Raw genomic sequence first — 57,671 nt, 5'->3', positions numbered from 1 at the left:
CATCGGCAAGCCGCACGCGTTCGCCGAGGTGGCCGTCCTCGACGAGCTGGGCGAGCCGCTGCCGCCCGGCCGGATCGGTGAGCTGGGCGTGAACGCGCCCACCGTGTCCCCCGGGTACTGGAACGACTCGGCCACCACCTACCGCACCCGCAGGGCCGGCTACTTCCTCACCGGGGACCTCGTCTACCGGGACGAGGCCGGCTACTACTACCACGTCGACCGGGTCGTGGACACGGTCGCGCTGTCCGGCGGGCGCTATCTGCACACCGCGCAGTCGGAGGAACAGATCCTGGCCCGCTGCCCGGAGGTGTCCGACTGCACCGTCATCGCGGTGCCGGGCCCGGACGGTGCGGTGACCACCGAGGTGCTGGTGAGCATCCTCCCCGGCGCGAAGGCCCCGGCGGACCTCGACGAGCAGGTGCGCGGCGCCCTCGACGAGCATGTCGCGGCCACCGTGCGGAGCGTCGTGGTGGTCGACGACGAGGACATCCCGCACGGGCCGACCGGCAAGGTCCGCAAGGTCATTCTGCGCGAGCGCTACAGCCAGGCGAAGGCAATGCCCGTGATCGAGCAGGGAGTTGAGACGGTATGAGCGTACGGTCGGAAACGGGTGTGGTCGTCACCGGTATCGGTGTGGTCAGTTCCCTGGGGCGGGACCTCGTGGACACCTTCGACGCCCTGTGCGAGGGGCGCTCGCAGCTCTCCCGGCCCACCCCGGAACTGGGTGAGCAGTCCCTGGTCGAGGTGGTCTCCCAGGCGCCCGACATCGACCCGGCCGAGGTGCTGAAGCCGCCGATCGACCCGGGCGTCGACCGCTTCCTGATCCTCGCGCTCGCCGCGGCGGAGCAGGCGATGACCGACTCCGGGCTGCGGATCGGCGAGAACGCGGACCCGGAGCGGGTCGCGGTGATCACCTCCACCGCCGGCGGACCGCTGCGGACGTACGAGGAGCAGGCCGCGGCGCGCCGCGAGCGCGGCCGCAGCGCGGTCAGCCCGTATCTGTGCCCGGGGATGATCCCCAACATGTCGGCCGCCCGGATCGCCATCAAGTACGGCATCCGCGGCTACAGCCTGCTGCTGTCCACCGCCTGCGCCGGGGGCGGCCAGGCCGTCGCCGAGGCGTTCCGGCTGATCCGCGAGGGCGAGGCGGACGTGGTGGTCTGCGGCGGCTCCGACGCGCCGCTGCACCCGACGGTCGCGGCCGCGTTCGTCAACGCCCGTTCGCTGGCGAACGGTTACGACGACCCGACCAAGGCGAGCCGGCCGTTCGACCAGGACCGCAACGGCTATGTGCTGGGCGAGGGCGCCGCGATGTTCATCCTGGAGCGGGCCGAGCACGCGGACGCCCGTGGCGCCGCCGGATACGCCGATGTCATCGGCTGGGGCGCGACCACCGACGGGTACCACGTGACCAAGCCCCGCCCGGACGGCTCGGGCGCCGCGGCCTGCATGCGCAAGGCCGTCGCGCGGGCCGGGCTGCGGCCCGAGGACATCGGATACGTCAACGCGCACGCCACCAGCACCGGTCTCGGCGACATCGCCGAGGCGCGGGCGATCCGGGCGGTGTTCGGCGACGAGACCCCGCCGGTCAGCTCCACCAAGTCCGTCACCGGCCATCTGATGGGCGCCTCCGGGGCGTTCGAGGCCGCCGCCACCGTGCTGGCCGTCGCCCACGGCACGCTGCCGCCGACGTTCAACCTGGACCAGGTCGGCCGGGGCTGCGAGCTCAACCACGTCCGTGGAAAGGCGTACCGGACCGAGGTGCGGGCGGCGCTCTCCAACTCCTTCGGATTCGGCGGGCACAACATCTCGCTGGCCATCGGCACCCCCACCACCCGGGGCCGGCGCCTCGCCGACGGAACGCGCAGCGATGGCTGAGCGGGCAGGCGACCTGCCGCTGCACAAGTTCTGGTGGCTGCACGACGCCCGCTGGTACCAGGGCGTGCTGAAGCGGTACGGGCAGGAGGCGGCCAACGAGATCAACGCGGAGGCGATGCTCTTCGTGGCCCGCCGCGTCGCCCGCTGGTACACCGCCCGGCACGACGTCGACTTCGAGAAGCTGCCGATGGACGAGTTCGTCGACCGGTTCAAGGAGATCCCCCGGGTCATGTGGCCCGAGGACATGACCAACTACCAGCACCACGCGGTCGGTCCCGACACCTTCGAGACCGTGGTCACCGAGCACTTCGCGCTGAAGATGCTCAAGGCCGCCCGGTCCTTCGACAGTTACCGGTGCCCCTGCCTGGAGATGCGGGCCGGCTGGTTCGAGGGCATGGGACTCACCGTCGAGGACAGCCGCAGCGAGTGCATGACCAGCGGCTCGGAGGTCTGCCGCTTCCGCGCGACCGTGCGTCGCACCGACCCGGATCCGGCCTGAACGGGCGCGCGAACGCGCCCCGCCGGAACATCCCGTCCAAGGGAGAACCACACTCATGATCGCAGGTATTGACCACGTCGAGTTCTTCGTGGGCGACGCCCAGCAGTCGTCCTTCTACCTCTGCGGTGCCTTCGGCTTCCGGCTGTGCGCCGAGGGCGGCCCGGAGACCGGCCTCACCGGACACCGCTCGCTGCTGCTGCGCCAGGGCGGGGTCCGCCTCGTGCTCACCTCGGCGCTCACCGCGACCGCCGAGGCGGCCGGATACGTCAGCCGGCACGGCGACGGTGCGGCGGTGATCGCCTTCGGCACCGATGACGCCAGGGCCGAGTTCCACGCCGCCGTCGAACAGGGCGCGGCCCCCGTGCGGGAGCCGGCCGAGTACGCGGACGCCGGTGCCCGGGTGGTGATCGCCGAGGTCGCCGGGTTCGGTGATGTCGTGCACCGCTTCGTGGAGCGGCACGGCGACCCGGACGCGTTCCTGCCGGGCCGGATGCAGACCCTCGCCCCGGACCCGGAGGACGGGGAGTCGCTCTTCGAGCTGATCGACCACGTGGCGGTGTGCGTGGCGGCCGGGGAACTGGACCGTACGGTCGCCCACTACGAGAAGGCGTTCGGGTTCGCCCAGGTCTTCGAGGAGTACATCGAGGTGGGCGAGCAGGCGATGAACTCCAAGGTGGTGCAGTCCCCTTCGGGCGGCGTCACCTTCACGATCCTGGAGCCCGACACCACCCGCAGGCCCGGCCAGATCGACGACTTCATCGGCCGGCACGGCGGCGCCGGAGTGCAGCACCTGGCCTTCCTGGCGCCCGACATCTTCACCGCCGTGGACCGGTTGCAGCAGCGCGGAGCCCGCTTCCTGGCCACCCCTGACGGCTACTACGACGGCGTCGCGGGACGGATCGGGGCCACCACGGTCGACGCGGCGGAACTGCGCCGCACCAACGTCCTGATCGACCGGGACCACTGGGGCGAGATCCTGCAGATCTTCACCCAGTCCATGCACGTGCGGCGCACCTACTTCATGGAGGTCATCGAGCGGCGCGGGGCGCGCAGCTTCGGCAGCGGAAACATCAGGGCGCTCTACGAGGCCGTGGAACGCGACGGTTCGAGCGCCGCGGCGGTCTGAGCGCCGCGGCGGTCAGAGCGGGGAACAGGACAGCGGGGAAGGCAGTTCATGGACGCGGGACAGACGGAATTCAAGCTCACCGACGAGGAAGCGGCACTGCTGCCGACGGACGACGAAGTGCGGCAGTACGCCGAGCGCGGCTGGTACCTGTCGCGCAAGCTGTTCACCGACGACGAGATCGACGTACTGACCTCGGCGAGCGACCGGTACTACGCGGGCCACCGGGACCGCACCCTGCCGGTCCGGCCGGCCAGGCTGGCGTACTGGACTCCTGAGGACGGGCCGGTCCAGCGGCACAACGACTACATCCACTACGAGGACGACCGGATCGCGGCGATCCTGCGCAAGCCGCTGCTCGGGGCGGTCGCGGCCCGGCTGGCCGAGGCCGACGAGATCCGGGTCTTCCAGGCCACGATGATCTACAAGCCGCCGCGGCCCGACGAGCGCACCAACCTGGTGCCCTGGCACTTCGACAAGCACTACTGGGCCACCTGCACCTCGGAGCGCATGCTCACCGCCTTCATCCCGTTCCACGACTGCGGAACCGGGATGGGCACCATCACGATGATCGACGGCAGCCACCGCTGGCGCGAGGCCGGCGTCGTCGACAGCGCCACCCGGCACTTCGCCGAACGGGACCGCTCGGAGCTGGACCGGATGCTGGCCCAGAACGCCACGCACAACAGCACCCAGGTCACGAAGGTCCCGATGGACATCCCCAAGGGCCATGTCAGCTTCCACCACTGCCGGACGTACCACGGCAGCGGACCCAACCTCAGTGACCGGCCGCGCCGGGCGATCTCGCTGCATCTGCAGGACGGCGCGAACCGCCACCGGCCGTTCCAGCTGTCCGACGGAACACCGGTGGAGTACAACCACGACGTCCTCGTCCGCCGTACGCCCGCGGGCGAACCCGACTACTCCGACCCCGCGTTCTGCCCGGTCGTCTGGCGTACCGGCACGGGACGCTGAGCCGCCGATGCGAACGGTGGCGGTGGTGGGCGGCGGGCTGATCGGCACCTCGATCGGCATGGACCTGCACGGATGCGGGGTGCGGGTGCACATCATCGACCGCGACCCGGTGACCCAGGCGGTGGCCGCCGAACGCTGCCGGGGGTACGAGGGCGCACCACCGGAACCCGCCGACCTGGCGGTGATCGCGGTGCCGCCGGGCGCGGTCGCTCCGGTGCTGCGCGAGTGGCAGTCGAGCGGCCTGGCCCGCTGCTACACGGATGTGGCCAGCGCCAAGGAGTCCGTGCACCGGGCCGCCACGGCGGCGGGCTGTGCGCTGGACGCCTTCGTCGGCGGCCACCCCATGGCGGGGAGCGAGCGACCCGGACCGTACGCGGCGCGCGCCGGCCTCTTCACGGGCCGGCCCTGGGTGCTCACCCCGGACCGGCACACCGGGACGGCCGCACTGTCCGCGGCCCTCGCGCTGGTCGAGGCGTGCGGGGCTCGGCTGGTGGTGATGGGCCGCGCCGAGCACGACCGGGCGGTCGCGACGACCTCGCACGCGCCGCATGTGGTGGCGAGCGCCCTGGCCTCGGCGGTGGGCGCGGCCCCGCAGGAAGTGGTCGACCTGTGCGGGGCGGGGATCCGGGACGCGACCAGGATCGCCGCGGGCGAGACCGGACTGTGGAGCGACATCCTCGGCAGCAACGCGAGTGCGGTGGCGGCGGCACTGGAGCCGCTGATCACCGAACTCACCGACGCGCTCGTCCAGTTGAGGGCGGTCGCGGGCGCTCCGCCCGGATCCCCGCCGCGGGTGCTGGCCGGGCTGCTGGACCGCGGCGGGGAAGGCCGCGCCCGCATCATGACGGCCCAGCCGGCCGCGGCCCCCGCGCCGCCACCGGTCACGGTCCCGTCCTACGCCTAGCCCCGTGCTGCGCCCGGTCCGTCCCACGCCCCGTCCCGTCCTGCACCCAGCCCTGAACGACGAGCGGAGAGGAGCCCGCAGATGAGCCGGTCGGTCCTGGTCACCGGAGGCAATCGCGGTATCGGCCTGGCGGTCGCCAACGCCTTCCTGGCGCAGGGCGACCGGGTCGCGGTGACCTGCCGGGAATCCCCGCCACCGGACGGAAAGCTGCTGGCCGTCCGGTGCGACGTGACCGAGTCCGGGCAGATCGACGCGGCGTTCGACGAGGCCGAGCGCGCCCACGGACCGGTGGAGGTGCTGGTCTCCAACGCCGGGATCATCGACGACGTCCTGCTGCTGCGGATGCGCGAGGAGCAGTTCACCCGGGTCGTGGACACCAACCTCACCGGCGCCTACCGGGTCGCCCGGCGGGCCGCGCGCGGAATGGTGCGCGGCGGCTGGGGGCGGATCGTCCTCATCTCCTCGGTGGCCGCCGTGCGCGGGGCGCCCGGGCAGGCCAACTACGCGGCGAGCAAGGCCGGGCTGGGCGGGCTGGCCCGTGCGGTCGCCCGCGAGCTGGGCTCCCGGGCGATCACCGCCAACGTGGTGCTGCCCGGTTTCATCCCCACCGACATCAACGCCGACCTGCCGGAGAAGGTCCGCCGGGAGGCCCTCGCCCAGATCCCGGCGGGCCGCTACGGCCGGCCTGAGGAGGTCGCGGCGGCCGTCACGTTCCTCGCGTCGGACGCCGCCGGCTACATCACGGGGGCCCTGCTGCCGGTGGACGGCGGCCTCGGCATGGGCCACTGACACCGCAGTTCGCGTCAGGCCGGATCACGTCAGGCCGGAGCACGGCACGGCAGCTCATGGAAACCGCAGACGACCGGGGGAGGACCCCTTGCACGCCACCCGCACCGTTCCCTGTCCGCTCGGCGCCCAGTCGCCCGACGCGCTCGGCGCACTGGCCCGCGAGCTCGTCGCGAAACTCACCGCCGACCCGGGGGTGTCCCCGGCCCAGGCGGCGCGCGGCCTCGCCGGCAGCCCCGCCGGGCCGCACCGCGCCGTGGTGCTCGCGGACGACCGGGCCGGGCTGCTCGACGGCCTGGCCGCGCTGGCCGCCGGCCTGCCCGCCGACCATCTCGTCACCGGACAGGCCGTCACCGGCGCCGGAACGGCCTTCGTCTTCCCCGGCCAGGGCTCCCAGTGGCCGGGCATGGCGACGGAGCTGTACGCGGGGTCGGACGTCTTCCGCGACCGGATCGACGCCGTGGCCGCCGAACTGGGCCGGTGGACCGACTGGAACCTCCTCGACGCCATGGCCGGCGCGGAGGGCGCGCCGGGATTCGAACGGGTCGACGTGGTGCAGCCCGCGCTGTTCGCGATGATGGTGTCGCTGGCCGCGCAGTGGGAGTCGTACGGGGTCGCCCCGACGGCCGTGATCGGCCACTCGCAGGGCGAGATCGCCGCCGCGCACGTCGCCGGGATCCTCAGCCTCCAGGACGCCGTACGCATCGTGGTGATGCGCGGCCGCGTCCTGCGCAAGCTGACCGGGCGCGGCGGGATGCTCTCGGTGCCGATGCCGTACGAGTGGGTCGAGCGCTACGTCGCGGAGCACTCGGCACGGCTGGCGCTCGCCGCCGAGAACGGCCCCGGCAACCTCGTCGTCTCCGGCGATGTGCCCGCCCTGGAGGAACTGGTCCAGCGGTGCGCGGAGGAAGGCGTCCGGGCCCGGATGGTGAAGGTCGACTACCCCTCCCACTCGCCGCAGATCGACGAGATCCGCGACGAACTGCTCGCCGGCATCGCCGGCGTGGCCCCCCGACCCGGCCGGATCCCCTACTACTCCTCGGTGGCCGCCGGCCGTATCGACGGCACCGAACTGGACGCCGGCTACTGGTTCCGGAACCTGCGGCGCACGGTGCGCTTCGAGTCCGCGGTGCGCGCCGCGGCGGACGACGGCCATCTGCGGTTCGTGGAGAGCAGCCCGCACCCCGTGCTCGTGCGGGGACTGCAGCGCACGCTGCGCGAGGTGCCGGACGGCCGGGTGATCGAGTCGGTGCGGCGCGGTGAGGGCGGACCCGACCGGTTCCTGCGCTCGGCGGCCGAGGCGTACACGCACGGTGCGGACGTCGCCTGGCCCGGCGCGCTGTTCAGCTGAATCCGGGATCCGGAAGAGCCCGGATCCCGGCGCCCACATGCCCCGGGAACCCAAGAGTCCCGGCGATCTCACGCGTTGTCCCACTCTGGAGGAACAGATGTCACGCTACGACTGGGAAATCGACAACCCCGGTATCGCCCGCCTCGAGCAGGCCGTGGAAGGCGCCCGCAGCCGGGTCGTCGGCCACCCCGTCTACCACAGCCTGGACAGCCTGGGCGCGGTGGTCACGTTCATGGAGCACCACGTTTTCGCCGTCTGGGACTTCATGTCCCTGCTGAAGTCGCTGCAGCGGACCCTGACCTGCGTCTCCGTGCCGTGGATCCCGAGCGGCCCGGCCGCGAGCCGGCGGCTCATCAACGACATCGTGCTGGTCGAGGAGAGCGACGAGATCGGCGAGGGGTTCATCAGCCACTTCGAGCTCTATCTGCAGGGCATGGCCGAGGCGGGCGCCGACACCGGGCCGATCGACTCCCTGGTGGCGCTGCTGCGCGAGGGCAAGCCGGTGCTGCCGTCCCTGAAGGAGGCGGGCGCGCCCGCCGCGTCCATCGAATTCGCCACGAAGACCTGGGAGTTCATCGAGAACTCTCCGGTGCACTGCCAGGCGGCGGCCTTCGCCTTCGGCCGCGAGGACCTGATTCCGGACATGTTCGACAAGGTGGTCGCCGTCAACCGCGACCAGGGCAACCGGCTCGGTTCCTTTGTCGACTATCTGGAACGGCACATCGAGGTGGACGGCGAGGAGCACACCCCGATGGCCATGCAGATGCTCGCCGACCTGTGCGGCGACGACCAGGACAAGTGGGCCGAGTGCGAGGAGGCCATCAACGGGGCACTCGACGCCCGGGTCCGGCTGTGGGACGGCATCCTCGCGGAAGTCCGTGCCTGACAGCCATCATTGAGGTCACGTCACTTCAGCCAGCAGCGACGGAACTTCACATGACTCCCGCTGAATCCCACCAGGAGGACGACGTGCCGACGCAAGCGACAGAGGCATTACGGGCGGACCGCAGCGCACTTCTCGATCTGTGCGCGGGGCTGTGCGAGGCGGACTGGAAGACGGAGAGCGGCTGCCCCGGCTGGTCCGTACAGGATGTCGTGGCGCACATGGGCGCACTGTTCACCTCGGTGGTCGCTCCGGGGACGCTGCCCGACACCGCGGGCCTCGCCACCGAGCGGGCGCAGGACGTCCATGTGGAGTTCCGGCGCTCCTGGTCGGCCGCCCAGGTCGTCCGGGACTACGCGTCGGTCAGCACCGAGGCCATCGGGGCGCTGGAGCGCCTCGCGGCCGCCGACCGGCAGCTGGACCTCGGTGACCTGGGGACGCATCCGGCGGCGCTGCTGCCCAACGCCTTCGCCTTCGACCACTACACCCACATCCGCGCCGACCTGTTCGCTCCGCGCGGCCCGCTGACCGGGACGCCGCCGCCCTCCGACGAGCTGCGGCTCACGGCCGCGATCGACTGGATCGAGGCGGCCCTGCCGCAGCAGAACCGGGAGCTGCTCGCGGGGCTCTCGGGCTCGGCCGACCTGGTGCTCGACGGGCCAGGCGGCCGCACCGTCAAGCTGGGGGCCGGCGGCCGGACCGTGCGGGTCGCCGGCGACACCACGTCGTTCGTCCGCTGGATCACCCAGCGCGGCAGTTGGGAGGAACTCGACGTCACCGCGTACGGCGATCCGGATCAGGCGGCGCTGCTGCGCCGGCTGCGGGTGTGGTGACGCGGATGTTCCCCGACTTCACCACGACCCCGGAAGACCTGCGGCGGGCCGCGGCCCGCACGGCCGCACTGCTGCGGACCGTGCCCGATCCCGGCGCGCCCGTGCCGGGCCTGGCGTGGACCATCGGCGAGACCGCCGCCCATCTCGTCGTGGAACTCCAGCACTACGCGGGCTTCGCCGGCGGCGAGCTGGACGCCCGCACCGTGCTGGACGTCCTGCCCACCGGGCCGGGGGTGACCCCGGGCGAACTGAACGCCGCCGCGAATGCCCAGCTGCTCGCGGGGTTCCCCGAGCGGGACCCGAAGGTCCTCGCCGACCTGCTGGAGTCGGCGGCCGCCGACTTCGGTGCGGCGGCCGGAAGCCGCCGGCCGGACGAACCCGTCCTCACCACCAACGGTCTGCACATGACCGTGCCGGTGATGGCGGCGACCCTGCTCGGCGAACAGGTCGTCCACGGCCTGGACATCGCCCGCGCCCGGCGGACGCCCTGGCCGGTGGCCCGCAGGGACGGGCTGCTGATCGTCGAGGGCGTGCTCGCGATGGCCCCGGAGTACGTCGACCGGAAGCGGGCGGCCGGGATGCACATCGCGTACGAGCTGCGCTTCCGCGGCGGCCCGGGATACCGGTTCGCGGTGGACGACGGGACGGCCGTGGTGACCCCGGCGGGCGCCCGCGCCGACTGCCGGATCACCGCAGACCCGGCGGCCTTCGTGCTGATGGGCTACGGCAGGGTCGGCCAGTGGGGCCAGGTGCTGCGCGGCCGGATCGTCGCCGGCGGACGGAAGCCCTGGCGCGCCTCGGCGTTCGGGTCGCTGCTCACCCCCGTCTGACCGTACGGCCAGGCGCGGCGCGGCGCGGGATCGGTGGCGTGGGGTCGGAGGGGCGGTTCAGAAGAGCTCCACGCCGGGAAGGTGCGGGCCTGGCTGGACGGGCAGTTGCGCGACCAGGGTGGTGATCCGCATGGAGGGGTGCAGGGCGGCGTGCGCGCCGGCCGTACTCAGCGCGAGGGGGGAGCGGCGGCAGATGTTGATCAACTCGGCCGTCGCCTCCTCCTCGGCCACCACTCTGCTGTGGCCGAGCAGCACCTCCAGCGAGGCGCGGGCGTCCTGGAAGGAGAGCACGTCCACACTGACCGGGTGCGCCCCGTGATGGGCCACCAGGCTGACGAGCTTGCGGCGGCTGGTCACCAGCGTCAGACACCCCGCGGCGCCCGGCAGCAGCGGCGACACCTGTTCCGCGGACCGGGCGTCGTCCAGCACCAGCAGCATCCGCTTGCCGGCGAGCAGGCTCCGCAGCAGCGCCGACCGCGCGGGCAGCCCGGCGGGCACCTGGTCCTGCTGCACTCCGAGCGAGTCGAGGAAGTCCGCGATCGCCTCGTCGGGCCCCGGCCCGGCGGGCGTGCTGCCGCGCAGGTTCACATAGAGCTGGCCGTCCGGGAAGCGGTCGGCGTGCTGATGGGCCCAGCGCACAGCGAGGGCGGTCTTGCCCACCCCCAGCGGGCCGTCGATCACGGCCAGTCCGGCGTGCCGCCCCTGGTGTTCGAGCAGCGCGGTGAGCGAGCGCAGCTCCCGGTCCCGGCCGGCGAAGTGCCGGGCCGCCATGGGTATCTGCTGCGGGACCACCACCTGGGCGACGGGCTTGCCGGGCGGTCCTGGCACCGCCGCGGGGTCGGCTTCGGGGGCCCGGCCGGAGGCGAGCCGCGCCATGTCGCTCGGATCTAACTCCAGTGCGGTGGTGAGGAGTTGCAGGGAGCGGGGATGGGGTTTGCGGGTCCTTCCGCGTTCCAGGTCACTGATCATGCGGACGCTCAGCCCGGTGCGCCGGGCCAGGTCCTCCTGAGTGAGGCCCATGGCCTCCCTGCGCTGGACGAGAAGTTCGGTCGAGTCACTGCTGATGTGCATGATGGATCCCCCGTTGTGAAAGTGCTGGTCCGCCGGCGGATGGCGCTGTTCCTAGAGGGGACGTCTGCCGGGCGGCCGGTGCGGATGGAGCACGGTCCCGTCGACCGGGCCGAGTCCCGGCAGGCCGCAGAGCAGCATCGCCTCGGCCAGTTCGTCGCGCAGCAGGCCGAGTACCGCCGCCACCCCGGTGGAGCCGCCGCAGGTGAGCCCCCACAGCGCGGGCCGTCCGATCAGGACGGTGTCGGCGCCCAGCGCCAGCGCCTTGAGGACGTCGGAGCCGTGGCGGAACGCGCCGTCGACGAGCACCGCGCACCGTCCGCGCACCTCGGCGGCGATCTCGGGCAGCGCCGCCACCGCTGTGACCGCGCCGGGCAGTTGGCGCCCGCCGTGGTTGGAGACGACGACGCCGTCCATGCCGTGCTCGACCGCGAGCCGGGCGTCCTGGGCGGTCAGTACGCCCTTGAGGAGCAGCGGCAGCTTGGTGCGCCCGCGCAGCCAGGCCAGATCGGCCCAGCCCACCGAGGCGTCGAACTGCTCGGCGGAGTGGGCCGCGAGCGCCGAGGTGCCGGCGACGGCGCGATGGGTGGTGGCCATGACCGCGGAGTCCAGATTGACCGCGCGCACGTCCGCGGGGACGGAGAAGCCGTTGCGCAGGTCCCGCGGTCTGCGGGCGACCACCGGGGCGTCCACCGTGAGCACCAGCGCGCCGAATCCGGCCTCCTCGGCGCCGGCGACCAGCTTCTCCAACTGGTCGCGGCGGCGCAGCCAGTACAGCTGCAGCCACAGCGGCCCGGACGCCGCGCCGGCCATCTCCTGCAGTGTCCGGTTGGCGAAGATGCTGGCGATGAACAGGGCGCCGGCGGAACCCGCCCCCTGGGCGGTGGCCACCTCACCCTCCGGGTGGAAGAGCCGGTGGTGCGCCATCGGCGCCACTCCGAGCGGCACCCGCAGCGGGCGGCCCAGCAGGGTGGTGCCGAGGTCGGGCCCGGCGGTGCCGGTGAGGACCCGTGGACGCAGTCCCAGCCGGTCCAGCACGGCCTGGTTGGCATGGACGGCGGATTCATCTCCGCTGCCCCCGGCCAGATAGTCCCACACCGGCGGGGAAAGGCGCCGGTGAGCCTCTTCTTCGAAATCCCTGACGTGCAATAACGCGCGCTCTTGGGTCACGAGTTGCAGTCTCTCAGTACTTGGTTCGGATGCGGGTAATATCTTTTCCAACTCACGGTGTCACCGTCCGGAAGTCCTGGCTTCCATTCGCCGGGAGGAAAACGCGGAAGCCGCCGCGGTGCGGGCGGCGGTTCGGCGAGCGATGAATTCCGGTGCGTTCCGGTGGGTTTCTCAGGACACCACGGGCAGCACTCCTGACACGCTAGACGGCGATGACCTCGATGGCACCCTCCCCGTTGGGGTCGGTGGCCGGTGCCGGATGGACGGCCGTGACCTCGAAGCCCGCCTTCTCGGCGAGCGCGCGGTACTCCGGTGCCGTCCTGTTGCGGCCCTCGACCATCGCCAGCATCAGCAGGTCGTACACCTTGGCCTGGCTGGGGCCGGGTCCTGAGGGGATGACCTTCTCCAGGATCACCAGGCGGCCGCCCGGTGGCAGGGCAGCGCGGGTGGTGCGCAGGATGGCCAGGGCCTTCTCGTCGGTCCAGTTGTGCAGACAGCGGGAGAGCAGATAGAGGTCGCCGCCGGTGGGGACCTCCTCGAAGAAGCTGCCCTCCACCAGCGTCGTCCGGTCGGTGAGGCCGGCGGCTTCCAGCCGCTGCCGGGCCTGGCTCACCGCCTCGGGCAGTTCGAGAAGCACTCCGTGCAGCTCCGGTCGGTCCGTGAGCACCTCGGCGAGCAGGTTCCCGTTGCCGCCGCCGATGTCCACGACGGTGCGGACGCCGTCGAGTGAGCAGTGCGCGAACGCGGCGGGCACCGCGCCGCGGCTGCCCAGCGCCGCGTTGAAGGTGCGGGCGACCTCCTGGTGCTCCTGCAGATAGGTGTACATCGGCATGCCGTGCACCTCGTCGAAGGCGGGCGTTCCGGTGCGGACGGCGTGCACGAGCGCGCCGAACGAGCGGAACACCTCCTCGCCGAGCATGATCGCGCTGTTCCGCAGGGAGTGGGGTGTGTCCGAACGGAGCAGGGCGGAGACCGGAGTGAGCGAGAACCTGTCCTGCTCGTCCTGCGCGAAGATTCCGACCGAGGCGAGTGCCCGCAGAATTCTGTGCACCCCGTCCGGTTGCGCATCGCATTCCCCGGCTATCTCCGCCGCCGCTTTGGGGCCTTCGGCCAGGATGTCGGAGATCCCGAGCACCGCGGCGGCATAACAGGCCTGTGCCACCCAGGATCCGGTGAGCGCACCGAGCAGGGTGCGGCTCGCGGCCGCCCTTTCCTGATCCGGCGTCGATTCCTCGTCGACCGGGCCGTTCTTCTGGCCATTTCCACTCATTGCGTCATCGCTTTCTTCCGGTCTTCCTTTTCGACGGCGGGCCTGGCGGCCGGCCGCTTGACGGCCAGACAGGTGAGGGCGGCGAGCACGGTCGCGGCCACGGGCAGTGCGATCGTCGCGTGCATCGCGTCGATGAAGCCGTGGGCCAGGGCCTGTCGCCCGGCCTCCCTCAGTTGACCGGCCACCTCGGCGGGCACCCCGGCCGGCGGCCCGGACGCGCTGCCCGACCCGACTTCGAGACCGCGTTCGGCGGTGGAGCGCAGCCCCGACACGAAGGAGGCGCGGTACTGCTCCGGCAGCGCCAGGGAGCGGCTGTCCGCCTGGTCGCCGATCGACGCGACGAGCCGGTTCTGCAGCAGCGCACCGACCGCCGCGGTGCCGATGACCGCGCCGAACTGCCGGTTGGAGTTGAAGACCCCGGAGGCCGCCCCGCTGAGCTCGGGCCGCACCTCGCGCATCGCGATGGTCGGCATCGGCGCGAACGTCCCGCCCATGCCCGCTCCGGCGACGAGCAGCGGGGGCAGGAAGTGGTACCAGCGGGAGTCGGGTTGGGCGATCGCGGCCATCCATCCCATCCCGGCCGCGAACAGCAGCAGCCCGGAGACCAGGATGTAGCGGCCGTCGATCCGGTCGGTGAGCCGTCCCGCCAGCGGCGCCAGGACCATCGACACCATCGCGGCGGGCGCCAGGGTGAGCCCCGCCCGCAGCGCGCTCATCCCGGCCACCGACTGCAGATAGAGGTTGAACAGCAGCAGGAAGCCGAGCATCCCGATGTTGACTGCACCGCCGACGACGTTCATCAGCGCGTAGTCGCGGTTCCGGAACAGGGCGAACGGGATCAGCGGATCCCGTTTCTGCGAGCGGGCCTGCAACCCGAGGAAGACGGCGAGGAGTACCACCCCGATGCCGAGCACCAGCGGGATGCCGATGAACGGGACCACCGTTCCCCAGTCGTAGCGCTGGCCCTCGACCAGCCCGTAGCAGAGCGCCAGCAGCGCCAGCGTGATCAGCAGCACGCCGAGCGGATCGAGCCGGCGGGAGCCGCTCCCGCGGACCTCGGTGACGACGGCGAACGTTCCGGCCAGGACGACGATCGCGATCGGCAGATTGATGAAGAAGATCCACCGCCAGCCGAACGCGGTGACGAGCAGACCGCCCACCGTCGGCCCGGCTATCGCGGCGATGCCCGCCACCGCGCCCCAGATCCCGAAGGCCGTACCGCGCCGCTCGGGCGGGAAGCTGTGGGTGAGGATGGTCAGGGTCTGCGGCATCAGGATCGCCGCCCCCAGCCCCTGAACCGCCCGGAACGCGATCAGCTGACCCGGATCGGTGGCGAACCCGCAGGCCATCGAGGCGAGCGTGAACAGGGCGACGCCGGCCGCGAAGGTGCTGCGCGGGCCCCACAGGTCGCCGATGCGTCCCGCGGTGATCAGCAGTGCCGCGAGCACCAGGGTGTAGCCGTTGATGACCCACAGGATCTGATCGAGCGAGGCGCCCAGGTCATCGACCACGTCCGGGATGGCGATGTTGACGATCGTCAGGTCGAGCAGCGTCATGAAGTAGCCGAGCGAGATGACGATCAGCGTGGCCCACGGGTTGCCGCGCAGGTTCCTCATGGCAGCCCCGCCTTCACTCCGCCTCGGGTGCGGGACCGGTCAGCGACTCACTGATCGCCTGGCCGACGGCGCCCGCCAGGAAGCGGTGGAACTCGGCGTTGCCGCGCCGGTCGGTGACGACCTCGACGAGCCGGGGGCCCGGCGCGCGCACCGCGTCCAGCAGCTCCGTCATCGAACCGGCTCTGGTGTAGGGCCAGTCGGCGGCGCGGGCGACCGCGTCGAGCCGCACGTTGTGCGGCGTGCCGAAGAACGTCTCGAAGCCGTCGATGGGTTCGCTCTGCGGGGTCATCGAGAAGATCCCGCCGCCGTTGTTGTTGACCACGACGATCACCAGGTCCGGCCGGGCCGGAGCCGCCCCGGTGATCAGCCCGTTCTGGTCGTGCAGCAGGGACAGATCGCCCAGCAGGGCGTACGCGCGCCCCGACGTCTCCGCCTCGTGGGCCAGTGCGGCACCGATCGCGCTGGACACCGCCCCGTCGATCCCGCTCAGCCCCCGGTTGGCCAGGATGCGCAGGTCGCCGCGCGGCCGCAGGGTCCGCTCCACATCGCGCACCGGCATGCTCGACGCGGCGAAGAGCAGCGATCCGGGTGGCAGCGCGGCCGCCAGGTCACGGGCGATCCGGGGCTCGGTGACCCCGCCCGCGTCGAGCGTGCTGTCCAGCGCCTCCAGGGCCGCCTTGTCCGCGTCCAGCCACAGACGCAGCCAGTCCGGATCCGTCCGCTCCTGCACGGGCTTCCCGAGCCGGGAGATCACCTTGGTCGCGGTGCGCGCCGGATCGGCCCAGTCCTCCGCCGGATCCACGACGATCAACTCCTTGACTGAGCCGAGGTAGTTGAGCAGTGCCAGGTTCACCCCGGCCCGGCCGACGGCGACCACCGCCTCGGGGTGCGCCACCGCGCGGAACCCGGGGTGCGACAGCAGATAGCCGTACGTCGTGATCGCGTTGCCGCCCTGGCGGGCACCGCTCTGGGGTTCGGCCAGCAGCGGCCAGCCGGCCTGCTCGGCGAAGGCCACGGCGCCGGCCGGGTCCGCGGCGGCGTCCCCGACCACGACCACCCCGCGCGCCGGAACCTCCAGCGCCTGCGGCTCGGGCAGGCTGCGCACCACCCGTATCCTCGGGCGCGGTTCCCGGTTCGCGACGCCTGCCTGACCGGCCTCGGCGCCGGCGGTGTTCTCCAGCGGATCGGGCAGCATCAGATTGAGCTGGACGGGCCCTCCGGCCGCGGCCGCGACGGTACGGGAGAGCACCGAGCGCCAGTACCCGGCGGTCGCCTCGTCACCGGGGACGGACTCCAACTCGGCGAAGAACCCGGTCGAGGTGCCGAACATCCGCACCTGGTCGGTCGTCTGGTTGGCGCCCGTGCCGCGCCAGACCGGCTTGCGGTCGGTGGTGATCACGATGAGCGGCACCCGGGCGTGCCGGGCCTCGAGGACCGCCGGGTGCAGGTTGGCGGCCGCGGTGCCGGAGGTGCAGGCGACCGCGACCGGACGACCACTGGCCCGGGCGAGGCCGAGCGCGAGGAATCCGGCGGAGCGTTCGTCGATCCGTACGTGCAGCCGCAGCCCTGGGTGCCGGTACAGGGCGGAGGCGAGCAGCCCCGAGTGCAGTCCGGGGGAGATCACCGCCTCCGTGACCCCGCACTGCGCCAGTTCGTCGGCCACGGTGGCGGTGAGCTGGTCGGAAAGGTTCATGGTGTCCCGGTCTCCAGATCGGATCGATACGGCGAGGGGCGGTGCGGGGGAGCGGTCGGCCGGTTGGCCGGCTTCCGGTGCGGGGCGGGTCAGCTGCCCGGCCGGTCCCACAGCGCGCGCGCCCGCCGCTTGATGTGCTCGGGGAAGTTCTGCTCGAAGGCGGTGCTCACGGGCCGCTTGTCGGCGTCCGGGGAGAGCAGGCAGTCGTACGCCATCTTCGGGCCGCTCAGGGTCTGCATCTCGGCAGCGGAGTAGATGATGTGCAGCGGTGTGAACAGCTGGTCCTCGATGAGGACCTGCCCCTGCACCGGATGGCAGCGGGTGGCGAACCCCCAGGCCAGATCGCGCAGATCGGTGGGGTCGAGGTCGTCGTCGAGCACCAGGATCCGGGTGATCCAGAAACCCACCTTGGGCCGCAGCACCACATTCGCGATGGCCCGGGTCAGCATGCGGGTCGTGGTGTGGATGCCGCCGCCCCACTGCCGCCACTCGCGCGGCACGGTGATCGCGGCCAGCGTGCAGGAGCCTTCGGGGATCAGCCACGCGGCGGTCACCGGCAGCCCGGCACCGCGCAGATTGCGCAGCACCTCGGCGGCGTGCGTGGGGCCCACCACGGTGTGGACCTCCTCGACCGGCTTGCCCGCCGAGACCACCGGCAGGATCGGGTCGTCCCGGTGGGTGATCGCGGAGATGTGGAAGACGGGCCGCTGCCGGGGCTGCCCGGAGATGTAGCCGAAGAACTCGCCCATCGGCCCCTCCGGCAGGGTCTCGTCGAGCGAGACATGGCCCTCGACGACGATCTCCGCGGAGGCCGGCACCTGCAGATCGACGGTGCGGCAGCGCGTCACCTCCAGCGGTTCGCCGAAGTAGCCGCCCAGGTAACCGGACTCGTCACGGCCGGAGGGCAGCGCCATCCCGCCCGCGAACGGGATCGCCGGCTCGCTGCCCTGGACCAGCGCGGCGGGCATGGGTTCGCCGCGCTCCTTCCACATCGCGTAGATCTTCCCGATGTCCTGCGGTGGGTTGATCATGACGACCAGCGTCCGGCTGTCGGCCGCCATCACCCGCGTGATGGCCCAGTTGGTCCACGAGCCGTCCGGGCTGCGCACGATGATGACGCCCCAGGTGTTGAGGTAGCGCCCGGCGTCGCCCACGTGCACCAGCGGCACCGGGAACGCGTCCAGCGTGGCCTCGTCGCCGAGCAGCACGTTCTGCTGGCAGGGCGCGTCGGTGATCTCCACCGGCGGGATGGGTTCCGCGTCGAGCGCGACCGCGAGCTCGTCCACGATGGCCAGCGGATGGGTCCCGGGCTCCAGCCCCAGGGACAGCGCGACCCGGGCCCAGCGCGCCTCGGGCAGTGAGCTCAGGGCCCCGGGTGCTCCGAGGATCCGATAGCCGGGCCGGTGCCCGGCGAGCCGGTTGAACAGGGGCGCGGGCAGTTGGTTCTCCACGGCGTAGCGGATCACCGCGCCGGCCTCGAGTTCGGTACTCACCTCGTCGTCGATCTCGCGTAAATCGCCTATTTCCCGCAGTTCCTCAAGATATGCCCGAAGGCTGGTCAAGTGCTTCTTCATTCGGAGCTGGCACCTCGTGTAAACCGGTCGATAAACCGGCAGGTAGGCCGGTATGGGATGGCGTGTCAATACGTGCTGATGCAACTGATGAAGGCAAGGGGAAAGGACGGCGGGCCGGCACTTCTGTCATCGCCAGGCGGCCCCATGTGAGCGCCGCGTCCCCGGGGGAGTCCCTCTCCGGGAGGGCCGCCCGCGCCCCAGGGGCCGTGCAGGGCCTGTGCAGGGTCTGTGAAGGTCGGGAGGAGTGACCGGCGGCGCTGGAGGACTTTATGCGGACTATTGAATTCCGCTCATCTCTCAGGCTTGCTCCTCCCGTGAACAGCTTCGGCGGGTTGGCGGTGGGGCGGACAGGAGAACGAATTAACGTTTTCCTTACGCCTACTGCTCAGGTACTTCGCGCGAGTCATGTCGTGAGGCGAGCTCTGTTCAAGTGGTACTTGAGGGCAACACTAGCCTGCGCCCGTGGACGGTTCAAGGGCGGCCAATTTTACGCAGGTAAAGTGCCGGAAAGCCGCGCGAAGGCCCCCGCGAACGGTTGGGCGAGTTCCCGCCAATTCCGTTCGTACGGTGTGTGGCGGCAGGTGGACCACGGGATGAACCGTGCTCCACAAGGCCCGGCCACGGCTCCTGGACGGCCGGACCGGGGACCGGCCGGCCGAGGCCGACCGGCGGAATCCCTACCGCGGTTCCCGCTCCGGGAGCGGACCGTCGCCGGGTTGATGGGCGGAGACGGCGATCGTCTCCTGGCGGAAGAACGCGGGGCGGATCACCCGGTAGACGAGCATCAGGATGCCGCCGAGCACCAGCGCGCCGATACCGGTGACGAAGACGCCGCCGAACTGCCAGTGCGGCGGGAACGGCAGGGTCCACGAGGTGCTGCCGTAGTCCGAGGCGGAGTACACCACGCAGGCGTTGATGAAGAAGTACAGCAGCAGGGCGCCGCCGACCCCCGGCATGATCCCCTTGCCCCACAGATCGCGGGGGCTCCGGGTGAGCACCTTGCGGTAGTACCAGACACAGGCGAACCCGGTGAGCCCGTAGTAGAAGGCGATCATCAGACCCACCGAACCGATGGAGTCGGCCAGCACGTTCTCACTGACGCGGGTCAGCATGACGTAGAAGGCGATGGAGGCCAGTCCCATGCCGACGGTCGACCAGGTCGGGGTGAGGAACCGGGGGTGCATCCGGGCGAACCGGTCCGGGATCGCCTTGAACGCGGCCATCGAGAGCGTGGTGCGCGCCGTCGGCAGGATGGTGGTCTGGGTGGAGGCCGCGGCCGAGGTGAGCACCATGAAGATCAGGAGCTTGGTGGCGAACCCGCCCCAGCTCCCGGAACCGAAGACCTCGCTGCCGAGGCTGGACAGCACGTCCCCGGAGTTGTCCGGGTTGGCGAGCCCGATGCCCTTGTCCCCGACCCCGGCGAAGGCCTGCGCGGACACGGTGACCACGACGTAGACGAGCAGCAAAATGACGGTGGACATGACCGCGGCCCGGCCCGGTGTGCGGCCGCGGTCCTTGGTCTCCTCGTTGACCGACACGGCCGTGTCCCAGCCCCAGTAGATGAAGATGCCGGCGAGGATGCCCTTGGTGAGGGCGTCCAGCGAGTCGATCTTGGCGGGGTTGAACCACGACCAGGAGACCTCCGTCGACACGCTCGGTGCCGTACCCGCGTACACCTTGACCAGCGCGGTGACGGCCAGCAGGAAGAGCACCACGATCTCGATGGTGAGCAGCACCTTCTGCAGGTTGGCCGAGAGCTCGATGCCGATGTAGCAGATGAGCGTCATCACGGCGATCCACACCACGCCGACCACGGTGACCCACGTGGTGTTCTCGGCCAGCCCGTCGGCGCCGATGAGCTGGAAGCCGTACGCCCCGGCGATCTGGGCCAGGTTCGCCATGACGATGATGTCGGCGGCGATGATGCCCCAGCCGCCCATCCACCCGGTCCGTGGGCCGAACGCCCTCGAAGCCCAGGTGAAGGTGGTGCCGCAGTCCGGGTCCGCCTCGTTGAGCTGCTTGTACGCGTAGGCGATCAGGAACATCGGGATGAAGGACAGGATGATCACGATCGGTGACTGGAACCCGACGACCGCGACGATGACTCCGAGGGTCGCCGCGAGACTGTACGCGGGCGCGGTCGAGGCCAGGCCGATCACCATGCTGGAGAACAACCCCAGCGCGCCGTCCTTGAGCCCCTTCTCCGTCGATCCAGGTCCCGACGGAGGCCGGGCCGCGGGAGGGGGAGGGACAACAGGCACACCCATAACGGCCGCCTCAGGTCAAAGAAGCACACCCCACGCATTTCCACAATGGACCGCTTCCCCGCAGGTCCGCAACCCAGAGGACCAGGCCGGGTCCGAGGGCGCTTCGCGTCGGCCGGTGTCGCCTTCGGTCCGGCTGTCGCCCAGGGCGACGCAGCGCAGGTAGTCACCGTTCGGCATGGGTCGACCGCCTTTCCCGCAGCACGGCGGCGATGCGAAGGCACCAGTCCCGGTGGTCCTGCTCGAAGGCCAGGCCGCGCAGGCAGGTCAGATAGGGCCCGATCCGCTCGCCGTGGCGCAGGAACTCCTCCTCGTCGGCGTCGCCGCGCAGCTGGCGCAGCAGTTTGCCGAGCAGCTCGATCTTGGCCTCGGCCGCGGCGGCGCGTTCCTGGAGCTGTTCGAGCACGGGCGCGGTGCCGACGCGGTCGACGGCCTGGACCTTCACGAGGAGGTCGTCGCGGATGACAGAAGGCTTGGACGAGGCCGCGGCGAAGGCCTCCAGTTCGGCGAGTCCTTCGTCGGTGACGTGGAACATGCGCTTGTTGGGCCGGGACTCCTGGACCACCTGCCGGCCCGCGACCAGCCCTTCCTTCTCCAGTTTCGCCAGCTCGGCGTACAGCTGCTGGGGCAGGGCGTGCCAGAAGTTCCCGACGCCGATGTCGAACGCCTTCGCCAGCTGGTACCCGCTGTACTCGCCGTCCAGCAGCGCCGCCAGCACGGCATGTCGCAATGCCATCGAAGCGACCCCTTCCCTTTCCCCGTCCTGCAGCGCATCCTACCCAAGAACATGATTAGTCATATTCTTGAGTATCAGGAGGGGTCATGGAGACCGCTGAACGCTTCCGTACCGCCGTGGAGAAGCGCGATCTCGCCGCACTGGACGACCTGTTCACCGACGACATCCGCTTCTACAGCCCGGTGAAGTTCACGCCCTTCGAGGGCAAGGCCATGGTGCTGGGGCTCTTCGGCGTGCTGCTGCGCACCTTCGAGGACTTCCGCTACGTCGGACGGTTCGACGGTACGGCCGAGACCAGCACCGACGGCTCGGAGGCCCCGTCGGAGATCCTGCTCTTCCGGGCCACCGTGGACGGCAAGGAGATCCACGGCATCGACATGCTCCAGTTCGACGAGGCGGGCCGGGTCAAGGAGTTCACGGTGATGGTCCGTCCGCAGTCCGCCGTACAGGCCCTGGGCCAGGCGGTGCTCGCCGGCCTGGTCGCCGACGGCCTGGCCCCCGGGGGCGGCGCCCCCACGCCCTGACGCCCCTGCCGTTCAACGGTCCCGGTACCCGAGGCGTGACCGGGCCCGTGGGACGGGCGGGCCCGGCGACCGCCGTGACCGTCCTCAGTCGCGCCAGTTGGCGATGTTGACGTTCTCCAGGATGCCGAGGGCGTCGGGGACGAGTACGGCGGCGGAGTAGTAGGCGCTGACGAGGTAGCTGATGATGGCCTTCTCGCTCAGCCCCATGAACCGCACGTTCAGTCCGGGCTCGTACTCGTCGGGGATGCCGGTCTGGCGCAGGCCGATGACGCCCTGGTTGTCCTCGCCGGTACGCACCGCGATGATCGAGCTGGTGCGGGCCTCACTGATCGGGATCTTTCCGCAACTGAGGATGGGCACGCCGCGCCAGGCGAGAACGCTGCTGCCGTCGACTTCGACGTTGCCCGGATAGAGGCCTTTGCGGGTCCATTCGCGGCCGATGGCGGCGATGGTGCGGGGGTGGGCGAGCAGGAAGCGGGTGCCGCGGCGGCGGCTGATGAGTTCGTCGAGGTCGTCGGGGAGCGGGGGGCCGGCGTGCGGCTGGATGCGCTGGTCGTAGTCGGCGGCGTGCAGCAGTCCGAACTCACGGTTGTTGATGAGTTCGTGTTCCTGGCGTTCGCGCAGGGCTTCGATGGTGAGTTTGAGCTGTTGCTCGATCTGGTTCATCGGTTCGTTGTAGAGGTCAGCGACGCGGCTGTGGACGCGCAGGACGGTCTGGGCGACGCTCAGTTCGTATTCGCGGGGGGCGACTTCGTAGTCGACGAACGTGGACGGCAGGTCTGCTTCGCCCTTGTGGCCGGAGGCGAGTTCGATGGCGGCTTCGCCGCGCTTGTTGACCCGTTGGCGGGGGATGGCGCGGTAGGCCTCGATGTGGGCGCGCAGGGCGGGGGACTGGTCGGCGAGGGTCTGGAAGTCCTGCCGGGACAGGGCCAGCACGGTGGTGGTGGTGGCGGCTTTGGCGGTGAAGTCCCAGGGTGTTTCCGGGTCGAGCAGGCCCTGTTCGCCGAAGTGGGCGCCGTCGGCGAGGACGCCGAGACGATTCTGCTCGCCGAATTCGCCCTCGCTGAGCTTTTCGACCTTGCCGTGGGCGAGGAGGTAGAGGGTGTCGACGGGCTGGCCGGCTTCGGCCAGGAGCTCGCCGGGGGCGAACTCGCGCTGGGTGAAGCGGTCGGCGAGCGCGGTGAGGACCGCGGTGTCCTCGAAGGAGCGCAGCAGGGCGAGTTCGCCGAGTTCGGCGGGGACGACCCGCACGTGTGACCCGGTTTTGACGAAGGTCACCTTGCCGTCGCCCACGGAGTAGGTCAGCCGGCGGTTGACCCGGTAGGTGCCGGCCGAGACTTCTACCCAGGGCAGCATGCGCAGCAGCCAGCGGGAGGAGATTCCCGCCATCTGAGGTGCGGACTTGGTGGTGGTCGCCAGATTCCGGGCAGCAGCCGTATCAAGGCTCGTATGGGACGGGCTGTTTCCTTGAGCGGGCGCGGATTCCGGACGGGCTTCGATCGACATGGGTGGAGTCCTTTGCCGTGGCGTTCTTCAATGTCCGTGGATTACTTGTTCCCACGCGAAATGCGGCGGCAGTTCCCTGAACGAGTGACGTGGTACGACGTGGTTGCGAAATCCTGAAACAGGAGCGATATCCGGCGTGATATGCCGCTTCCACCCGGAGGAATTGGTATCGCCGGGCCGGTGGGCGGCCTGGCGCCGCCCTCGGTCCAACTCCCTTGATCGCAGGGGAACTCGCCGGTTGAAGTATTGCTGATCTTCCTCCCCCGCGCCATCACTCGATCGAGTGAGTGTGAGGTGCGGCCATGACGGTAATGATTCAGCCCAGGCGCTGCGCCCACATTGCTCAGAATCACCATATTCATTGGGTTGCCGCGAAGGATTCCGGCGTGGCGCGTGAACGGCGTCGAAACACATGGCCAACGTCAGTCAGGGAGAGCACACGTCATGACCACCACCGGCCGAGGCCAGCCCCCGGCCGAAGCGCTGGAACGAATCCTCGCCGGGCCGACCGGTCTGGGAAGCGCCGCCAGCCGCTTCGCCCGTCCGCCCCACCTCCCGGCCCGCCCGGCACCGGCAACGGCAACGGCTCCCGCACAGCCGCCGGCGCCCGCACAGCCATCAGCTCCCGCACAGCCACCGTCGCCGCCACGGCCACCTGCGTCGGCCCAGTCGCCGGCCCGGCCGTCGGCCCCGGCCCCGGCCGCGGCGCCCGCGCGGATCGAGGGTCTGCACTGCCCGCCCGCGGTACGCGACGACCGAACGCTCGCCGACCTGATCAACGAGCAACTCCTGCAATGGGCCGATGACGTCGACCTGTTCCGTTCGCCGGATCTGCGCGCCGGTCTGCTGAAGTTCGACCCGGGCCGTTCCGTCGTGCTCTGCCACCCCGACGCCCCCACCACCGGCCATCTCCTGACCGCCGCCAAACTCCTGGCCGGTGAGAACGCGGTGGACGACTACTTCTGCGAACCCGAGCTGGGCGGCACACCCGAGGGCCTCGGCGCCCGCCTCGCCGTCGCCCAGTCCGCGATCGACCCCACCCACATGCCCGCGCCCTACGACGCCGACTGGCGGGCGGCCCTGGCCGCGCATCCGGCGCTGCGCGCCATGCATTCGGCCATGGAGTCCTTCACCCAGCTCGCCACCCCCGCCCAGTCCCACCGGTACCGCCATGAGGTCGCCAGCCTGTACCTCGGCTACGAGGCCGAAGCCGCCTGCGTCCAGGAGGAACGCACTCCCCGGGTATGGGAGTACCTGGTCCAGCGCCAGCTCAACTCCTTCCGCCCGTGCCTGGCGATCACGGACGCGATCGGCGGCTATGAACTCCCCGCCGAACTGTTCGCCCTGCCGGCCGTGCAGCGCGCGACCGCGCTCGCCTCCACCGCCTCCACGGTCCTCAACGACCTGTACTCCCTGCGCAAGGAACAGGCGTCGGGCCGCTTCCACTACAGCCTGCCGACCGTCATCGCGGAGGAGGAGGACTGCGCGATCGACGACGCCTTCACGAAGGCCATCGAGGTGCACAACGAGCTGGTGCGCGCGTTCGAGACCGAGGCCGCCGCGCTCACCGCCCATCCGGTCGCCGCCCGGTACGTGACCGGGCTCGCGAACTGGATGGGCGGGAACCACGAATGGCACGCCGGCCACGTCGGCGGCCGGTATGCCACATCGCCCTGAGCTCCAACCCTGAAGTGACCCGACGATCAAAGGAGTAAGCCCGCACATGACCATCGACCACATCACCGCCCCCGCCCCTCTCCTCAACACCAGCCCCTACCAGCGGTCCGTGGCCGCCTACTGGAACGCTGAGAAGAACCCGGTCAACCTCCGCCTGGGCGACGTGGACGGCATCTACCACCACCACTACGGGATCGGTGACGTCGACTGGTCGGTCCTCGACGCGTCGGAGGACCTGCGGGAGAACCTGGTCACCAAGGAGCTCCACCGGCTGGAGTGCAACCAGACCGAGTTCCTCCTCGACCAGTTCGGCTCCATCGCCCCCGAGGACCGGCTGCTGGACGCCGGATCGGGCCGCGGCGGGGGCAGCATCGTGGCCAACCAGCGGTTCGGGTGCTCGGTCGACGGGGTGTCCATCTCCCAGTCCCAGGTCGACTTCGCCAACGACCAGGCCGTCAAGCGGGGTGTGGACGACAAGGTCCGGTTCCACCTCAAGAACATGCTGAGCACCGGCTTCGACACGGGTTCCTTCCGCGGGATCTGGAACAACGAGAGCACCATGTACGTCGACCTGGCCCAGCTGTTCGCCGAGCACTCCCGGCTGCTGGCGCGCGGTGGGCGGTACGTCACCATCACCGGCTGCTACAACGACACCTATGGGCTGCCCTCCAGGGCGGTGAGTCAGATCAACGCGCACTACATCTGCGACATCCACCCCCGCAGCACCTACTTCAAGGAGATGGCAGCCAACCGGCTCGTCCCGATCAGCGTCGTGGACCTCACCGCCGCGACGATCCCGTACTGGGAGCTGCGCGCCAAGTCGTCGCTGGTCACCGGCATCGAGGACCCGTTCCTCACCGCCTACAAGGACGGCAGTTTCCAGTACCTCCTCATCGCCGCCGACCGGGTCTGACCGCTCGGGCCCTCCGACCCCTCTGCCGGACCGTCGCGCGGCGGTCCGGCAGAGGTCCTTCCACGCGGGCGGGTGCGTCCGTGGCACCCCGGTCAGCGTGGCGGGTCGGCCAGGGCCCACAGCGGTGAGGTGTGCGCTCCGCGGCCGCGCTTGGCGGCGAGGGACTTCATCCCGGCGTGGAGGTGGGTGCACCCGTGCCGGTACGCGTCCTCGATCGGCAGGTAGTAGGCGAGGTTGAAGTACTCGAACGCGTCGCCGGTGCGCTCGGGATCATGGCCGACGGCCCGCAGCCACGCGGTGTTCCCGAAGTGGTAGACGAGGGAGAAGGCGACCATGGCGGGGCCGTCGTAGGCGGCGGTGACCCGGGCGTCCTCGCCCATGGCCCGGGCCTGGCGGCGCATGACGGCGGTCATGGCCGCGGTGTCGGTGGCGTGGCCGTGGTGGCGTTGCAGGATCGCCAGCAGCCGCCCGGCGTCCGCCACACAGTTCGCGAGCGGCCCGGCGCGCACGGTCAGGCCCCGGGCGTCGAACGCGCGGCGTTCGCCGCGGATGCCGCTGCGCCGCTTGGCCGGGAGTGCGGCGAGGTAGTCGTCGAAGCCCGTGCCGGGCAGGGTGATGGTGGCGTCGTCCTCGATCCGGCGCGGCGCGGTGCCGTAGGCGTCGCCCAGTTCCGTGGCGGCCCGGTCGGTGAGGTAGGGCCACCAGTGCCGGGTGCCGTGCCGGGCGGCGTGCTCACGGGCCGCGTCGCGCAGCAACGTCAGGCAGCCGGCTCGCTGGGGGCCGCTTAACCCGGCGGCCAGCAAAGGGGCGTTGTGGTACCCGCGCCTGGCTCCGGCGATGACGCGGGGAGCCTCGTCCTGCCCGGTGTCCAGATGGTGCTCCGGCCGGTAGTTGGTGTTGGGCTCGTCGTGCACCAGGTACAGGGGTGCGGCGGCGGCCGGCCGGCCGTGCGGATCGCGGACGAGGAGATAGCTGCAGGTCGCACTGGGGTCGGTCTCCTCACCCGACAGCCAGCGGTGGGAGAGGTAGAAGCTCGTGTCGCGGGCGAGGTGGTCCCATTCGGCGGCGGGGACGGCGGCCAGCGTGGGGAGGGTTTCTAGGTTCACCGGGTGCGCTTTCGACGGGGGCGGCTGGATGGGGACAGCGGCCCGGAGGGGACCAGCGGGAGGACGGCCAGGGCGGCGAGGACGCAGACGATCGCCTCGAAGGCCCACGGCAGCAGGGACGACCGGTGCAGCAGCACGGTGAAGAGGGCGGGAGCCGCCGCGCCGCCGACGGACCACGACATCTGGAACAGCGCCTGGTGGGATCCCCGGGCGGCCGCCGGACCGAGCGTCGTGGACAGTTCCGCCATCGCGGGTGAGCAGAGGATCTCCCCGGCGGTGAACAGCACGATGCCGACGGCCAGCGCGGGCCAGGCCAGCGGGCGCAGGCCCGGCAGGGCCGGTGCGGCGAACGCGGCCATCGCAAGGGCGAGCACGGCGTAGGCGACGGAGACCGCGTGCCGGGCGGCGCGCGGTGCCAGGTGTGCGGTCACCGCTGTCGCCGTCAGGGCGACGGCCACGGTGTTGACGAGCAGCAGGACACTGGCGGACCAGGCCGGCAGCCGCAGCGCGCTGGTGGCGTAGAGCGCGAGCAGGACCGACAGGATCGCCTGGGCGAACACATAGGGCAGATTGCACAGGACCAGGGCCAGGTAGCGGCGGTCGATGGACCAGGGGGCGCGCCCAGGAGGTGCGTTGGGGCGGCCGGGCGCCACGCTGAGGGTCGCGAACAAGGTGGCGGCGAGGCAGTAGCTCGCCGCGTCGGCGACCACCAGGGCGGTCAGCGCCCCGGTGCCCCACAGGGCGAGGGCCGCGGTGGCGATGGCGGCTCCGGCGGCGAGACCGGTGTTGCGCAGCGAGGAGGTGAACGCGAACCAGGTGCGCGGTTCGTCGCCCGCCGCCACCAGCAGGGTCAGCGAACGCTGGCTGGTGTAGTAGCCGTTGATGCCCGTCTGCACCGTGAAGTACGCGGCCGCGATCTGCCACGGCCCCTCCGCGACGAGAAAGCCGCAGAACCCCGCCGCGCAGACCAGGTTGGAGGCGACGGCGAGGTACTGCGGCCCGGCACGGTCCATGATCCGGCCCGCGAGCGCGGTGAGCGGGAGGGCGGCGAGCTGCCCCGCGCTCGCCGCCGCGCCCGCCGTCGATGCCGGGATGTGCCGGACGGTGATGAAGAACAGCAGCCCCAGTGGCAGCAGCAGCCCGTTGCCGATGGAGTCGATGACGTTGGCGGTGACGAACCGGCCCCGTCCGCGCAACTCGGGCAGACCGGCGATCCGGGCGGCCCGGCCGCGGCCGGGACGGCGGCCGGTCGCTCCGGTCACGGGCCGCACAGCAGAGCGCGGACCTTGTCCATCATGACGGGGGCGAGGATGCCCGAGTGGGCGTTGATCGTGTCGAGTTCCTTGACGGTGCGCTGCTCGTCACCTTCCTCACAGGTGAAGGTGACGATGTCGCCGTGGCTGTTGCCGTCGATGACCAGCTCGTGCGCGGTGACCAGACCGAGGCGGTCGCGCAGCTCGGCCGCCGCCTGGCCTACGGGCCGGTCGGCCAGGAACTCGATCCCCCAGCGCTTGCGCCGGGTGTCGGGTCGCGCGGCGTCCGGGTACCGGCCGCGTGCCATGTCGGCGAGTGTCGCGAAGGTGTTGGTGCCGGAGGCGGCGCAGGACAGGGTGGTGGCTCCGCCGATGCGCGGATTGATCTCCAGGACGACGTAACGGCCGTTGACGTGGATCATGTCGACGTTGACCGAGCCGTACACGCCGAGGCTCTCGCACAGCGCGACGAGACGCTCGGCGACCGGGGCGAAGTCGGCGTCCGCCTGCGGGCGCGGTCCGCACCAGCGCAGGTCGGCGAAGGTGAACGCGGCTCCGCCGCCGGCCTGTCCGGTCCAGCACAACGGCAGGACGCTGTAGTTCCCTGGCGCCCCGACGATGTCGACGGAGCACAGGTCACCGGTCAGACACTCCTCCAGCACAGCGCTGACGGGGGGCGGGTCGGCGAGATAGGCGTCGAGCGCGGCGCGGTCCGGAAGGAAGCGGATGCCCATGCTGGTGGAGTCCCACAGCGGTTTGGACAGCAGCGGGTAGCCGATCTCACCGGCGGCGACGAGCAGGCTCTGCCGGTAGGCGGGCACGGGCAGGCCGCGCCCGGCCGTCAGATCGCTGTCCGCCCGGATCCCCCTGGCGACATCCAGTCCCGCGGTGATGAGGGCCTGCTTCGTCTCCCACTTGTCGCAGAGCAGCCAGGTGGCCGCCAGCGGTGTCATCACGGTGGGGATGCCGCGTGCGTCGAGGAACGCTTTGGCGGTCGCGTCGCGCAGCGCGTTCTCGCACGGCAGCGATACGGAAACGGCGGCGTCCGCTCCCCACGCGCTCACGGCGTCGGCCAGTTCCAGCGGTGTCACCGCGGGGTCGAGGGGCTCACCCCCGGCGGGGAAGTCGGCCGGGCCGCAGTGGCCGTGGGTGTGGAAGAGCCGGGATTCGACGCCGTCGTCCGTCAGTTCGCGGACGGCCCGCTGGATGTAGGGGTCGGCGCGCTGGATGTCGACGGAGCGCAGGAACGCGATCTTGTGCACGGGTCAGGCCACCTCGATAGTCGTCTGGGATACCGCCCGGTCGGCCAGCAGTTCGGCCTGGGCGGGGTTCGCGGCCGTCGCGATGACATGGCCGATCCGGCAGGAGTTGTCGACCGGGGCGCGCAGCGGATCGCCGGGACGCACGGTGAACTCGCTGTGCGTCACGGCGAGCGTCCATGTCGCGGGTCCCGGTCTGGACGGCGAGATCCCGGAAGGGGTTCTTCTTCCGCGGCTCACCGGCGGACATCTGACGCCGACGGAGCAGGACGTCCGGGCCGCGGCGGCGGCCCTCGCCTGGCATCCCTCGGAGGCCTCCGCCCTGTTCGCCGCGGCGGCCACCGGACGGCGCGGCACCGTACGGACGGTGGGCGCCGAGGTGCGTCTCACCCCGGCGAGCGGACGGGTCTACCAGCTCACCCTGGAGCAGGCACTCGCCCACAACCCGCTGGCCCGCGCCCTGTTCGACGAGCAGCCCGGAAGCCTGGAGGACGCGGAGCACCTCGCCCTGCGGATCTGCGGCTTCTCGGAACTGGCCCGTGAACGCGACGCCGCCGAACGCCTCCGGGCCACCGCGCCGTCGCGGCCACCGGTCCCCGTACCCACCAGAAAAAACCAAGTCCTTTACACGCTCCGGCAGTTCGCGCCGGGAGCGGCCTGTGTCACCTTCCGGTACGCGGCGCGCGCTCTCGGCCTCTCCTGGCGGGACATCCCACGGCTGCGTGAACTCTCATCGGTCGACGGTCCGTTGCTGCCCCTCGTCACGTGAACCGTCAGGGGCTCCTCCTCCTTCGAGTGCTCTGCGCCCCGGCGACGTAACTTCGGTTTCCTTGGGGAGTTCTCACCTCGTCCGACCGACCCGCCGTCGGTCCGAAGGCTCCCGCCGCGAGGAACCGTATGTCCCAGCACCACCGCATCGCCCCCTACACGACGGGCACCGCGCCCGGCAGGTGGTGGCTCCTGGGCCACGCGCCGCGCATCATGAAGGATCCGCTGGCGTTCCTGACCTCGCTGTCCGCCCATGCGGACCTGGTCCGCATCAGCATCGGCCCGTGGCACGGGCTGGTCGTGTGCCATCCGGACCTGGTGCACCGGGTGCTGATGGACGACCGGACCTTCGACAAGGACGGCCCGGTCTACGAACAGAGCAAGCGCACCCTGGGAGAGGGCCTGGTGACCTGCCCCCACCAGGCCCACCGGCGCCAGCGACGGCTGCTGCAGCCCGCCTTCCGCCGTGACCGCCTGCCCGCCTACGCCGCGACGATGACCGGGCACATCGACACCATGACCCGCGCATGGACGGACGGGCAGACCATCGACGCCTTCTCGTGCATGCACGCGAACTCGGCGCGGGTGGCCACCGCGACACTGTTCGCCGCCGGGCCGGACGAAGCGGCGATCGCGGAGATGGTGCGGTGCATCGACATCATCGTCAAAGCCGGGTTCTGGAACATGTTCGCACCGCTGGGCAGGCAGCGGGCCCCGTGGAACCGGCGCTGCGCGCGCGCCCAGGCCACACTGAACGCGACGATCGACGGGATCATCAGCGACTACCGCCGCCGCGGCCGGCGCCACGAGGACATGCTGTCTCTCCTGCTGGAGGCCAGGGACGAGGCCAGGGACGGCTCGGACGGGGACGGCTCGGACGAGGACGGTACGGACGGCCTGGCCCCGGCCGAGGTCCACGACCAGGTCATGTCCTTCCTCATGGCGGGAATCGACACCACCGGATCGACTATGGCCTGGGCCTGCCACCTCCTGGCCGGGAACCCCGGGATCCAGCAGCGGGTACGCGCCGAGGTCCACGCCGTGCTGCGCGGCAGAGCGGCCGGGTGGCACGACCTGCCCCGGCTGGAACTCACCGGCCGCGTCATCTCCGAGGCGCTGCGCCTGTATCCGCCCGGCTGGCTCTTCACCCGCAATGTGACGCAGGACATCCGGCTCGGCGACACCGTCCTTCCCCGGGGCACCACGGTGATCTTCAGCCCGTATCAGATGCACCGTCAGGGCGGCCTGTTCCCCGACCCCGAGCGGTTCGACCCCGACCGCTGGCTCACCACCCCCGCAGGCCGGTTGCCGCGCGGGGCGTACATCCCGTTCTCCGCCGGTGCCCGGCAGTGCATCGGCAACGACTTCGGACTCACCGAGGCCACCCTCACCCTGGCAACCGTCATCGACCGCTGGCACCTGCACCCCCTGCCCGGCTCCCCCGTCCGCCCGGTCCCCGGTCTGGCCCTGCGCCCCACCCCCATTCCGCTGCGCCTGCACCGCACGAGCCGCGACCCATCGACCGACGCGGACGGCCCGGCGGGCCCGGCCGGCACATGAGGGACGACCGGCGGCGTCACGCCAGATCGAGCAGCTGCTCGTGGAAGCCGCCGAAGCCGTGCTCCTCGTCGATGAGGTGGATCTCCAGGATCCAGTGACAGCGCCAGCCCGCGCGGTCGGTGCGGCGGATCGGGGTGTCGTTGTCCGGGGTGATGTACGACTCGGCCCTGGCGCCGTCGATGCTCTCGTGCGGGAACTCGCCGACCAGATGGCCCGCATGCCAGCCGCCGAGCGTCCAGCCCGCCGCGCCGGCGAGCCGCGCCACCTCCGCGTACAGCTGCCGGCCGGTGATCCGCGGATCCGCCCGGAAGGCGCTCCGGCCGCCGGCGAAGACGGTCGCCAGGTCCTCGCGCAGCCGGTGCTTGGCCGGGTCGCCGCCGAAGACGAAGGTGCGGCCGAAGTCCGCCTCGTACTCCTCGAAGATCGGTCCGAAGTCGGCGAAGGCGATGTCGTCCTCGCCGATGATCCGGTCCGGCGGGTTCTCCTGGTACGGGAACAGCGTGTGCGGGCCGGAGCGGACGATCCGCTTGTGCCAGTGCTTCGTCGTGCCGAACAGCTCGTTCGCGAGGTCCCGGATCCGGTCGCTGACCTCGCGCTCGCCCGCCCCGGGCGCGACCAGGCCGCGCGCCTCGACCTCGGCGAAGAGGCGCACGGCCTTGCGCTGCGCCTCGACGAGCCCCAGGGCGCGCAGCTGCTCGTCCATGCGGTCGGGTACTCCCATGATGCCGTTCCTCTTCCTTGTCACGGAGTCGCGCGCACGATGACGAGCGACCCTTCGTACGTCGGCCGGCCCCGCAGGTGGCCGAAGCGTTCGTCCCAGGCCCCGGACTCCAGATCACGGCGGAGCGCCGTGTCGAAGCGTTCGCGGACTCCGTCGTCGACGAAACTCCACGCCGAGCAGGCCTGGCGGGCGGCCGGGTCGAGGAGCAGCTCGGGGCGGCCGTAGTAGGCCTCGTTGAAGCCGTCCGTGCAGTCGAGGGGGATCGGGACGGTGCCGATCGTGGCGCGGCCGCCCAGGGCGGCGGCCATCTCGTCGATCGGCGGGTAGCGGCGGGCCTCGGTGTCGAGGACCTCCGGGGCGTACTCGTGGAGCCAGAAGTCGCGGACGCGTTCCGGGTCGCAGGTCAGGACGACGACCGGGCCGCGGGTGACGCGCCGCATCTCGCTCAGGCCGGCCGTGACATCGCTCCACTGGTGGACGCTGAAGAGGGTCATGGCGCCGTCGAACTCCCCGTCGGCGAACGGGAGGTCCTCGGCGACGGCGTCGACCGCGCGGGCGAAGCGGGCCGGGCGCCGGGCGCGCATCGACTCGGAGGGCTCGACGGCGGTCACGGCGGGGGCGGCGCTCTCGTAGGACCCGGCGCCGGCACCGACGTTGAGCACGGTCCGGGCGCCGTCCAGGGCCTCGGCGATGGACTGCGCGATGCGGGTGTCGGGCCTCCGGTAGGAGGAGTGTCCGGAGCCGATGGCGGCGTGGTCGACGTCTCCGGCGCTGCCGTCCCGGGTGCGGGCGTTGAGGGGTTCCGTGGTCATGGGTCCTTCCCTGGCCTCGTGAGCAGGAACAGGGGGAGTGATCCTCCGCGGTTCTCGCACATCCCTGTACCCGACATCCTGCATCCGCGAGGCCAGATTCGTAAACCGGCTGGCAAATGCTTGGCCAATCGACCAAAAATGCCACAGATGCGAATCAGGTGATCTGTCCGTTCCTCCGGACGGCCCGCCGGGCGTGGGACGGACTCAGCCCGCCTCGTGCCCGGCGCCGTCCGCACGGGCGTCGGTGGTGCGGCCGGTCGCGGCCAGCAGGGCGAGCAGGGCGAGCACGGCGAGGAGGATGAGCACCAGCAGCAGGACGGTGAGCACCGTGGGGTGGTTCCAGAGGGCGAAGATCAGCGCGAGGAGCAGCAGCACGCCGGTGGTGAGCCACTTCCGGTAGCGCACCGTCCAGGTGCCGACCTGGCCGGTGTGCACCCCGTGGGCCGCGCCCCAGCGCGCGGCGGAGTCCGCCGCGCGCTCGGCGGTGCCCCGTACGGCGCGCGGCAGCCGTCCCACGCCCGACAGGTAGGCGCCGAGCGCCACGACCACGCCGAGGACCAGCGCGGTGCGGATGCTGACCTTCAGGAAGTGCAGGAGGGTGTCGAAGATCGCTGCGGCGGCCCCGGGGGACTGCACCTGCGCCGGCAGGTGGTCGAGGTAGTAGTGCCGGGCGACGGCGAGGCCGATGGCGAAGATCAGGCAGACCCCGGCGGCACCGAGCATGACGGTCACCAGCGCGCGGCGGCGCCGGCGGGCGAGCAGCACTCCGGAGGTGCCGAGCAGCACGGTGAGCACGGGCAGCCAGTTGCCGACGACGTCGAGCAGATGGGCCGCGCCGCGGATCTTGGAGAGCTTGTCGGACTGCAGGAGCACCATCTTTTTGTCGACATCGGGGATATGCGCCGCCGGGGCGAGGCCGGCGTCGACGAGTTCCTGCTTGACGGATTCCACGGCGGCGCCGACATCGAGGGTGACGGTGCCGTCGTCGACGCCCACCGCGCCGCGCCCCTCGCCGGTGAGGGCGTGCACGATCGAGGAGTGGGCACGCCGGTTGGTGTCGGCCCAGATGGTGGCGAACCGGTCGCTCCGCACGAACTTGCCCGCCACCTTCTCGACGACCTGTTGGGCGGCATCGTCGATTTTGGGCCCCAGGGCCTTGAAGGCGGTGCCGACGCGAGGTGGCAGGCCCTGGGACTCCAGCCAGGCCGCCAGGTCGGAGGCGACCTGGTCGCCGTCGACGCGCACGCCCGCGGCCTCGCCGATCCGGTTCACGGCGGCGTCCTGGACCGCGGCGTTCCTGGCGAGCGGGCCGATGGTGGAGACGTAGCGGTCGGTGTCCAGAGCGATGTCGTGGACCCAGACGGCGATCAGGGAGACCGGCACGAGAATGCAGGTGAGCGTGATCAGCACGATCGACAGGGTGCTCTTCACGATCCGCCCGGCGTGCGAGCCCCCCGTGCGGTCCACGGCGGGCGGATCGGACGCGGGCTTCGCGGGCGGGGTGCTCATAGCGCTCCAAAGGCAGGGGCGGCCAGCCTGCCGCTACCTTCCATTGGCAGGGCGGGCCACCGCCCCCGCACCTGGGACTAGGCCTCCCGGGCGAGTGGCCGAGGAGGAAGCGGGCACGGGGGAGTGCTGCCGGGCGGTGCTCGCGTCGGCGTCGGGGAGCAGGATCACGGTCGCCGCGAGAACGGCCGTCGCGGTGCCGGCGATGATCTCTGACCGTTTGTTCGCCTGTCGGTGGCTCAACTCGCTGACCTCCAGCTGGATCACGAAGAGCGCCCACGGGTGTCCGGTCCCGCGTTCTCCCGCGACACCGCCGACGCCTGCTACGTGGTCCTACGCGGACGGTCCGCACCGGACTCACGACCACTCACTCTTTGACAACCGCCGAGCGGTACGGCGGCGCGGCGTGTCGGGCTTGCCGCGCGGGCCCGGGACGGGGCGCGCGGTTACCGTCGGGGGCATGACCGGTGATCGCCGAGGGTGGCGCCAGTGTTCGGTCGGCGGGGCGGTGTTCGCCGTGTGCATGGCCGGCACCACGCTGCCGACCCCGCTCTACGGCCTCTACCAGGAGAAGTTCGGGTTCTCCGAGCTGACGGTGACGGTCGTCTACGCCGTCTACGCCCTCGGTGTCATCGGTGTGCTGCTGCTCGCGGGCAATGCCTCGGACGTCGTGGGCCGGCGGCCGGTGCTGCTGGCGGGCCTGGGATTCGCGCTGGCGAGCGCCGTCTGCTTCCTGTGCGCCGTGGGGCTGGGCTGGCTGTACGCGGGCCGGCTGTTCTCGGGGCTCTCCGCCGGTCTGTTCACCGGGGCCGCCACGGCCTACGTGATGGAGCTGGCACCGGACGGTGGCACCTCCCGGGCCACGTTCGTGGCGACGGCCGCCAACATGGGTGGACTCGGCTGCGGCCCGCTGCTCGCCGGAGTGCTCGCGCAGTACGCCGTCTGGCCGCTGTACCTGCCGTTCATCGTGCACATGGCGCTGGTGGCGGTCTCGGCCGTCGCGCTGGTGCGCCTTCCCGAGACCGTACGGGAGCGGCGACCACTGGCCGCGGTACGGCCGCAGCGACCGGGACTGCCCAGACAGGTGCGGGCGGTGTTCGGGCCGGCGGCGATCGCCTCGTTCGTCGGGTTCGCCCTGTTCGGGGTGTTCACCTCGGTCAGCCCCGCGTTCCTCTCGCAGTCCCTGGGCGTGGACAACCGCGCGGTCAGCGGGCTGGTCGTCGCGCTGGCCTTCTTCGCGTCGACCGCCGGGCAGCTCGCGGTCGGCCGGGTCGGGGTGGAGCGGTCACTGCCGCTGGGCTGCGCCGGGCTCTTCGCCGGGCTGGCGCTGCTCGCCGGCGCGTTGCGATGGGACCTGCTCGCGCTCGTCGTGCTGAGCGCGATCGTGGGTGGTGCCGGGCAGGGGATGGCGTTCCGCGGGGCGCTGTCCGCGGTGGCCGCGGCGTCTCCCGCCGACCGGCGCGCTTCGGTGATCTCGACGCTGTTCGTGGTGGCGTACGCGGGGATCTCGGTCCCGGTGATCGGGGTGGGATTGTTGACCGGTCCGATCGGCCTGGAGGGTGCGGGGCTGGTGTTCATCGCCTGCATGGCCGTCCTGGTCTCGACCGCGGCCGTCTATCTGCTCCGGCGGCCGGAACGGGCGGCGACATGAGCGCGGCCACGAAGTCGGTCCGCCCGGTGGCCTGATGGGGGCGGTGGGCCGGGTGCGGGGGAGCCGGAGGCCGCTCGCGGCGTCCCGATCGAACACTTGAGGCATGGCGAACCCGAACGAGGGCCGATACGGTCTGGGGGCCCGACCGAACCGGACGGCCCGATTCCGGCCCCGGCTCCCGGGACCACTACAGTGGCCCGCCGGGCCTCGCCCGAACTGATCCGTCCCCTCTGATGTGCGGTGTGTGAACATGGCGCGACCCGGCGATCGTCCGTGGTGCTCCCATGGATGGCCGGCCGTGGTCGGGGTGCTCGCTCTCGACTGCCGAAGACCCGACGAGGAACGTCCGCACCAGGTGTGTCCCTCAATCGAGCAGGGCCGGGGTGACGGCGTGGTCGACCGGGCACGGCAGCAGGCAGTCGCCCCCCGGCGGGGCGGGAGCCGCACGGCGTAGGCGCCGACGCGGCACGCCGTCCCTGCTGAGCCCGCTCGTCAGCACGTCCGCGTCATGACGCCCGGCCGCAGGAAATGGGTAGTCCATGAACACGGCCACGTCAGGTCTGGTCGGCCGCGACACGGAGATCGCCGAGGTCGAGGCGATGCTGACCGGAGCGGCCGCGGAGGCCGGCGGCGTAGTGGTGGTCAGCGCCGGTGCCGGGACGGGGAAGACGGCGCTGCTCGACGACGCGGTCCGCCGCGCCCGGCGAAGCGGCTTCACCGTGCTGACGGCCCGGGGCAGTTCGGCCGAACGCGACCTGCCCTTCGGACTGGTGAGCAGGCTGTTCGAGCCCGTTCTGCCGGACCTCGTGGAAGCCGGCCTGGTCACCTGCGCCGACTCCCTGTCCCGGGCCCGCGAGCTGCCGGTCACCAGGCCCGCGGGCGAGGCGTCGCTGACCGAGCTCTACGCCCTGCACCGCGGACTCGCGCATCTGGCGTCCCAGGCTCCGGTGCTCGTGGCGGTGGACGACCTGCAGTGGCTGGACCCGCAGTCGCTGCGCTGGCTGAGCACCCTGCCGCAACGTGTCGAACATGCCCGGATCGCGGTGCTGCTGACGGTGTGCCCTGGTGAGCCCTGCACGGATGCCGCCGCCCTCGACGAGCTGCTGGCCGTCAGCACGGTGGAGCTGCACCCGGCGGCTCTCGCCGCCCCGGCCGCGGCAACGCTCATCGAACGCGCCCTCGCCGCCGCGCCGGACGCGTCGTTCGTCGCCTCGTTCCTGCGGGAAACAGGCGGCAACCCGCTGTGCGTGACCGAGCTGACCGCCGTGCTGAGGGACCGGGCGGTCACGCCCACCGCCGGCCCGGCCGCCGTGCTCGGAGATATCGCCGTACCCCGGCTCGCCTCCCGGCTGCACGCCCGGCTGCGCCGAATATCGCCGTACGCGCTCGCCGTCGCCCGAGCCGTCGCCGTCCTCGGCGACGATGCGGACCCCGGCCGCGTCGCCGCCGTCTGCGGTGTCGAGCCGCCGGTGGTCATGGAGGTGACGGCGGCGCTCGGGCGGGCGGGACTGCTGCGCGTGGCGGACCGGTTCCTGAACTTCGCGCAACCGCTGCTGCGCGCCACGATGATCCAGCACCTGCCGTTCGCGGAACTGCGGACCCTGCGCGGCGCGGCGGCCCGGATCCTGCGGGACACCGGCGCTCCGCAGGACCGGGTGGTCGAACAGCTCATGGCCACCCCAGCGCCGGCCGACCCATGGGTGGTCGCCGTGCTGCGCGACGCCGCCGAATCCGCGCTCGGCCGGGGCGAACCCGACATGGCCGTCGCCTACCTGACCAGGGCGCTGGGCGAGCCGGTTCCGGACGAGGAGCGCATACCGCTGCTGCGGGCGCTGGGCCGGGCCGAGGGGTATCTGGACTTCGGCGCGGCGATCCGCCATCTGACCACGGTCTCCTCCCATCCTGCGGAGCCGGAGGGGCGGCCTGGTGTGGTGCGGGAGCTGGCGGAGCTGCTCGCCATGACAGGACACCACGAGACCGCCGTCGAACTCGTCCGCACGCGGACGGGACCCGTCTCCACCGGCCAGGCGCTCTGCTCGGCGGAGTTGCAGTTCGACTGCGAGGCGACCGCGGAGGCGGCGGCCAGACAGCTGCACCGGCTGCCCAGGCCGGCACCCCAGGGCGGGGCGGCCGACGGGCGCTATCTGAGCCTGCTCGCCCTGCGGACCGGGTGGGCGGGCAGGTCCAGGTCCCGCGCCGTGGCCCTCGCCCAGCAGGCGTTGATGGTCCTGCCCCTCACCCCCGACGCGATGCGGCCCATCCTGCGCAGCGTCCTGGTGCTGGCCCAGGCCGGCCGCGCCGAGGAGGCCCACGAGTTCTGCGACGCGATGGTCGGTCATGCCGAACGCTGGCAGCACCGGCCGGCCATCGCCGCGGCCCGGTCGCTGCGCGGTGTCGTCGCCCACCGGCTCGGCCGGATGCCCGCCGCGGCCGAGGACGCCCGGATCGCGTTCGGGATGCTCATCGGCTGCGGGGCACCACGGCGGACGGGTGCGGCGGTGGAACTCCTGGCCCGGTGCGTGGAGATCCTGGTCGACCTGGGCGAGTACGACGAGGCGGAGAGCCTGGTCGAACGGTCGGACCTGTGCGGCGACCTGCCGAAGACCTGGGGCGGCACCGCCCTGTTGCTCGCCCGGGGCCGGCTGCGCGCCGCCGCGGGACACCCGGCCGAGGGGCTCCGGGACCTGCTGGCCGCCGGCCGCCGGCTGCCGTCCTGGAACGTGGCGAATCCCGCCGTCGCACCCTGGCAGGCCGAGAGCTCGGCGGCCCTGCTGGCGCTCGGTGAGACCGCCGGGGCGCGCCGCAAGGCCGCGGAAGCGGTCGAACTGGCCCGTCGATGGGGTGCGCCGGGCCCGCTGGGCGTCGCGCTCCGGACGCTGGGGGCCGCTGCCGGCGGACCCCAGGGGCTGGCCGCGCTGGAGGAGTCCGTCTCCGTTCTGCGGCGCTCCGCCGACCGGTTCGAGCTGGCACGGTCCCTGGCCGAGCACGGCACGGCCCTCAGCCGCGACAAGCGTCCGGTGCCGGCCAGGCGGGCGCTGCGCGCCGCGCTCGACCTGGCGGAGGAGTGCGGCTGCGCGGATCTGGCGACCCGTTCCCGTATCGAGCTGTCCGCATCGGGCGGCCGCCCGCCGAAGTCCTCGCACACGGACGGAGTCGCCGCGCTGACGGCCGCCGAACTGCGCACCGCCATGCTCGCCGCCGAAGGCAAGTCCAACCGGGAGCTCGCCGAAGTCCTGTCGGTGGGGCAGCGCACCGTCGAGATCCACCTCACCAACGCCTACCGGAAACTCGGCATCGGCGGACGCGACCGGCTTCCCGCGGTCCTGCAGGGCATGCCCACGGCACTCGCCGATTCCCGGTGAACCGGCGACCATTCGTGACACCCCGCCGCCCCCGGTGATCCTGCACATCGCGCACGCGGAAAACGCACAGCGGCCCGGCGGGATCCCGCCGGGCCGGACGGGCGCCGAACCCTAAACGCGGATATGTCCGATCAGGATCGACGAAGGGACCGGCCCGTGAGAATGGCCCGTTTCCAGCATGTGAAGAATTCGTCGGCATTCGGTGGGCAATGCCGCCGGTGAGCGTCTCGCGGTACCGAAACGCCGACCGAAACACTGTGAAGGGCAGGGTGGCCCGGCAGCGCGTTGACGTGGTTGTGTCTTGCGACATACGGGAGTTGCGAATCGGGTTTCCGAATCATTCGGGCATCGGACGACCGTTGAACCGGCCGTACCGGCTTTCCGCCGAACCGGCCGACGCTATTCATGAACCCCCCACAGCTATGAAGGGAACCGCAAGTCATGCGCAACGACTTCACCCCCAGGTCGAGACCCGCGAAATTTCCGACAGCGACCTGGACAACGTCTCCGGCGGTGTCGGCGTCGGTGTCGGCGTCGACGGTCTGTCGGTCGGCGACATCGTGGGCACCGTCGAGTCGGCCCTGCCGGTCTCGCTGCCGCTCTCGACGGTCACCGGTCTCCTCCCGGCGCAGGTCAACGGTCTGGCCGCCGGTCTCTGACCGTCAGGTTCTGCATGAGACGCCATAGCGTCGGCATGACCCGGCCCAGCGGTGCTTCTGACGCATCGTAAGGTCGGCCATAGGCCCCGGAACCCCTCGTTCCGGGGCCTATGAATGCCGCACCCGAATGCAGTTGAAGGAATACTTCCGTGCAGTTCCGCCAAAAGGCGCTGTCCAAGCTGCAATCGCCTGAAGACCTCGACGTACCGGTGCTTCTCGCCCGGCCGCAGGGCTGGCTCGCGCTGACCGTCACAGCGGTCGTCATGGCCGTCGGATGCTTCTGGGCGGTGACGGGCACGGTGTCGTCCAAGCTGAACGCACCCGGAATCCTGACGCATGCGGAAGGCAGTTACCTTCTGCAGAGTCCGGTCGCCGGCCAGATCACCGCGACCCTCGCCAAAGAGGGCGACACGCTGCCCGCGGGCGCTCCGCTGCTGACCGTACGCACGGACCGGAGGGCCGAGACCGTTCGCACGGTGGCCGCGGGCCGGGTGACCGCGATCACGGCCAAGATCGGCGCCGTCGTCGCCACCGGCGCGGACCTGGCGACGGTGGAGCGCATGGACAAGCCCGGCGACCCACTGGTGGCGGTGTTGTACGCGCCCGGCGGCAGCGCGTCGACGATCCCGGTGGGCGCCTCGGTGGAGCTGACCGTCCAGTCGGTGCCGGCGCAGCGGTTCGGTGTGCTGCGGGGCCGCGTCATGGCGATCGGCCGGAATCCCGAGACCCGGCAGCAGATCAGCGATTTCCTCGGGAACCGTCAGCTGGGCGAGCAGTTCTCGGCGCAGGGCCAGCCGGTGGCGGTCATGGTCTCCCTGGAACGGTCGGCCGGCACCACGTCCGGCTTCAGCTGGTCGTCGGCGCACGGACCGCCGTACCCGATCGATTCCACGACGCTGGTCGGCGGCGCCGTCCACCTGACCGCACAGCATCCGATCGATTGGGTCCTTCCGTGAGCGCGCAGCACCGCCCGACCCCGGCAGGCCGCGGGCGGCACGCGCCGGCGCCGACGCAGACGCCGACATCGAATCCGCGGAAGCGGAGGAAGCCGGGGAAGGCGAAGAAGCAGAAGACCGTCCGCAGCCCCACCGTTCTGCAGATGGAAGCCGTGGAGTGCGGTGCCGCCTCGCTCGCGATGGTGCTCGGCCACCACGGCCGGCACGTCCCCCTCGAAGAACTCCGCATCGCCTGCGGTGTGTCCCGCGACGGCTCCCGGGCCAGCAACGTGCTGAAGGCGGCCCGCAGATACGGTCTGGACGCCAAGGGCATGCAGATGGAGCCCGCCGCCCTCGCGGAGGTCCGGGCGCCGGCCGTCCTGTTCTGGGAGTTCAACCACTTCGTCGTCCTCGACGGGATGGGACGGCGCTTCGGCCGCAAGGGGATCCACCTCAACGATCCGGCCCGGGGCCGGCGTTTCGTGTCGTGGGAGGAGTTCGACTCGAGCTTCACCGGCGTCGTGCTGACCTTCGAGCCCGGCGGCGGGTTCCGCCGCGGCGGCCGCAAGCCCGGGGTGATGAGCGCCCTGCCGGCCCGGCTGCGCGGCACCACGGGCACGATGGCGGCAGCACTGATCGCCAGCTTCCTGCTCGTCGTCGTCGGCGCTTCGGCGCCGGCCCTCAGCCGGACGTACATCGATCTGTTCCTCTTCGGCAACCAGACGTCGCTGCTGCCGGTGCTCTTCGGGTCGATGGCCGCGATGGTCGTGCTGACCGCCGTGCTGACCGCTGTGCAGCAGGCGAATCTGCTGCGCGGCCGCATCATCTCGTCCACCTTCGGCAGCGCCCGGTTCATGCGGCATCTGCTCCGGCTGCCCGTCACGTTCTTCGCCCAGCGCAACCCGGCCGACCTCGTCCAGCGCCTGCAGTCCAACGACACGGTGGCCGAGACCCTGGCCAGGGACCTCGCCGCCGCCGGGGTGGATGCCGTGGTCGTGGTGCTCTACGCGGTCCTGCTGTGGACCTACGATCCGCAACTGACGGTCGTCGGCGTGCTGATCGCGCTGCTCAACGTCGCGGCGATGCGCGTGGTGGTACGGATCCGTGCCACCGGTACGCAGAAGCTGCGGGCCGACAGCGCCCGGCTGACCAACACCTCGTACGGCGGGCTCCAGCTCATCGAGACGATGAAGGCGACCGGCGCCGAGAACGGCTACTTCCGCCGCTGGGCCGGCCAGCACGCCACGACCCTGGACGGGCAGCAGCGGCTCGGCGTGCCCAGTGCGGTACTGGCCGTCGTCGCCCCCACCCTCGCGGCTCTCAACAGCGCGCTGATCCTGTGGATCGGGGGGCTGCGGGCCGTGGAGGGCCATATCTCCATCGGCCTGCTCGTCGCCTTCCAGGCGCTGGTGACCAGCTTCACCGCACCGGTCACCCGGCTCAACGGGGTGGCCGGCCGGATCCAGGACTTCGCGGCCGACGTGGCCCGGCTCAAGGACGTCGAGAGCTTCCCGGTGGACGGGCTGTACTCCCGCAGCGAGCCGGCCGCGAGCACCCGCAGGCTCAAGGGCCACGTGACGCTGGAGAACGTCACCTTCGGCTACAGCCCGCTCGACAGACCGCTGCTCACCGGCTTCTCCCTGTCGGTCGGCCCCGGCCGGCAGGTGGCGCTGGTCGGCGGCTCCGGCAGCGGCAAGTCCACGGTGTCCCGGCTGATCTCGGGTCTCTACAACCCGTGGGAGGGCTCGATCCGCATCGACGGGCAGCGGCTCGACGAGATCTCCCGCAGCGCGCTGTCCGCCTCGGTCTCCTTCGTCGATCAGGACGTCTTCCTCTTCGAGGGCACCGTCCGGGACAACGTCGCGCTGTGGGATCCGTCGATACCCGACGACGACGTCATCGCCGCGCTCAAGGACGCCGCCATCCATGACACGGTCGCCCGGCGTCCCGGCGGCATCCACAGCCGGGTCGAGCAGGACGGCCGCAACTTCTCCGGCGGCCAGCGGCAGCGACTGGAGATCGCCAGAGCGCTGGTCCGCCGGCCCAGCGTCCTGGTCCTCGACGAGGTGACCAGCGCCCTGGACGCCGAGACCGAGCAGGTGATCATCGACAATCTGCGGCGGCGGGGCTGTGCCTGCGTCGTGATCGCGCACCGGCTCAGCACGGTGCGCGACAGCGACGAGATCGTCGTGCTCGACCACGGCACCGTCGTGGAACGCGGGCGGCACGAGGACCTGGTGGCGGCCGGCGGGCCGTACGCCGAGCTCGTCAGGGAGCACTGAGATGACATCCGTCCAGCACCCCGTGGTCACCGACGCCGTGCCGGGCGCCGTGCCCGGCGATGTGGTCGTGGGAGCCCTCGGCGGCCTGGGACAGCCCGTCGACTGCGCCGGGACCCGCAGCATGAGCCTGGAGGGGCCCCATGTGCTGTGGCTGGTGGTGGGCGGGGCGATGGACCTGTTCGCGGTCGACTCCGGAAACCAGGGGCACTGGCACTTCCTCGGCCGGCTCGAAACGGGAACCCTGGTGCTCGGACCGGCGGAAGGCCCGCGCCACACCCTCGTCGGGCGGCCCCTGCAGGGGTGCGAACTGCGCCGGATCCAGCTGCGGGAACTGTTCGGGCCCGGGTACGGCGAGTACGGCGAGCCCGGTGGGTACGGCGGAGGCGGGTACGGCGGTGACGACGGCTACGGGGACCAGCAGTCGTACGGCGGCTACGAAGCGCCCCTGAGCCCGCTGGAGGACGCGTTCGCCCGCGGGGTCGGGCGCAGTCTGCGCGTCCTGTTCGAGGCCCCCCACGACGGTCAGCCGGGCCATGGACCGGGAACGGCGCAGCCGGCCGCGGAGTACGAAGCGGCCGACGACAACATCCTGTGGATGCCGGTGGCCCCCGGAAGTGTGCGGTACGGCGCCGCGTTCAGCAGCGAGGCGGCCGCCGATCTGCTCATCGACGGTGCGATGTGGCAGCGGGTGGTCAATCAGCAGTCCCGGCTGCTGTTCGCGCTGGACCGCTGGATCGAACGCGTCGAGCGCGCCCATGAGGACCGGACGGCGGCCGGCATCAAGGCCGGCCGGACGGTGCGCGCGCAGGCGGACCAGGCGCTGCTGGCCTCCATCGACAGGCCGGGAGGGAAGACCCCGTCCCACCCGGCCGACGGCACCGACGATGCCACACTCGCCGCCTGCCGCAGAGTCGCCGACGCGGCCGGGATCACCGTCTCGGCACCCGTGGACGGCGGCTCGTCGAACGGCCGGTCGAGCCCGGTCGAGCGCATCGCGGTGAGTTCGGGCTTCCGCACCCGCACGGTCAGACTCGACGGCCGCTGGTGGCGGGAGGACTCCGGCCCCCTGCTGGGCCACCGGGCCGGAACGGGCGCGCCGGTAGCGCTGCTGTGGCGCCGCGGCGGATACGAGGCGGTGGATCCGGTCACCGGCGAGCGGACGCGCATCGGGAGCAGGGGCGGGGGTGCGGGCGCGGCCGCGGACGCGTTCCAGCCCCGCGCCGTCATGTTCTACCGGCCGCTGCCCGACCAGCCCATAGCCGTCTGGCGGTTGCTCCGCTTCAGTCTGCGCGGCACCCGGGCGGACCTGCGCAACCTGATCCTGGGCGGCCTCGTCGCGGTCGGCCTCGGCGCGCTGGTGCCCATCGCGACGGGTCAGGTTCTCGGGGTCTACGTACCGAACGCCGAGAACAGCCTCATCGTCCAGACCTCGCTGGCGATCGTGGCCACCACCATCGTCTCGGCCGCCTTCATGCTGCTGGAGAACATCTCCATCCTGCGCATGGAAGGTCGCATCGAGTCCACGCTCCAACCGGCCGTCTGGGACCGGCTGCTGCGCCTGCCGACGAAGTTCTTCGCCGGGCGCTCCACCGGAGAGCTGGCCAGCGCGGCCATGGGCATCAGCGCCATCCGCCGCGTCCTGTCCGGCATCAGCTCGGTGGCCGTGCAGGCGGGCACCGTCGGTGTGGTGAACCTCGCCCTGCTGCTCTGGTACAGCCCCACGCTGGCCCTGCTGGCGCTGGCGATGCTCACCGTGATCGGCGCGGTGTTCCTCACCCTGGGGCTGTGGCAACTGCGCTGGCAGCGCCGTCTGATCGTGCTCGGCAACAAGCTCAACAACCAGGCGTTCCAGACGCTGCGCGGACTGCCCAAACTGCGCGTCGCCGCGGCGGAGAGCTTCGCCTACGCCTCCTGGGCCCGCGAGTTCGCGCGCAGCCGCGAACTGCAGCAGCGGGTGGGCCGGATCAAGAACCTGATCACGGTCGTCAACGCGGTCTATCTGCCGCTCTGCACCCTCATCATGTTCATGCTGCTCGCAGGACCGGCCCGCGGGACCCTGTCGGCCAGCAGCTTCCTCACCTTCAACACCGCGGTGACGATGCTGCTGACGTCGGTGACCCAGCTGACCGGCGCACTCATCTCCGCGGTCTCCGTCCTGCCGCTGTTCGAGCAGATCAAACCGCTGCTCGACGAGGTGCCCGAGGTCGGCGGCGGCACCACACAGCCGGGCGTGCTGTCCGGCGAGATCGAGGTCGAGCAGCTGTCGTTCCGGTACGCCGACGACGCGCCGCTGGTGCTCGACAACGTGTCGTTCCGGATCCTGCCGGGCGAGTTCGTCGCCATCGTCGGAGCCAGCGGCTGCGGCAAGTCGACCCTGCTCCGGCTGCTCATCGGCTTCGACCGGCCGGTGTCCGGCAGCGTGCTCTACGACGGTCAGGACCTGACGGCCCTCGACCCGGCGGCCGTGCGGCGCCAGTGCGGGGTCGTCCTGCAGAACGCGCAGCCGTTCACCGGCTCGATCCTGGACTGCATCTGCGGTTCCGAGACGTTCTCCCTGGAAGAGGCCTGGGAGGCCGCCGCGATGGCGGGGCTGACCGAGGACATCAAGGGCATGCCGATGGGCATGCACACCGTCCTCTCCGACGGCGGCGGCACCGTCTCCGGCGGCCAGCGGCAGCGTCTGATGATCGCCCAGGCCCTGATCCGCCACCCGCGCATCCTGTTCTTCGACGAGGCCACCAGCGCCCTCGACAACGAGACCCAGCGCGTCGTGACCGAGAGCACCCGCAAGCTGCGCTCGACGCGTGTCGTCATCGCGCACCGGCTGTCCACCGTCATGGACGCCGACCGCGTGATCGTCATGTCGGACGGCCGGGTCCTCCAGCAGGGCCCGCCCGCGGAGCTCCTCGCCGACACCGGCGGCATGTTCCATGAGCTGGTGCGCCGTCAGATGCGGTGAACGAGCCACACGGCCGCTGGGGAGCGATCCTCTGCGATCCGCGGCGACCGGCGTGACACGCTGGGGAACCCAGCGTTCCGCGTCCCACGAGGAGGTGCGTGCACGTGCCGCAGAGCGAGCCACGGCGGGCTCCGGAGGCCCCCACGGTACTGAGCGAGGAACGCCGGCTCCGCAAGGAGCTCGGGTTCTGGAGCCTGGCGGCGATCGGGTTCTCCAACATCCTCGGCTCCGGCTGGCTGTTCGCGGCCATGTTCGCCGCGCAGACCGCGGGGCCCGCCTCGTTGCTGTCCTGGGTCGCGGCGGGCCTGCTGTGCGGCCTGGTGGCACTGGTGATGGTGGAGCTCGGAGCCACCCGCCCCGAGGGCGGCGGAACCGTGCGCTGGCCGCTCTACGCGAGCGGCCGGCTGGTCGGCACCGTGATCGGCTGGTCGGTGCTGCTGTCGGTCGGCGGCACGGCGGCGGAGATCAGCGCGATCATGCAGTACGCCGCGCATTACCTCCCGGGTCTCTACGACAACGGCCGGCTGACCGCGTCCGGCCTGGCCGTGGCCTCGGGACTGAGCATCCTGCTGACCGCGCTCAACTGGTTCGCGGTCCGCACCTTCGCCCGGCTGAACAACCTGGTGTCGCTGTTCAAGGTCGTCGTGCCCGTCCTCACCGTGGTGGCGCTCTTCCTCTCCGGAACGCACTCCGGGCGGCTCACCGACCACGGCGGCTTCGCACCGTACGGCTACGCGGCCTGTCTGACCGCGCTCGCCAGCGGCGGCATCGTGTACTCCGTCAACGGCTTCCAGGCGCCCCTCGACTTCTCCGGAGAGGCCCGCAACCCACGGCGCAACGTGCCGGGCGCGGTACTCACCGGCATCGGGCTGGCCGTGCTGGTCTACCTGGGACTGCAGCTCGCCTTCCTCTACACGGTGCCGGACTCGCTGCTCGGCCACGGATGGCAGGGCGTGAACTTCGAGTCACCGTTCGGGCAGCTCGCCCTGGTGCTCAACCTGCACTGGCTGGCCACCCTGCTCTACGCCGACGCGGTCGTCTCGCCGGGCGGCTCGGCCTACGTCGGGGTCGCGATCGACGCCCGGCACACCTACGCCCTGGCCAAGAACGGCCTGCTGCCGCGCTTCTTCATGCGGATCGACGCCCGCTCCGGCACGGCCCACCGGGCGCTGCTGCTCAACCTCGTCGTCATCGTCCTGTTCATGCTGCCGTTCGGCGGCTGGCAGGACATCGTCAGCGTGATGGGCGACATGTATCTGCTCATCTACGCGGCGTCCGCGGTCGCCGTCGCCGTGTTCCGGGCGCGGGACCGGGAACAGGGAGTGGTCCGCAAGGACGGCCAGGTGCCCGGGGTGCGCTGGATCGCGCCGATCAGCTTCGTGGTGGCCTCCGAATTCGTCTACTGGTCGGGCTGGCACGATCTGCGCCTCGCGCTGCCGCTGGTGCTCGCCGGAGTGCCGCTGTTCCTGCTGCTGCGCCGCGACGCCGGCGAGCGGCCGGTGCGCGAGGAGCTGCGGGACGGCGCCTGGCTGGTCTGCCAGCTGGCCGCGCTGACCCTGCTGTCCTGGCTGGGCACGTTCGGAGGCTCGGGCCGGCTGCCCGCGCCGTACGACACGATCGTGGTCGGCGTCGTCTCGCTGGCGGTGTTCGGCTGGGCCGTGCGCTCCGGGACGGCGCACCTCCGGGCGGAGCCGGCCCCGCCCGTCCCGGTCGCCTGACCGGGACCCGGGACGGGGCATTCCCTGCTGAACAGGGCACACCTGGTGAGGAAAACCCAAGTGGAGGCGAACGAAAACACATGTACTCCGGCTCGCGCAGGAGGTGGGATCAGGGCGACCCCCCGCTTGCCCTGATCCGGCCCCCACCGCCGGAACAGCACACCCGGACGGAAAGGACTGCCTGTGTCCCGTCCCCGAAGAGTCCTCGCGGCGCTCGCCGTGATCCTCCCGCTGCTGACAGCCGGCCTGCTCGCACCGGGAACGGCGTCGGCGGTCCCGCCCGGCGCCACGTACACGGTCTCCGTCGGCTCGAAGGCCTCCTACGCCCATCCGACCGACACCTCCGCGGTCCCCTACATCGACAAGGACGGCGCGTTCTACTTCCAGCAGTCCGCCGCCCTGTACGGTGCCGGTGACCCCCGCTACTGGGATTTCTTCACCGGTACGAACTTCGATGACGCCGCGCGGTCGAGTGCGATCAGCGACGCGGTGAACCCGGCGAACTCCAGCGACCGGAACAACGACACGACCTGGCGCTGCAACAACAGCCCGACCGGGGTGACGGCGACCGCCGCGCCCGCGGGCTCGGGCTACGCGCACAAGAACTACTGCGATCTGACCGGGGTGTGGGTCGACCCGGACACCGGTGACTGGTACGGCCTGGTGCACAACGAGTTCACCCCGCAGCCGTTCGGCGACGGCCTGCACTACGACGCGATCGACTACGCGCGCTCGACGAACCAGGGCAAGGTCTGGAACATCCTGGGCCACGCGATCACGTCGCCGTACAGCACCGCACGGGGCGACACCACGGCGTTCCCGAACCAGACGTACGACTACGGCGACGGCGACCAGCGGCTCTTCGTCGACACCGCGTCCGGATACTTCTACATCACCTACGGCTCGCGCATCGTGGACAAGAGCGGCGGCTGGAAGGCGTTCTACGCCCACGCGGCCCGCTCTCCCATCTCGTCCAAGATGGCGCCCGGCTCCTGGCAGAAGTGGTACAACGGCTCCTGGTCGCAGCCCGGCCAGGGCGGCCTGGAGAGCAACGAGGTGCCGGTGACCTCCTCGGGCGGCACCGGATACACCCCCGCATCGGCCGAGTACAACCCGGCCAACACCGGCAGCGTGGACCAGCAGGTCGCAGCCGGCACGATGCCGCCGACCTCACCGCTGTTCGTCATGGACATCACCTACAACGCCTATCTGGGCCTGTACATCGGTGAACCGCAGGCGGTGGACCAGAGCGGCAACGCCCCGCAGCAGATCTACGCCACCGACAACCTCGCCACGCAGAAGTGGACGCTGATCGGCGACACCGGCAGCCACCACACCGCCTCCTGGTACCGGTGGTTCCTGGACAGCGCGAACAGGACCAGCTCCACCGTCGTCGGCAAGAACTTCCGCTCGTACTGCTCCTTCGGATGCTCCGGCGGCGCTTCCGGCGAGTACGTCAACCTCACGATCGACTCGTCCGCCCCGGCACCCTCGCCGGTCGACCCGGCGAAGACGTACACGATCGGCAGCGGGTCCGGCCGGGTCCTCGCCCAGGCCGCCGGCAGCTCGGCCACCACCTCCGTCACGGCCGCCACCGGGTCGAGCCGGGAGTCCTGGAGCTTCGCCGCCAACGGCGACGGGTCGTTCCGCATCACCAACGCCGCCACCGGTCAGCTGCTCGGGGTGGACTCCGCTTCTACGGCCGACCGCGCCTGGGCCACCAAGCCGACCGCCACCACGGTGGGGTCCGGCGGTCCCACCGTCGGCCAGCAGTGGTTCCTCATCAGCAACGTGACCACCACCGGTACGCAAACCGGCACATACCGCCTGGTCAACCGCTACAGCGGGCTGGTTCTCGGCATGTCGTCCGACGCCGGCCGGCCCGCCGAGACGACCCCGGCCCGCACCTGGACCAACGGCACGGGCAACTCCGTCGGCGGCTCACGCACCGCTGCCGAGCAGGCCCTGACCCTGACCGCCGGCACGGCCGCGGGCAACCTCAACGGCACGCACACGGTCTCCCTGTCCGGCAAGGGTCTCGATGATCCCGACTGGCACACGGAGCCGGGCGTCCAGCTCGACACCTGGTCGCTCAACGGTGGAAAGAACCAGAACTGGGTCTTCACCCAGCAGTCCGACGGCTCCTACACCCTCGTCAACGCCTACTCCAGCCTGTGCGCCGACGATGCCGGAGGCGCCACCGCACCGGGCACGGCAGTGGTCCAGTGGACCTGCACCGGGGGAGCCAACCAGAAATGGCGGGTGGCGAAGCTGGCCTCCGGCGCCTACACGATCACCAACGTCCACAGCGGACTCCTGCTGACGACCTCGTCGACCTCCGACGGTGGCACGGTCACCCAGCAGACGGACACCGATCTGCCGCGGCAGCACTGGACCATCGCCTGACACCGCACCGGGTCAGGCATCGGCCGACATCGCACTGAGTCAGGGAAGCGCACCCGATCGGTACCACCGACCGGGTGCGCTTCTCGCATGTTCCAACAAAATACGGCGGAACTCAACGGGATGGCACCGAGGGCTCAGGCCGGTGGACCCGACCCGGTGCGGCCCTCCAGGGGAGGTCGCGGCACGGAGCGGGGCCGTCGTGCGGTCGGCGTGCCCTCCGGGGCGTCGAGCCCCGGCGGCCGGCTCCTGTCGACGATCCTCCTCGGCGTGACGCCCTCGAGCCATGTGCGAACGCAACGGTGCCCGCCCGGCAGAAGGCCGGACCGCCCTTCCGAAGCGTCGGCGGAGGGCAGGCCCGGCCTGGGCTCGTCGGCCGCGCGCCCCGGCCGGCCCGGATGCCCGGGGATGGCAAGCGCGATCTATGGTGCATCTTGAAGCAACGTATGTGAACTTGTTTGACTGGTCAGGGCGTGTCCTGGCCCCCGTTCCCGTCCCCCGTGACCGCTCCGGGGAGCACCCGATGTCGATTTCCGCAGTCCGGAGCGGCTCGTACTGCTACATCACGGTCCCACAACACCAACGGGGTGGAGCGTTGACGCCCCTGGGTAAGGGGGCGTAGAACTACCCCTGCGAGCGAGGTCCCGGTTAATCCTGTTGAATTTTGTTCGAAACCATCAGGTGCTAGGAGGTCCCCCAGCGGGGCCTCCCCTTCCGTCTCTTCGCCGCACCGCATCCAGTGCACCGCATCGTGACCGCAGACCACCGCAGACCACAGACAACAGACCACCCATGGAGGCACCATGTCGGATGTCGGCTCGCCGGGCAGCAACAATCCGGGGTCATCGCCGAGTCGCCGCACCCTGCTCAGGGGCATGGCCGGCATCGCAGGTCTCTCCGTCGCGGGCGGACTGCTCTCGGCCTGCGACAGCTCCTCGTCCACGCCGAGCGACAGCGGCTCTGCCGGAGGTCAGGTGACCTTCGGTTCCAACTACTCGGACCCCGCCGCGAAGACCGCGTTCGCGGCACTGGCGGCCGCGGCCACCAAGGCGTCCGGGTCGGCGATCAAGATCAACACAGTCGACCACAACACCTTCCAGACCAACATCACCAGCTATCTGCAGGGCACGCCGGACGACCTGTTCACCTGGTTCGCCGGCTACCGCATGCAGTACTTCGCGGCCCAGGGCCTCGCGCTGCCGCTCGACGACGTCTGGGAGAAGATCGGCGGCAACTTCGGCCCCGCCGCCAAGAAGCTGTCGACCGGTCTGGACGGCCACCAGTACCTGGTGCCGATGTACAACTACCCGTGGGTGGTCTTCTACAACAAGAGCGTGTTCCGGGCCAAGGGCTACACCGTCCCCACCAACTGGGACCAGTACCTCGCCCTGGCCAAGAAGATGAAGGCCGACGGCATGATCCCGATCGCCTTCGCCGACAAGGACGGCTGGCCCGCGCTGGGCACGTTCGACATCCTCAACATGAGGATCAACGGCTACGACTACCACATGAAGCTCATGAAGCACGAGATCCCGTGGACCGACCCGGGGGTGACCCAGGTGTTCGACCACTGGGCCCAGCTGATGCCGTACGTGCAGAGCGGCGCCAACGGCCGGATCTGGCAGGACGCCGCCAAGGCCCTGGAGACCAAGCAGGCCGGCATGATGTTCCAGGGCACCAACCAGGTCGCCGCGCAGTACGTCACCGACAAGGCGAACCTCGACGACCTGGACTTCTTCGTCTTCCCCGAGATCAACCCGGCGTTCGGCACGGACTACATGGACGCGCCCACCGACGGCTTCATGCTCAGCAAGAAGGCCAAGAACAGCGTCGCCGCCAAGAAGGTCCTGGAGTACATCGGCAGCGGCGCGGCCGAAGCCGAGTTCCTCAAGACCGACCAATGGGACGTCGGCCTGGCCACCGGACTGAAGGTGCCGTCCTACAACGCGATCCAGACGAAGTCGGTCGCCGAGATCGCCAAGTGCAAGGCCGTCGCCCAGTTCATGGACCGCGACGCGGACCCGGCCATGGCCAACGCCATGATCTCGATCATCCAGAAGTTCATCGCGGACCCGAGTTCCGGCAACATCGCCTCGTTGCTGAAGAGCGCGGAGAGCCAGGCGAAGGCCATCTACACCTCATGACGACCACTCATGCGCGACCCCCGGCGGCGAAGCAGCGCCGCCGGGGCGGCGTGCGCAAACTCTCCGGACGCGACAAGCTCGTCGTCGCACTGCTCCTCGGCATCCCCCTGCTGATAGAACTGGTCTTCATCTGGTTCCCGGCACTGGGCACCGTCCTGCTGTCGTTTACCAAGTGGAACGGCGTCGGCAGCCTCGGCACCAAGTCGTGCCTGCCCAACGTGCCCTCGATCATGAACAACGGCTGCCTGTACGGGGTGCAGAACTACCACCAGGCCGCCACGATCTACCCCGAGTTCTGGCCCGCCGTCCAGCACAACCTCATCTGGCTGGCCGTCTTCATCCTCTTCGCCACCCCGTTGGGCATGCTGTTCGCCGTCGTCATCGACTACGGCATCAAGGGCAGCCGGATGTACCAGAGCATCCTCTTCCTCCCCGTGATGCTCTCGCTCGCCCTGATCGGCATCATCTGGGAGTTCATGTACTCCCAGAACTTCGGGCTGATCAACACGGTCATCGGACGCAACGGCGACAGCAACGCCATCGACTGGCTCGGCGATCCGCACCTCAACCTCTGGGCCGTCCTGGTCGAGGCGACGTGGCGGCAGGCCGGCTATGTGATGGTCCTGTACCTCGCCGGACTCAAGGCGGTGGACCCGACACTGCGGGAGGCCGCCAAGGTCGACGGCGCCAACGCCTGGCAGACGTTCTGGCGCGTGGTCTTCCCGGTGATGAAACCGATCAACATCGTCATCATGGTCGTCACCGTCATCGAGTCGCTGCGCGCGTTCGACCTCGTCTACATCACCAACAAGGGAATCAACGGCCTGGAACTGCTCTCGGTGCTGGTCACCTCCAACATCGTCGGCGAGACCCAGCGAGTGGGCTTCGGATCCGCGCTGGGCGTGGTGCTCCTGGTGATCTCACTGGTCCCGATCAGCATCTTCCTGTTCCAGACGTTCCGCCGTGAGGACACCCCATGACCACCGACACCCTGCCCCGCGTCACAGCGCAGCAGAGCTCCGGCGAACGGCCGAAGTCCCGCCCCTGGGGGCAGGTCAGCGCTCAGCTCTTCCTCGTCAGCGCCTCGGTGCTGTGGCTGCTCCCGATACTGTTCGCCCTGTACATCGCGCTGCGGCCGTACGCCGAGACACAGAAGTACGGCTATGTCTCGCTGCCGCACACCCTCACGCTGAAGAACTTCTCGCAGGCGTGGACGCAGTCGGACATGCTGCACTACTTCCTGAACTCGGTACTGATCACGGTTCCGGCGGTGGTGATCGCCCTCGCGCTGTCCACCGGCGTGGCGTTCATACTGACCCGGGTCAACGTGAAGCTGAACGTCGCCCTGCTCATCCTGTTCACCGCGGGAAACCTGCTGCCGCAGCAGGTCATCATCACCCCCTGTACCGGCTCTTCCTGAAGGTCCCGCTGCCGGAGTTCCTCAGCGAGAGCGGTCTGCTCTACAACTCGGCCTTCGGGCTGATCCTCATCAACGTGGCGTTCCAGCAGGGCTTCTGCGTCTTCGTGCTGAGCAACTACATGAAGTCGATCCCGGAGGAGATGTACGAGGCGGCGCTGGTCGACGGTGCCGGCCTGTGGACCCGGTTCTGGAAGCTGACCGTGCCGCTGTGCCGCCCCGCGCTGGCGGCCCTCGCCACCTTGCTGACCACCTGGATCTACAACGACTTCTTCTGGGCGATCACCCTGATGTCGTCGGGTGACAAACGGCCGGTCACCTCCGCACTGGCCAACCTGCAGGGGCAGTTCGTCAGCGACCAGAACCTGATCGCGGCCGCGGCCCTCATCGCGGCCGTGCCCACCCTGGTGGTCTACATCCTGCTGCAGAAGCAGTTCATCGCGGGCCTGTCCCTGGGGTCGAGCAAGGGCTGAGCGCAGCACCGCGAGCGGCCCACCGCGGGGCGGCCGGTCTTCGTCCTCGCCGAGTGACCGGTCCGGCCGGCCGTCAGTGTGCGTCCGCCGCCGTGTGGACGCGCTCGCCGCCGACATAGGTCAGTGCCACGGCGGTGTCACCGATGGCCTCCGGCGGGCCGTCGAAGGGATCCCGGTCCAGGACCACCAGGTCGGCCAGCGCGCCGACGCGGATCGTGCCCGTGTCGTCCAGGTGGTTCACATAGGCCGAGCCCGCCGTGTACGCCGTCAGTGCGGTGCCCAGGTCGAGACGCTGCTCGGGCAGGAAGGCCGGACGGTCCTCGCCGTGGCCGACGCGGTTGACCGCGACATGGATGCCCTGCAGCGGGTCGGGGCTGCTCACCGGCCAGTCGCTGCCGGCCGCCAGCGTGGCTCCGGACCGCAGCAGATCACCGAACGGGTACTGCCAGGAGGCCAGTTCGCCGCCCAGGAACGGAATGGTCAGCTCGTCCATCTGCGGTTCGTGGGCGGCCCAGAGCGGCTGCAGGTTGGCGACCGCGCCGAGGCGGGCGAAGCGCGGGACGTCGTCGGGGTGGACCACCTGCAGATGGGCGAGGTGGTGCCGGTTGTCGCGGCGGCCGTTGGCGGCGAGGGCCGCTTCGACGGCGTCCAGCGCCTCCCGCACGGCGCGGTCGCCCAGCGCGTGGAAGTGGACCTGGAAGCCCAGGGCGTCCAGCTCCACGACGTGGTCGCGCAGCGCGGCCGGGTCGACGAAGCTGAGACCGCTGTTGGCGGTGGCGCAGCCGCAGGAGTCCAGGTAGGGCGCGGTCATCGCGGCGGTGAAGTTCTCGGTGATGCCGTCCAGCATGATCTTCACCGAATCGGCCCTGAAGCGACCGGCGCGCAGCCGCTCGCGGCGTTCGACCAGCTCGGCGATCTGCTCAGCGCCGCGTGAGCGGTCCCACCACAGGGCGCCGTTGACGCGGGCGGTGAGACTGCCGTCGCGGGCGGCGGCCGCGTAGGCGTCGGAAGGGTCGGGCTGGCCGTTGAAGACGCCGAGGATGGCGTCCTGCCAGCTGGTGATGCCGAGGCCGTGCAGCACCTGCTGGGCGCGGAGCAGCCCGGCGAGCCGGTCGGCCGGGGTGGTCTTCGGGACCAGCCGCGCGACGAGCCCGGTCGCCCCCTCCTGCAGCATGCCGCCGGGGGCGCCGTCGGCCTCCCGCTCGATCCGGCCGTCGGAGGGGTCCGGGGTGCCGGCGGTGAGCCCGGCGAGTTCCAGGGCACGGGTGTTGGCCCACGCTCCGTGATGGTCGCGGTTGAAGAGGAACACCGGCCGGTCGGCGACGACGGCGTCGATGAGGTGGCGGGTCGGCACCCCGCCCTCGAAACTCTCCAGGGACCAGCCGCTGCCGGTGATCCATTCCCGCTCCGGGTACGCCTCGGCGTAAGCGGCGATCCGGCGCTGGTACTCGGCAAGGCTGGTGGTGCCGGTCAGATCGCACTCGCCCAGCTCGACGCCCGCGTAGACCGCGTGGACGTGGGCGTCCTGGAAGCCGGGGATCAGCAGCCGCCCGGCGAGGTCCACCACCTCGGTCTTCGGACCGACCAGTTCGCGCACTTCGTCGTGCCCGACGGCGACGATGCGCTCGCCGCGCACGGCCACGCTCGTGGCGCGGCTGCGGGCCGGATCCGTGGTGAGGGCGGGGCCGCCGGTGAAGACGAGGTCTGCGGCGTGGGTCATGAGCTGCTCCGTATGTCGTTTCGGTGGATCTCAGGTCGTTGGGTGGGTGGTTCAGATGGTCGCGGATGTCCGGGCGGTGGTGGGCTCGACGGAGAGCAGATCCGCCGCGTCGGCGTCGGTGGCCTGGCCGGCGGTGAAGTAGGGGGACTTGCGGCCCCACTTGGCCCAGCCGGCGACCAGCAGACCGGAGAGGATCATCAGCACCGGCATCAGCAGCAGGAACCAGCCGTTGTCGGCCCGCAGCGCGAAGTGGTCGGCGGAGGTGGCGTACCCCCAGCACATGTACCCGGCGAGAGCGAACAGGACCAGCGCGCTGAGCACCGGCAGCACGACCGCCCGGACGCCCTCCCAGAGGGTGCCGCGCAGCAGCCCGCGGAAGCGCACGGCGGCGGCGACCGCGGTCAGACCGTAGGAGAGCGCGACGACGATGCCGATGGCGCTGACGGAGGCGCTGATCAGCTCGCTGACCTTCGGGATGACGAGGGAGAGCGCCGCGACCACAGCGGCGATCGCACCGAGGAGCAGCGTTCCCGCCGCGGGCGTCCCGTACTTCGGGTGGATGCGGGTCCAGACCGGGCCGACGGTGCGGTCGCGGCCCATGGCGAACAGCCCGCGCACGGTGGGGATCACTCCGGCCTGCAGCGAGGCCACGGCGGAGAAGGTCAGCGCGACCAGTGGCAGTGCCGCGAGCGGCTGGTGGGCCAGCTGGTTGCCGAAGTAGGTCAGCCCCTGTGCGCCGTTGTCGACGAGCTGACCGTGCGAGAGGACCCGCTGGAAGGCCACCGCGCCGAGCAGGAACAGGCCGAGCATGGTGAACACCGTGATCAGGCCGCTGCGCGAGGCGTCCCGCGGGTCGCGCACCTCCTCGCTGACGCTGAAGGCGGCGTCGA

44 protein-coding genes and 1 pseudogene (2 of these 45 only partly in view) are annotated in these 57,671 nt (G+C 71.0%); 27 read left to right on the top strand and 18 right to left on the bottom strand.

The window, feature by feature from the left end; translation table 11 throughout:
* The 11 genes from LNW72_RS06970 to LNW72_RS06920 form a co-directional block, all read left to right on the top strand.
* A protein-coding gene (locus tag LNW72_RS06970; protein ID WP_250974587.1) for a class I adenylate-forming enzyme family protein crosses the window boundary here: on the top strand, positions 1-592 show its final stretch. It extends 1,061 nt beyond the left edge of the window; the window shows 592 of its 1,653 coding nt (coding positions 1,062-1,653); its start codon lies off the left edge, out of view; it ends in the stop codon at positions 590-592.
* Positions 589-1,878, top strand: coding sequence for a beta-ketoacyl-[acyl-carrier-protein] synthase family protein (locus LNW72_RS06965; RefSeq protein WP_250974586.1), 1,290 nt, complete (start codon positions 589-591; stop codon positions 1,876-1,878). Before LNW72_RS06970 ends, LNW72_RS06965 begins: the two co-directional genes overlap by 4 nt.
* On the top strand, positions 1,871-2,377 hold the full coding sequence (locus LNW72_RS06960; protein WP_250974585.1) for an L-2-amino-thiazoline-4-carboxylic acid hydrolase: 507 nt from the start codon (positions 1,871-1,873) through the stop codon (positions 2,375-2,377). Before LNW72_RS06965 ends, LNW72_RS06960 begins: the two co-directional genes overlap by 8 nt.
* A gap of 55 nt (positions 2,378-2,432) precedes the next feature.
* On the top strand, positions 2,433-3,503 hold the full coding sequence (gene hppD, locus LNW72_RS06955; protein WP_250974584.1) for a 4-hydroxyphenylpyruvate dioxygenase: 1,071 nt from the start codon (positions 2,433-2,435) through the stop codon (positions 3,501-3,503).
* Positions 3,504-3,551: 48 nt separating this feature from the next.
* Entirely contained in the window at positions 3,552-4,475 is a 924-nt protein-coding gene (locus LNW72_RS06950; protein WP_250974583.1) for a phytanoyl-CoA dioxygenase family protein, read from the top strand.
* Between the two features lie 7 nt (positions 4,476-4,482).
* Positions 4,483-5,379: a prephenate dehydrogenase/arogenate dehydrogenase family protein gene (locus LNW72_RS06945; RefSeq protein ID WP_250974582.1), complete on the top strand. Its 897-nt coding sequence runs from the start codon at positions 4,483-4,485 to the stop codon at positions 5,377-5,379.
* An 81-nt stretch (positions 5,380-5,460) separates the two neighbouring features.
* The gene (gene fabG, locus LNW72_RS06940; RefSeq protein WP_250974581.1) at positions 5,461-6,168 is read left to right on the top strand and encodes a 3-oxoacyl-ACP reductase FabG; all 708 of its coding nucleotides are present in this window, start codon (positions 5,461-5,463) and stop codon (positions 6,166-6,168) included.
* An 88-nt stretch (positions 6,169-6,256) separates the two neighbouring features.
* Positions 6,257-7,516, top strand: coding sequence for an acyltransferase domain-containing protein (locus LNW72_RS06935; protein ID WP_250974580.1), 1,260 nt, complete (start codon positions 6,257-6,259; stop codon positions 7,514-7,516).
* Positions 7,517-7,613: 97 nt separating this feature from the next.
* Positions 7,614-8,402 carry a DUF3050 domain-containing protein gene (locus LNW72_RS06930; RefSeq protein WP_250974579.1) on the top strand — a complete coding sequence of 263 codons (789 nt, stop codon included), beginning with the start codon at positions 7,614-7,616 and terminating at the stop codon, positions 8,400-8,402.
* A gap of 50 nt (positions 8,403-8,452) precedes the next feature.
* Positions 8,453-9,232: a maleylpyruvate isomerase family mycothiol-dependent enzyme gene (locus tag LNW72_RS06925; protein WP_250974578.1), complete on the top strand. Its 780-nt coding sequence runs from the start codon at positions 8,453-8,455 to the stop codon at positions 9,230-9,232.
* A 5-nt stretch (positions 9,233-9,237) separates the two neighbouring features.
* Positions 9,238-10,062, top strand: a complete 825-nt coding sequence (locus tag LNW72_RS06920) for a maleylpyruvate isomerase N-terminal domain-containing protein (RefSeq protein WP_250974577.1) — start codon at positions 9,238-9,240, stop codon at positions 10,060-10,062.
* Between the two features lie 57 nt (positions 10,063-10,119).
* Here the strand turns inward: LNW72_RS06920 and LNW72_RS06915 are convergent, their stop codons facing one another.
* The 8 genes from LNW72_RS06915 to LNW72_RS06880 all read right to left on the bottom strand — a co-directional run bounded on the left by LNW72_RS06915 (position 10,120) and on the right by LNW72_RS06880 (position 21,453).
* The gene (locus tag LNW72_RS06915) at positions 10,120-11,133 is read right to left on the bottom strand and encodes a helix-turn-helix domain-containing protein (RefSeq protein ID WP_250974576.1); all 1,014 of its coding nucleotides are present in this window, start codon (positions 11,131-11,133) and stop codon (positions 10,120-10,122) included.
* 51 nt (positions 11,134-11,184) lie between these two features.
* Positions 11,185-12,300, bottom strand: a complete 1,116-nt coding sequence (locus LNW72_RS06910) for an alpha-hydroxy acid oxidase (RefSeq protein ID WP_308401896.1) — start codon at positions 12,298-12,300, stop codon at positions 11,185-11,187.
* Between the two features lie 202 nt (positions 12,301-12,502).
* Positions 12,503-13,570 carry an acetylserotonin O-methyltransferase gene (locus LNW72_RS06905; protein WP_250974574.1) on the bottom strand — a complete coding sequence of 356 codons (1,068 nt, stop codon included), beginning with the start codon at positions 13,568-13,570 and terminating at the stop codon, positions 12,503-12,505.
* Entirely contained in the window at positions 13,567-15,186 is a 1,620-nt protein-coding gene (locus LNW72_RS06900; protein WP_250974573.1) for a DHA2 family efflux MFS transporter permease subunit, read from the bottom strand. The genes LNW72_RS06905 and LNW72_RS06900 overlap by 4 nt, the downstream gene beginning before the upstream one ends.
* A 13-nt stretch (positions 15,187-15,199) precedes the next feature.
* Positions 15,200-16,879 (bottom strand): 2-succinyl-5-enolpyruvyl-6-hydroxy-3-cyclohexene-1-carboxylic-acid synthase, encoded by a 1,680-nt coding sequence (gene menD, locus LNW72_RS06895; protein ID WP_250974572.1) that lies wholly within the window; start codon positions 16,877-16,879, stop codon positions 15,200-15,202.
* An 89-nt stretch (positions 16,880-16,968) separates the two neighbouring features.
* Positions 16,969-18,453 (bottom strand): UbiD family decarboxylase, encoded by a 1,485-nt coding sequence (locus LNW72_RS06890; RefSeq protein ID WP_250974571.1) that lies wholly within the window; start codon positions 18,451-18,453, stop codon positions 16,969-16,971.
* 677 nt (positions 18,454-19,130) lie between these two features.
* Positions 19,131-20,627, bottom strand: coding sequence for an APC family permease (locus LNW72_RS06885; RefSeq protein ID WP_250974570.1), 1,497 nt, complete (start codon positions 20,625-20,627; stop codon positions 19,131-19,133).
* Between the two features lie 256 nt (positions 20,628-20,883).
* Entirely contained in the window at positions 20,884-21,453 is a 570-nt protein-coding gene (locus LNW72_RS06880; RefSeq protein ID WP_250974569.1) for a PadR family transcriptional regulator, read from the bottom strand.
* Between the two features lie 86 nt (positions 21,454-21,539).
* Here LNW72_RS06880 and LNW72_RS06875 point away from each other — a divergent pair, with 86 nt between their 5' ends.
* A complete protein-coding gene (locus LNW72_RS06875; RefSeq protein WP_250974568.1) occupies positions 21,540-21,977 on the top strand; it encodes a nuclear transport factor 2 family protein in 438 nt (145 codons plus the stop codon).
* Positions 21,978-22,061: 84 nt separating this feature from the next.
* Here the strand turns inward: LNW72_RS06875 and LNW72_RS06870 are convergent, their stop codons facing one another.
* Positions 22,062-23,483, bottom strand: coding sequence for a family 2B encapsulin nanocompartment shell protein (locus LNW72_RS06870; protein ID WP_250974567.1), 1,422 nt, complete (start codon positions 23,481-23,483; stop codon positions 22,062-22,064).
* Positions 23,484-23,927: 444 nt separating this feature from the next.
* Here LNW72_RS06870 and LNW72_RS06865 point away from each other — a divergent pair, with 444 nt between their 5' ends.
* Complete coding sequence (locus LNW72_RS06865) at positions 23,928-25,160, top strand: family 2 encapsulin nanocompartment cargo protein terpene cyclase (protein ID WP_250974566.1); 1,233 nt, start codon at positions 23,928-23,930, stop codon at positions 25,158-25,160.
* Positions 25,161-25,206: 46 nt separating this feature from the next.
* Positions 25,207-26,073 carry a geranyl diphosphate 2-C-methyltransferase gene (locus LNW72_RS06860; RefSeq protein WP_250974565.1) on the top strand — a complete coding sequence of 289 codons (867 nt, stop codon included), beginning with the start codon at positions 25,207-25,209 and terminating at the stop codon, positions 26,071-26,073.
* A 92-nt stretch (positions 26,074-26,165) separates the two neighbouring features.
* Here LNW72_RS06860 and LNW72_RS06855 read toward each other — a convergent pair whose 3' ends face one another.
* From LNW72_RS06855 to LNW72_RS06840, 4 genes are read right to left on the bottom strand one after another with little or no spacing between them, the layout of a single operon-like run.
* Entirely contained in the window at positions 26,166-27,179 is a 1,014-nt protein-coding gene (locus LNW72_RS06855) for a GNAT family N-acetyltransferase (protein ID WP_250974564.1), read from the bottom strand.
* Entirely contained in the window at positions 27,176-28,441 is a 1,266-nt protein-coding gene (locus LNW72_RS06850; RefSeq protein ID WP_250974563.1) for an MFS transporter, read from the bottom strand. The genes LNW72_RS06855 and LNW72_RS06850 overlap by 4 nt, the downstream gene beginning before the upstream one ends.
* The gene (locus tag LNW72_RS06845) at positions 28,438-29,694 is read right to left on the bottom strand and encodes an ATP-grasp domain-containing protein (protein ID WP_250974562.1); all 1,257 of its coding nucleotides are present in this window, start codon (positions 29,692-29,694) and stop codon (positions 28,438-28,440) included. Before LNW72_RS06845 ends, LNW72_RS06850 begins: the two co-directional genes overlap by 4 nt.
* Before the next feature lie 3 nt (positions 29,695-29,697).
* On the bottom strand, positions 29,698-29,859 hold the full coding sequence (locus LNW72_RS06840) for a hypothetical protein (protein WP_250974561.1): 162 nt from the start codon (positions 29,857-29,859) through the stop codon (positions 29,698-29,700).
* On the opposite strand from LNW72_RS06840, the gene LNW72_RS06835 reads away from it, so the two are divergent.
* A complete protein-coding gene (locus LNW72_RS06835; protein ID WP_250974560.1) occupies positions 29,840-30,460 on the top strand; it encodes a DUF1152 domain-containing protein in 621 nt (206 codons plus the stop codon). The genes LNW72_RS06840 and LNW72_RS06835 overlap by 20 nt on opposite strands.
* Before the next feature lie 128 nt (positions 30,461-30,588).
* Positions 30,589-32,019, top strand: coding sequence for a cytochrome P450 (locus LNW72_RS06830; protein WP_250974559.1), 1,431 nt, complete (start codon positions 30,589-30,591; stop codon positions 32,017-32,019).
* Positions 32,020-32,035: 16 nt separating this feature from the next.
* Here LNW72_RS06830 and LNW72_RS06825 read toward each other — a convergent pair whose 3' ends face one another.
* The 3 genes from LNW72_RS06825 to LNW72_RS06815 form a co-directional block, all read right to left on the bottom strand.
* The gene (locus LNW72_RS06825) at positions 32,036-32,740 is read right to left on the bottom strand and encodes a M24 family metallopeptidase (protein WP_250974558.1); all 705 of its coding nucleotides are present in this window, start codon (positions 32,738-32,740) and stop codon (positions 32,036-32,038) included.
* Between the two features lie 20 nt (positions 32,741-32,760).
* The gene (locus tag LNW72_RS06820; protein WP_250974557.1) at positions 32,761-33,552 is read right to left on the bottom strand and encodes a class I SAM-dependent methyltransferase; all 792 of its coding nucleotides are present in this window, start codon (positions 33,550-33,552) and stop codon (positions 32,761-32,763) included.
* A 204-nt stretch (positions 33,553-33,756) separates the two neighbouring features.
* Entirely contained in the window at positions 33,757-35,061 is a 1,305-nt protein-coding gene (locus tag LNW72_RS06815) for a hypothetical protein (protein WP_250974556.1), read from the bottom strand.
* A 457-nt stretch (positions 35,062-35,518) separates the two neighbouring features.
* Between LNW72_RS06815 and LNW72_RS06810 the strand changes: the two genes are divergently transcribed.
* The 11 genes and pseudogenes from LNW72_RS06810 (at position 35,519) to LNW72_RS06760 (ending at position 55,061) form a co-directional block, all read left to right on the top strand.
* Positions 35,519-36,709, top strand: a complete 1,191-nt coding sequence (locus LNW72_RS06810) for an MFS transporter (protein WP_250974555.1) — start codon at positions 35,519-35,521, stop codon at positions 36,707-36,709.
* A 539-nt stretch (positions 36,710-37,248) separates the two neighbouring features.
* A complete protein-coding gene (locus tag LNW72_RS06805) occupies positions 37,249-40,071 on the top strand; it encodes a LuxR family transcriptional regulator (protein WP_250974554.1) in 2,823 nt (940 codons plus the stop codon).
* Between the two features lie 422 nt (positions 40,072-40,493).
* Positions 40,494-40,730 (top strand): type A2 lantipeptide, encoded by a 237-nt coding sequence (locus tag LNW72_RS06800; protein WP_250974553.1) that lies wholly within the window; start codon positions 40,494-40,496, stop codon positions 40,728-40,730.
* Positions 40,731-40,879: 149 nt separating this feature from the next.
* Positions 40,880-41,686, top strand: a complete 807-nt coding sequence (locus LNW72_RS06795) for an HlyD family efflux transporter periplasmic adaptor subunit (RefSeq protein ID WP_250974552.1) — start codon at positions 40,880-40,882, stop codon at positions 41,684-41,686.
* Entirely contained in the window at positions 41,671-43,947 is a 2,277-nt protein-coding gene (locus tag LNW72_RS06790) for an NHLP family bacteriocin export ABC transporter peptidase/permease/ATPase subunit (protein WP_285369356.1), read from the top strand. The genes LNW72_RS06795 and LNW72_RS06790 overlap by 16 nt, the downstream gene beginning before the upstream one ends.
* 1 nt (position 43,948) lies before the next feature.
* Complete coding sequence (locus LNW72_RS06785; protein WP_250974550.1) at positions 43,949-46,906, top strand: NHLP bacteriocin export ABC transporter permease/ATPase subunit; 2,958 nt, start codon at positions 43,949-43,951, stop codon at positions 46,904-46,906.
* A gap of 104 nt (positions 46,907-47,010) precedes the next feature.
* Positions 47,011-48,624 (top strand): APC family permease, encoded by a 1,614-nt coding sequence (locus LNW72_RS06780; protein ID WP_250974549.1) that lies wholly within the window; start codon positions 47,011-47,013, stop codon positions 48,622-48,624.
* Between the two features lie 183 nt (positions 48,625-48,807).
* Complete coding sequence (locus tag LNW72_RS06775; protein ID WP_250974548.1) at positions 48,808-51,030, top strand: RICIN domain-containing protein; 2,223 nt, start codon at positions 48,808-48,810, stop codon at positions 51,028-51,030.
* An 872-nt stretch (positions 51,031-51,902) separates the two neighbouring features.
* Positions 51,903-53,171 carry an extracellular solute-binding protein gene (locus tag LNW72_RS06770; protein ID WP_250974547.1) on the top strand — a complete coding sequence of 423 codons (1,269 nt, stop codon included), beginning with the start codon at positions 51,903-51,905 and terminating at the stop codon, positions 53,169-53,171.
* Positions 53,168-54,151: a carbohydrate ABC transporter permease gene (locus LNW72_RS06765; RefSeq protein WP_250974546.1), complete on the top strand. Its 984-nt coding sequence runs from the start codon at positions 53,168-53,170 to the stop codon at positions 54,149-54,151. The genes LNW72_RS06770 and LNW72_RS06765 overlap by 4 nt, the downstream gene beginning before the upstream one ends.
* A pseudogene (locus tag LNW72_RS06760) lies at positions 54,148-55,061 on the top strand (carbohydrate ABC transporter permease). The gene LNW72_RS06765 and the pseudogene LNW72_RS06760 overlap by 4 nt, the downstream one beginning before the upstream one ends.
* A 73-nt stretch (positions 55,062-55,134) precedes the next feature.
* Here LNW72_RS06760 and LNW72_RS06755 read toward each other — a convergent pair.
* Positions 55,135-56,781 (bottom strand): amidohydrolase, encoded by a 1,647-nt coding sequence (locus LNW72_RS06755; RefSeq protein ID WP_250974545.1) that lies wholly within the window; start codon positions 56,779-56,781, stop codon positions 55,135-55,137.
* A 51-nt stretch (positions 56,782-56,832) separates the two neighbouring features.
* Positions 56,833-57,671, bottom strand: the 3' portion of a protein-coding gene (locus LNW72_RS06750) for an APC family permease (RefSeq protein ID WP_250974544.1). It continues 646 nt past the right edge of the window; the window shows 839 of its 1,485 coding nt (coding positions 647-1,485); its start codon lies off the right edge, out of view; its stop codon occupies positions 56,833-56,835.

This window comes from Streptomyces sp. RKAG293, assembly GCF_023701745.1.
GTDB lineage: Bacteria > Actinomycetota > Actinomycetes > Streptomycetales > Streptomycetaceae > Actinacidiphila.
This window is presented reverse-complemented; position numbering and strand designations above follow the sequence as displayed.

Bases quoted from the DNA above. Each gene is read 5' to 3' on its own strand.
- LNW72_RS06965 (WP_250974586.1), top strand. From the start codon at position 589: ATGAGCGTACGGTCGGAAACGGGTGTGGTCGTCACCGGTATCGGTGTG.
- LNW72_RS06960 (WP_250974585.1), top strand. From the start codon at position 1,871: ATGGCTGAGCGGGCAGGCGACCTGCCGCTGCACAAGTTCTGGTGGCTG.
- hppD (WP_250974584.1), top strand. From the start codon at position 2,433: ATGATCGCAGGTATTGACCACGTCGAGTTCTTCGTGGGCGACGCCCAG.
- LNW72_RS06950 (WP_250974583.1), top strand. From the start codon at position 3,552: ATGGACGCGGGACAGACGGAATTCAAGCTCACCGACGAGGAAGCGGCA.
- LNW72_RS06945 (WP_250974582.1), top strand. From the start codon at position 4,483: ATGCGAACGGTGGCGGTGGTGGGCGGCGGGCTGATCGGCACCTCGATC.
- fabG (WP_250974581.1), top strand. From the start codon at position 5,461: ATGAGCCGGTCGGTCCTGGTCACCGGAGGCAATCGCGGTATCGGCCTG.
- LNW72_RS06930 (WP_250974579.1), top strand. From the start codon at position 7,614: ATGTCACGCTACGACTGGGAAATCGACAACCCCGGTATCGCCCGCCTC.
- LNW72_RS06925 (WP_250974578.1), top strand. From the start codon at position 8,453: ATGACTCCCGCTGAATCCCACCAGGAGGACGACGTGCCGACGCAAGCG.
- LNW72_RS06920 (WP_250974577.1), top strand. From the start codon at position 9,238: ATGTTCCCCGACTTCACCACGACCCCGGAAGACCTGCGGCGGGCCGCG.
- LNW72_RS06915 (WP_250974576.1), bottom strand. From the start codon at position 11,133: ATGCACATCAGCAGTGACTCGACCGAACTTCTCGTCCAGCGCAGGGAG.
- LNW72_RS06905 (WP_250974574.1), bottom strand. From the start codon at position 13,570: ATGAGTGGAAATGGCCAGAAGAACGGCCCGGTCGACGAGGAATCGACG.
- LNW72_RS06900 (WP_250974573.1), bottom strand. From the start codon at position 15,186: ATGAGGAACCTGCGCGGCAACCCGTGGGCCACGCTGATCGTCATCTCG.
- menD (WP_250974572.1), bottom strand. From the start codon at position 16,879: ATGAACCTTTCCGACCAGCTCACCGCCACCGTGGCCGACGAACTGGCG.
- LNW72_RS06890 (WP_250974571.1), bottom strand. From the start codon at position 18,453: ATGAAGAAGCACTTGACCAGCCTTCGGGCATATCTTGAGGAACTGCGG.
- LNW72_RS06880 (WP_250974569.1), bottom strand. From the start codon at position 21,453: ATGGCATTGCGACATGCCGTGCTGGCGGCGCTGCTGGACGGCGAGTAC.
- LNW72_RS06875 (WP_250974568.1), top strand. From the start codon at position 21,540: ATGGAGACCGCTGAACGCTTCCGTACCGCCGTGGAGAAGCGCGATCTC.
- LNW72_RS06870 (WP_250974567.1), bottom strand. From the start codon at position 23,483: ATGTCGATCGAAGCCCGTCCGGAATCCGCGCCCGCTCAAGGAAACAGC.
- LNW72_RS06865 (WP_250974566.1), top strand. From the start codon at position 23,928: ATGACCACCACCGGCCGAGGCCAGCCCCCGGCCGAAGCGCTGGAACGA.
- LNW72_RS06860 (WP_250974565.1), top strand. From the start codon at position 25,207: ATGACCATCGACCACATCACCGCCCCCGCCCCTCTCCTCAACACCAGC.
- LNW72_RS06830 (WP_250974559.1), top strand. From the start codon at position 30,589: ATGTCCCAGCACCACCGCATCGCCCCCTACACGACGGGCACCGCGCCC.
- LNW72_RS06825 (WP_250974558.1), bottom strand. From the start codon at position 32,740: ATGGGAGTACCCGACCGCATGGACGAGCAGCTGCGCGCCCTGGGGCTC.
- LNW72_RS06820 (WP_250974557.1), bottom strand. From the start codon at position 33,552: ATGACCACGGAACCCCTCAACGCCCGCACCCGGGACGGCAGCGCCGGA.
- LNW72_RS06815 (WP_250974556.1), bottom strand. From the start codon at position 35,061: ATGAGCACCCCGCCCGCGAAGCCCGCGTCCGATCCGCCCGCCGTGGAC.
- LNW72_RS06810 (WP_250974555.1), top strand. From the start codon at position 35,519: ATGACCGGTGATCGCCGAGGGTGGCGCCAGTGTTCGGTCGGCGGGGCG.
- LNW72_RS06805 (WP_250974554.1), top strand. From the start codon at position 37,249: ATGAACACGGCCACGTCAGGTCTGGTCGGCCGCGACACGGAGATCGCC.
- LNW72_RS06800 (WP_250974553.1), top strand. From the start codon at position 40,494: ATGAAGGGAACCGCAAGTCATGCGCAACGACTTCACCCCCAGGTCGAG.
- LNW72_RS06785 (WP_250974550.1), top strand. From the start codon at position 43,949: ATGACATCCGTCCAGCACCCCGTGGTCACCGACGCCGTGCCGGGCGCC.
- LNW72_RS06770 (WP_250974547.1), top strand. From the start codon at position 51,903: ATGGCCGGCATCGCAGGTCTCTCCGTCGCGGGCGGACTGCTCTCGGCC.
- LNW72_RS06765 (WP_250974546.1), top strand. From the start codon at position 53,168: ATGACGACCACTCATGCGCGACCCCCGGCGGCGAAGCAGCGCCGCCGG.
- LNW72_RS06755 (WP_250974545.1), bottom strand. From the start codon at position 56,781: ATGACCCACGCCGCAGACCTCGTCTTCACCGGCGGCCCCGCCCTCACC.